Annotated in this window: 59 protein-coding genes and 1 tRNA gene (2 of these 60 running past the window's edge); 35 read left to right on the forward strand and 25 right to left on the reverse strand. The window is 68.1% G+C overall.

What is annotated here, in order from left to right:
* The 5 genes from CEX87_RS17880 to CEX87_RS17900 all read right to left on the reverse strand — a co-directional run.
* Window positions 1-341 carry the beginning of an SDR family NAD(P)-dependent oxidoreductase gene (locus tag CEX87_RS17880; RefSeq protein ID WP_094288373.1) on the reverse strand. It extends 400 nt beyond the left edge of the window, so only the first 341 of its 741 coding nucleotides appear in the window; the start codon lies at window positions 339-341; the stop codon falls past the left edge of the window.
* Window positions 342-412: 71 nt separating this feature from the next.
* A complete protein-coding gene (locus CEX87_RS17885) occupies window positions 413-2035 on the reverse strand; it encodes a dipeptide ABC transporter ATP-binding protein (RefSeq protein ID WP_094288375.1) in 1623 nt (540 codons plus the stop codon).
* Window positions 2032-2922, reverse strand: coding sequence for an ABC transporter permease (locus tag CEX87_RS17890; RefSeq protein ID WP_094288377.1), 891 nt, complete (start codon window positions 2920-2922; stop codon window positions 2032-2034). Before CEX87_RS17890 ends, CEX87_RS17885 begins: the two co-directional genes overlap by 4 nt.
* Entirely contained in the window at window positions 2919-3887 is a 969-nt protein-coding gene (locus CEX87_RS17895; RefSeq protein ID WP_094288379.1) for an ABC transporter permease, read from the reverse strand. The genes CEX87_RS17890 and CEX87_RS17895 overlap by 4 nt, the downstream gene beginning before the upstream one ends.
* A complete protein-coding gene (locus tag CEX87_RS17900; protein ID WP_094288381.1) occupies window positions 3887-5422 on the reverse strand; it encodes an ABC transporter substrate-binding protein in 1536 nt (511 codons plus the stop codon). The genes CEX87_RS17895 and CEX87_RS17900 overlap by 1 nt, the downstream gene beginning before the upstream one ends.
* A 140-nt stretch (window positions 5423-5562) precedes the next feature.
* Here CEX87_RS17900 and CEX87_RS17905 point away from each other — a divergent pair, with 140 nt between their 5' ends.
* The 5 genes from CEX87_RS17905 (at window position 5563) to CEX87_RS17925 (ending at window position 11213) form a co-directional block, all read left to right on the forward strand.
* Window positions 5563-6108, forward strand: a complete 546-nt coding sequence (locus CEX87_RS17905) for a hypothetical protein (RefSeq protein ID WP_233151432.1) — start codon at window positions 5563-5565, stop codon at window positions 6106-6108.
* A gap of 42 nt (window positions 6109-6150) precedes the next feature.
* A complete protein-coding gene (locus CEX87_RS17910) occupies window positions 6151-7245 on the forward strand; it encodes a DUF4185 domain-containing protein (RefSeq protein ID WP_094288468.1) in 1095 nt (364 codons plus the stop codon).
* 134 nt (window positions 7246-7379) lie between these two features.
* Window positions 7380-8408, forward strand: coding sequence for an NAD(P)H-dependent amine dehydrogenase family protein (locus tag CEX87_RS17915; protein WP_066809961.1), 1029 nt, complete (start codon window positions 7380-7382; stop codon window positions 8406-8408).
* Window positions 8408-10180 (forward strand): Hsp70 family protein, encoded by a 1773-nt coding sequence (locus CEX87_RS17920; RefSeq protein WP_094288383.1) that lies wholly within the window; start codon window positions 8408-8410, stop codon window positions 10178-10180. Before CEX87_RS17915 ends, CEX87_RS17920 begins: the two co-directional genes overlap by 1 nt.
* A 70-nt stretch (window positions 10181-10250) precedes the next feature.
* Entirely contained in the window at window positions 10251-11213 is a 963-nt protein-coding gene (locus CEX87_RS17925) for a GlxA family transcriptional regulator (protein ID WP_094288385.1), read from the forward strand.
* Between the two features lie 4 nt (window positions 11214-11217).
* Here CEX87_RS17925 and CEX87_RS17930 read toward each other — a convergent pair whose 3' ends face one another.
* Window positions 11218-12306, reverse strand: coding sequence for a class I SAM-dependent methyltransferase (locus CEX87_RS17930; RefSeq protein ID WP_094288387.1), 1089 nt, complete (start codon window positions 12304-12306; stop codon window positions 11218-11220).
* Window positions 12307-12442: 136 nt separating this feature from the next.
* Between CEX87_RS17930 and CEX87_RS17935 the strand changes: the two genes are divergently transcribed.
* Window positions 12443-13186, forward strand: coding sequence for an SHOCT domain-containing protein (locus tag CEX87_RS17935; RefSeq protein WP_064394103.1), 744 nt, complete (start codon window positions 12443-12445; stop codon window positions 13184-13186).
* Window positions 13187-13286: 100 nt separating this feature from the next.
* Here CEX87_RS17935 and CEX87_RS17940 read toward each other — a convergent pair whose 3' ends face one another.
* Both CEX87_RS17940 and CEX87_RS17945 read right to left on the reverse strand, forming a co-directional pair.
* Complete coding sequence (locus CEX87_RS17940) at window positions 13287-13916, reverse strand: MBL fold metallo-hydrolase (RefSeq protein ID WP_064394102.1); 630 nt, start codon at window positions 13914-13916, stop codon at window positions 13287-13289.
* 28 nt (window positions 13917-13944) lie between these two features.
* A complete protein-coding gene (locus CEX87_RS17945; protein ID WP_064394101.1) occupies window positions 13945-15033 on the reverse strand; it encodes an S-(hydroxymethyl)mycothiol dehydrogenase in 1089 nt (362 codons plus the stop codon).
* A 36-nt stretch (window positions 15034-15069) separates the two neighbouring features.
* On the opposite strand from CEX87_RS17945, the gene CEX87_RS17950 reads away from it, so the two are divergent.
* The 4 genes from CEX87_RS17950 (at window position 15070) to CEX87_RS17965 (ending at window position 18462) form a co-directional block, all read left to right on the forward strand.
* Entirely contained in the window at window positions 15070-15849 is a 780-nt protein-coding gene (locus tag CEX87_RS17950; RefSeq protein ID WP_064418367.1) for a dioxygenase family protein, read from the forward strand.
* A 71-nt stretch (window positions 15850-15920) separates the two neighbouring features.
* Window positions 15921-16997, forward strand: coding sequence for a class I SAM-dependent methyltransferase (locus tag CEX87_RS17955; protein WP_094288389.1), 1077 nt, complete (start codon window positions 15921-15923; stop codon window positions 16995-16997).
* A 10-nt stretch (window positions 16998-17007) separates the two neighbouring features.
* On the forward strand, window positions 17008-17832 hold the full coding sequence (locus CEX87_RS17960) for a serine hydrolase domain-containing protein (RefSeq protein ID WP_064425697.1): 825 nt from the start codon (window positions 17008-17010) through the stop codon (window positions 17830-17832).
* Window positions 17833-17949: 117 nt separating this feature from the next.
* Entirely contained in the window at window positions 17950-18462 is a 513-nt protein-coding gene (locus CEX87_RS17965; protein ID WP_064394097.1) for a DUF3145 domain-containing protein, read from the forward strand.
* A 115-nt stretch (window positions 18463-18577) separates the two neighbouring features.
* Here CEX87_RS17965 and CEX87_RS17970 read toward each other — a convergent pair whose 3' ends face one another.
* Both CEX87_RS17970 and CEX87_RS17975 read right to left on the reverse strand, forming a co-directional pair.
* Complete coding sequence (locus CEX87_RS17970) at window positions 18578-19495, reverse strand: diacylglycerol kinase (protein ID WP_094288391.1); 918 nt, start codon at window positions 19493-19495, stop codon at window positions 18578-18580.
* Window positions 19492-21072, reverse strand: coding sequence for an FAD-binding oxidoreductase (locus CEX87_RS17975; protein WP_094288393.1), 1581 nt, complete (start codon window positions 21070-21072; stop codon window positions 19492-19494). Before CEX87_RS17975 ends, CEX87_RS17970 begins: the two co-directional genes overlap by 4 nt.
* Window positions 21073-21131: 59 nt before the next feature.
* Between CEX87_RS17975 and CEX87_RS17980 the strand changes: the two genes are divergently transcribed.
* Together CEX87_RS17980 and CEX87_RS17985 are read left to right on the forward strand one after the other, a co-directional pair.
* Entirely contained in the window at window positions 21132-21710 is a 579-nt protein-coding gene (locus CEX87_RS17980) for a TetR/AcrR family transcriptional regulator (protein WP_064394094.1), read from the forward strand.
* A complete protein-coding gene (locus CEX87_RS17985; RefSeq protein WP_094288395.1) occupies window positions 21707-23251 on the forward strand; it encodes a glycerol-3-phosphate dehydrogenase/oxidase in 1545 nt (514 codons plus the stop codon). Before CEX87_RS17980 ends, CEX87_RS17985 begins: the two co-directional genes overlap by 4 nt.
* Window positions 23252-23353: 102 nt before the next feature.
* On the opposite strand, the gene CEX87_RS17990 is transcribed toward CEX87_RS17985, so the two are convergent.
* The 7 genes from CEX87_RS17990 to aceE form a co-directional block, all read right to left on the reverse strand.
* On the reverse strand, window positions 23354-24778 hold the full coding sequence (locus tag CEX87_RS17990; protein ID WP_064418361.1) for an acyl-CoA carboxylase subunit beta: 1425 nt from the start codon (window positions 24776-24778) through the stop codon (window positions 23354-23356).
* A gap of 36 nt (window positions 24779-24814) precedes the next feature.
* Window positions 24815-26077 carry a 3-oxoacyl-ACP synthase KasB gene (kasB, locus tag CEX87_RS17995; protein WP_094288397.1) on the reverse strand — a complete coding sequence of 421 codons (1263 nt, stop codon included), beginning with the start codon at window positions 26075-26077 and terminating at the stop codon, window positions 24815-24817.
* 23 nt (window positions 26078-26100) lie between these two features.
* Window positions 26101-27351, reverse strand: a complete 1251-nt coding sequence (gene kasA / locus CEX87_RS18000; protein WP_064394090.1) for a 3-oxoacyl-ACP synthase KasA — start codon at window positions 27349-27351, stop codon at window positions 26101-26103.
* Entirely contained in the window at window positions 27348-27650 is a 303-nt protein-coding gene (gene acpM / locus CEX87_RS18005) for a meromycolate extension acyl carrier protein AcpM (RefSeq protein ID WP_064394089.1), read from the reverse strand. Before acpM ends, kasA begins: the two co-directional genes overlap by 4 nt.
* A gap of 77 nt (window positions 27651-27727) precedes the next feature.
* The gene (locus CEX87_RS18010; protein ID WP_094288399.1) at window positions 27728-28639 is read right to left on the reverse strand and encodes an ACP S-malonyltransferase; all 912 of its coding nucleotides are present in this window, start codon (window positions 28637-28639) and stop codon (window positions 27728-27730) included.
* A 139-nt stretch (window positions 28640-28778) separates the two neighbouring features.
* Window positions 28779-30068, reverse strand: coding sequence for a PucR family transcriptional regulator (locus CEX87_RS18015; RefSeq protein WP_094288401.1), 1290 nt, complete (start codon window positions 30066-30068; stop codon window positions 28779-28781).
* Window positions 30069-30178: 110 nt separating this feature from the next.
* Entirely contained in the window at window positions 30179-32968 is a 2790-nt protein-coding gene (aceE, locus tag CEX87_RS18020; protein WP_066808463.1) for a pyruvate dehydrogenase (acetyl-transferring), homodimeric type, read from the reverse strand.
* A 251-nt stretch (window positions 32969-33219) separates the two neighbouring features.
* Between aceE and CEX87_RS18025 the strand changes: the two genes are divergently transcribed.
* The 4 genes from CEX87_RS18025 to CEX87_RS18040 all read left to right on the forward strand — a co-directional run bounded on the left by CEX87_RS18025 (window position 33220) and on the right by CEX87_RS18040 (window position 34866).
* Complete coding sequence (locus tag CEX87_RS18025) at window positions 33220-33720, forward strand: hypothetical protein (protein WP_064394204.1); 501 nt, start codon at window positions 33220-33222, stop codon at window positions 33718-33720.
* Between the two features lie 136 nt (window positions 33721-33856).
* Window positions 33857-34285: a DUF3052 domain-containing protein gene (locus CEX87_RS18030; RefSeq protein ID WP_064347257.1), complete on the forward strand. Its 429-nt coding sequence runs from the start codon at window positions 33857-33859 to the stop codon at window positions 34283-34285.
* Window positions 34282-34746, forward strand: coding sequence for a peroxiredoxin (locus CEX87_RS18035; RefSeq protein ID WP_064394085.1), 465 nt, complete (start codon window positions 34282-34284; stop codon window positions 34744-34746). The genes CEX87_RS18030 and CEX87_RS18035 overlap by 4 nt, the downstream gene beginning before the upstream one ends.
* A 45-nt stretch (window positions 34747-34791) precedes the next feature.
* Window positions 34792-34866: transfer RNA gene (locus CEX87_RS18040), tRNA-Val, on the forward strand.
* Between the two features lie 290 nt (window positions 34867-35156).
* On the opposite strand, the gene CEX87_RS18045 is transcribed toward CEX87_RS18040, so the two are convergent.
* Window positions 35157-36566 carry a site-specific integrase gene (locus tag CEX87_RS18045; RefSeq protein ID WP_094288403.1) on the reverse strand — a complete coding sequence of 470 codons (1410 nt, stop codon included), beginning with the start codon at window positions 36564-36566 and terminating at the stop codon, window positions 35157-35159.
* A gap of 60 nt (window positions 36567-36626) precedes the next feature.
* Window positions 36627-37205 carry a hypothetical protein gene (locus CEX87_RS18050; RefSeq protein ID WP_142301106.1) on the reverse strand — a complete coding sequence of 193 codons (579 nt, stop codon included), beginning with the start codon at window positions 37203-37205 and terminating at the stop codon, window positions 36627-36629.
* A 54-nt stretch (window positions 37206-37259) separates the two neighbouring features.
* On the opposite strand from CEX87_RS18050, the gene CEX87_RS18055 reads away from it, so the two are divergent.
* From CEX87_RS18055 to CEX87_RS18090, 8 genes are all read left to right on the forward strand, one after another.
* Complete coding sequence (locus CEX87_RS18055) at window positions 37260-37532, forward strand: helix-turn-helix domain-containing protein (RefSeq protein WP_094288470.1); 273 nt, start codon at window positions 37260-37262, stop codon at window positions 37530-37532.
* The gene (locus CEX87_RS18060; protein WP_094288407.1) at window positions 37529-37741 is read left to right on the forward strand and encodes a hypothetical protein; all 213 of its coding nucleotides are present in this window, start codon (window positions 37529-37531) and stop codon (window positions 37739-37741) included. Before CEX87_RS18055 ends, CEX87_RS18060 begins: the two co-directional genes overlap by 4 nt.
* A complete protein-coding gene (locus CEX87_RS18065; RefSeq protein WP_094288409.1) occupies window positions 37738-38406 on the forward strand; it encodes a hypothetical protein in 669 nt (222 codons plus the stop codon). Before CEX87_RS18060 ends, CEX87_RS18065 begins: the two co-directional genes overlap by 4 nt.
* Window positions 38403-38678: a hypothetical protein gene (locus CEX87_RS18070; protein WP_094288411.1), complete on the forward strand. Its 276-nt coding sequence runs from the start codon at window positions 38403-38405 to the stop codon at window positions 38676-38678. The genes CEX87_RS18065 and CEX87_RS18070 overlap by 4 nt, the downstream gene beginning before the upstream one ends.
* A gap of 219 nt (window positions 38679-38897) precedes the next feature.
* A complete protein-coding gene (locus CEX87_RS18075) occupies window positions 38898-39119 on the forward strand; it encodes a helix-turn-helix transcriptional regulator (RefSeq protein ID WP_094288413.1) in 222 nt (73 codons plus the stop codon).
* Between the two features lie 105 nt (window positions 39120-39224).
* Complete coding sequence (locus tag CEX87_RS18080; protein WP_094288415.1) at window positions 39225-41024, forward strand: AAA family ATPase; 1800 nt, start codon at window positions 39225-39227, stop codon at window positions 41022-41024.
* Window positions 41025-41454: 430 nt separating this feature from the next.
* Window positions 41455-41937: a hypothetical protein gene (locus CEX87_RS18085; protein ID WP_094288417.1), complete on the forward strand. Its 483-nt coding sequence runs from the start codon at window positions 41455-41457 to the stop codon at window positions 41935-41937.
* Window positions 41934-42422, forward strand: coding sequence for a flagellar hook-length control protein (locus tag CEX87_RS18090; RefSeq protein ID WP_094288419.1), 489 nt, complete (start codon window positions 41934-41936; stop codon window positions 42420-42422). The genes CEX87_RS18085 and CEX87_RS18090 overlap by 4 nt, the downstream gene beginning before the upstream one ends.
* Before the next feature lie 397 nt (window positions 42423-42819).
* On the opposite strand, the gene CEX87_RS18095 is transcribed toward CEX87_RS18090, so the two are convergent.
* Window positions 42820-43653 carry a phospholipase D-like domain-containing protein gene (locus CEX87_RS18095; RefSeq protein ID WP_158220782.1) on the reverse strand — a complete coding sequence of 278 codons (834 nt, stop codon included), beginning with the start codon at window positions 43651-43653 and terminating at the stop codon, window positions 42820-42822.
* Between the two features lie 155 nt (window positions 43654-43808).
* Here CEX87_RS18095 and CEX87_RS18100 point away from each other — a divergent pair, with 155 nt between their 5' ends.
* The 8 genes from CEX87_RS18100 (at window position 43809) to CEX87_RS18135 (ending at window position 48731) form a co-directional block, all read left to right on the forward strand.
* Window positions 43809-44075, forward strand: a complete 267-nt coding sequence (locus CEX87_RS18100; protein ID WP_094288423.1) for a hypothetical protein — start codon at window positions 43809-43811, stop codon at window positions 44073-44075.
* Window positions 44072-44782 carry a hypothetical protein gene (locus CEX87_RS18105; protein ID WP_094288424.1) on the forward strand — a complete coding sequence of 237 codons (711 nt, stop codon included), beginning with the start codon at window positions 44072-44074 and terminating at the stop codon, window positions 44780-44782. Before CEX87_RS18100 ends, CEX87_RS18105 begins: the two co-directional genes overlap by 4 nt.
* A 9-nt stretch (window positions 44783-44791) precedes the next feature.
* On the forward strand, window positions 44792-45622 hold the full coding sequence (locus tag CEX87_RS18110) for a hypothetical protein (RefSeq protein ID WP_094288426.1): 831 nt from the start codon (window positions 44792-44794) through the stop codon (window positions 45620-45622).
* Between the two features lie 2 nt (window positions 45623-45624).
* Entirely contained in the window at window positions 45625-45951 is a 327-nt protein-coding gene (locus CEX87_RS18115; protein WP_094288428.1) for a hypothetical protein, read from the forward strand.
* Window positions 45952-45983: 32 nt separating this feature from the next.
* On the forward strand, window positions 45984-46529 hold the full coding sequence (locus tag CEX87_RS18120; RefSeq protein ID WP_094288430.1) for a hypothetical protein: 546 nt from the start codon (window positions 45984-45986) through the stop codon (window positions 46527-46529).
* Between the two features lie 104 nt (window positions 46530-46633).
* Window positions 46634-46906: a hypothetical protein gene (locus tag CEX87_RS18125; RefSeq protein ID WP_094288432.1), complete on the forward strand. Its 273-nt coding sequence runs from the start codon at window positions 46634-46636 to the stop codon at window positions 46904-46906.
* Complete coding sequence (locus CEX87_RS18130) at window positions 46903-48432, forward strand: terminase large subunit domain-containing protein (RefSeq protein WP_094288434.1); 1530 nt, start codon at window positions 46903-46905, stop codon at window positions 48430-48432. The genes CEX87_RS18125 and CEX87_RS18130 overlap by 4 nt, the downstream gene beginning before the upstream one ends.
* Window positions 48429-48731: a hypothetical protein gene (locus tag CEX87_RS18135; RefSeq protein WP_094288435.1), complete on the forward strand. Its 303-nt coding sequence runs from the start codon at window positions 48429-48431 to the stop codon at window positions 48729-48731. The genes CEX87_RS18130 and CEX87_RS18135 overlap by 4 nt, the downstream gene beginning before the upstream one ends.
* Window positions 48732-48744: 13 nt before the next feature.
* Here the strand turns inward: CEX87_RS18135 and CEX87_RS18140 are convergent, their stop codons facing one another.
* Entirely contained in the window at window positions 48745-50301 is a 1557-nt protein-coding gene (locus CEX87_RS18140) for a hypothetical protein (protein WP_142301108.1), read from the reverse strand.
* Between the two features lie 309 nt (window positions 50302-50610).
* Here CEX87_RS18140 and putP point away from each other — a divergent pair, with 309 nt between their 5' ends.
* Window positions 50611-52131: a sodium/proline symporter PutP gene (gene putP, locus CEX87_RS18145; RefSeq protein ID WP_064425745.1), complete on the forward strand. Its 1521-nt coding sequence runs from the start codon at window positions 50611-50613 to the stop codon at window positions 52129-52131.
* 31 nt (window positions 52132-52162) lie between these two features.
* On the opposite strand, the gene CEX87_RS18150 is transcribed toward putP, so the two are convergent.
* The gene (locus CEX87_RS18150; protein WP_094288439.1) at window positions 52163-52990 is read right to left on the reverse strand and encodes an oxygenase MpaB family protein; all 828 of its coding nucleotides are present in this window, start codon (window positions 52988-52990) and stop codon (window positions 52163-52165) included.
* A 36-nt stretch (window positions 52991-53026) separates the two neighbouring features.
* On the opposite strand from CEX87_RS18150, the gene CEX87_RS18155 reads away from it, so the two are divergent.
* Window positions 53027-54001, forward strand: a complete 975-nt coding sequence (locus CEX87_RS18155) for a cobalamin biosynthesis protein (protein ID WP_094288441.1) — start codon at window positions 53027-53029, stop codon at window positions 53999-54001.
* Here the strand turns inward: CEX87_RS18155 and CEX87_RS18160 are convergent.
* The 3 genes from CEX87_RS18160 to CEX87_RS18170 are packed head-to-tail and all read right to left on the reverse strand — an operon-like array spanning window position 53955 to window position 55940.
* Window positions 53955-54782, reverse strand: a complete 828-nt coding sequence (locus CEX87_RS18160) for an SURF1 family cytochrome oxidase biogenesis protein (RefSeq protein WP_094288443.1) — start codon at window positions 54780-54782, stop codon at window positions 53955-53957. The genes CEX87_RS18155 and CEX87_RS18160 overlap by 47 nt on opposite strands.
* Window positions 54782-55276, reverse strand: a complete 495-nt coding sequence (locus CEX87_RS18165; protein ID WP_064394081.1) for a low molecular weight protein-tyrosine-phosphatase — start codon at window positions 55274-55276, stop codon at window positions 54782-54784. Before CEX87_RS18165 ends, CEX87_RS18160 begins: the two co-directional genes overlap by 1 nt.
* Window positions 55269-55940: an HAD-IA family hydrolase gene (locus tag CEX87_RS18170; RefSeq protein WP_094288472.1), complete on the reverse strand. Its 672-nt coding sequence runs from the start codon at window positions 55938-55940 to the stop codon at window positions 55269-55271. Before CEX87_RS18170 ends, CEX87_RS18165 begins: the two co-directional genes overlap by 8 nt.
* Window positions 55941-56004: 64 nt before the next feature.
* Between CEX87_RS18170 and cobC the strand changes: the two genes are divergently transcribed.
* A protein-coding gene (gene cobC / locus CEX87_RS18175; RefSeq protein WP_094288445.1) for an Rv2231c family pyridoxal phosphate-dependent protein CobC crosses the window boundary here: on the forward strand, window positions 56005-56046 show its start. Its footprint extends 981 nt past the window's final position; only the first 42 of its 1023 coding nucleotides appear in the window; the start codon lies at window positions 56005-56007; the stop codon falls past the right edge of the window.

A 56046-nucleotide genomic window follows, 5' to 3' on the forward strand; every position in this document is an offset into this window, starting at 1 on the left:
GGCCCGTGCAGGTTCACCGCGAGATCGCGTTCCCACTCGTCGTCGGTCACCGCGGTGGTGTGCCGCATCTGGTGAAAGCCCGCCACATTCACGAGGACGTCGAGGCGTCCGAATTCCGCCACGCACCGCGCGACAGCCTCACGACACGCCTCCGAGGACGTCACGTCCACCGACGCGAAGCGGCCGCCGGGGACCGCCTCGAACACCGCCGCCATCCGTTCCGCGTCGCGCGCGATCCCGAAGACGGTGGCGCCGCGTCGGGCGAACAGTTGCGCGACCGCCGCGCCCAATCCCGCCGAGGCGCCCGTCACCAATGCGACCTTGCCGCTGAGTTGACTCATGGTTGAAGACCCTCTCACGGGCAAGCGCGCGGTCCGACGACCGGAGTCGCCGCAACTGACGGTCCTGGTTCCTATGGTCGAGGGGTCGAGACGCGAGGGCGTTCCGGGGGTACGGCGGCCCACAGCGCGCGGGTGTAGTCGTCGCGGGGTGAGGTGAACAAATCGGCGGCCGGCCGGTACTCCACCGCCGCGCCGTCGCGCATCACCAGCACGTCGTGGCTGACCTGCTGGACGATCGCGAGGTCGTGTGCGATGAACAGGTAGGTCAGCCCTAGGTCGCGTTGCAGACCGGCCAGCAGATCGAGCACCTTCGCCTGAACCGAAACATCCAGCGCCGCAGTCGCTTCGTCGAGGATCAGCAACTCGGGTTCACCGGCCAGCGCGCGGGCGATGCTCACCCGTTGGCGTTCACCGCCCGACAGCTCGTGCGGGTAGCGCGACGTGAACGACGTCGGCAGGCCGACGAGGTCGAGCAGTTCATCCACCCTGGCGGCGCGGGCGCGCCGACCCTTCGCGAGCCGGTGCACGATCAGCGGTTCGGCGATCGTGGCGCTGACGCGGGCGCGCGGGTTCACCGACGAGAACGGGTCCTGGAACACCAGGCCGATTCGCCTGCGCAACGCCTTCTCCGCCTTCCCGCGCACCCCGAACACGTCGGCGTCACCGAGTTTCGCGGTGCCGGCGTCGGGCCGCACCAGGCCGGTGAGCGCGGACGCCACGGTCGACTTGCCCGAGCCTGACTCGCCGACGAGGCCCAGGGTCGTGCCGCGACGGATCTGAAATGACAGGTCTTTGACGGCGTGCACGGTCGACTTGCCGACCGGTGTACTGACCTCGAACCGCACGTCGAGACCCGCGACGTCCAGCAGCACCGGCGCATCCGGCACCGGGGGCGGACCCGGGCGCCCGACGAGTGGTCGCGCGGCGAGCAGTTCTTGGGTGTACTCGTGGCGTGGCCGGTCGAAAACGTCGGTGACCGAGGCCTGCTCGACCGCTTCGCCGCCGCGCAACACCGTCACGTCCTCGGCGACCTGGCCGATCACGCCGAGGTCATGGCTGATCCACACCACCGCCGTGCCGAAGTCGCGTTGCAGTTCAGCGACGAGTTCCACGATCTGTGCCTGCGTGGTCACATCGAGCGCGGTGGTCGGTTCGTCGGCGATCAGCAGAACCGGATCGCACGCCATCGCTATCGCGATCATCACGCGCTGCTTCTGCCCACCGGACAGCTGATGCGGATAGGCGCGCAGCCGCGACTGCGGATCCGGCAGGCCGACCGCCCCGAGCAGCTCGAGCGCCCGGCCGCGCGCCTGCTGCCGGGTCATCCGCCGGTGCGCCTCAAGTGATTCGGTGATCTGCCGCTCCAGCGTCAACAGCGGGTTCAGCGACGTACCCGGATCCTGGAACACGAACCCGATCTGGCCGCCGTGCACGCTGCGCAACACTCGGTTCGAGGCTCCGACGAGCTCGGTACGGCCGGATTCGGTTGTCAGCGTGCTCGTTCCGGAGACGCGCGCACCCGGCGCGTCGAGCAGGCCCGTCACGGCGAGGACGGTCATCGACTTGCCCGAACCCGACTCACCCACGATCCCGAGGGTCTGTCCGCGGTGCACGTCGAACGACACTCCCCGCACGATCTTCCGCCTGCCGATGCTGACCTGCAGGTCGCGTACGCTCAACACCGGATCGCTCACTGCTGCGTCCCTTTCCGGCGGGTTTCGGCGAGCGTGCGCTGCCGGGGATCGAGGACGTCGCGCAGACCGTCACCGAACAGGTTGAACGCGAGCACGGTGACGAAGATGGCGGCACCGGGGAACACCGCCATCCACCACGCCATCGTCACGAAGCCCTGCGAATCGAAGATCATCCGCCCCAGCGACGGCTGCGGCGGCTGAATACCCAACCCCAGGAACGACAATGCGGCCTCGGACAGGATCGCGAACGCCAACGACAGCGACGCCTGAACGACCAGCGGTCCGGCGATGTTCGGCAGGATGTGGCGGCCCAGGATGTAGAGATGCCCGGTGCCCATGCTGCGCGACACCGACACGAACGGTTCGACGCGCACGCTCATGGTGCTGGCGCGGGCCACCCTCGCGAAGATCGGCGTGTAGACGATGCCGATCGCCAGGATCGTCGTCGTCACCCCGGGCCCGAGGATCGCCACCACGGCGAGCGCGAGCAGCAGCACCGGGAACGCGAACATCACGTCCACCACGCGCATGAAAACGGTGTCGAGCCAGCCGCCGCGATAGCCGGACACCACGCCGATTGTCACACCGACCACCGCGGCGAACGCCACGCTGATCACCGCGACGCGCATCGACGCCTGCGTGGCCACCAGCACCCGCGACAACACGTCGCGGCCCAGTTCGTCGGTGCCGAACCAGTGCGCCCCGCTGGGCGGTTGCAGCGCGTTCGGGACGTCGACGTCGTTGATACCGTACGGCGCAATCCAATTGGCGGTGACGGCGACGAACGCGATCAGCACGAGCAGGGCCGCGCTGACCACCGTGACGGGGTTGCCCATGAGCAGCCGCAGCGACGACACCCTGCCGCTCGACTCGGCGGGAATTGTCATGACAACCGGATTCTCGGGTCGACGACGGCGTAGAGCACGTCCACGATCAGGTTGATCAACAGGAACAGCGCCGCGATCAACAGCACCGTGCCCTGGATGACCGCGTAGTCACGCCCGGCCACCGCGTTGTAGACGAGCCGGCCCAGCCCTGGCCAGGCGAACACCACCTCCACGACGATCACCCCGGACATGATCGTGGCCAGCTGGATACCGGTGATGGTCAGGATCGGGATCAGAGCGTTGCGCACGGTGTGGCGCAGTGTGACCACCCGCGGCGCAAGCCCTTTCGAGCGCGCGGTTCGCACGTAGCCCATCGCGGCGACCTCGAGCACCGCAGAGCGCACATAGCGCGTCAGAATCGCGCCCGCCACCAGTCCGACGGTGAGCGCGGGCAGGATCAGGTGGCGCAACCAGCCCACGGGGTCGTCGAACAACGGCCGGTAGCCCGAGGTGGGCAGCCAGTGCAGCGTCGAGGCGAACAGCGCGATGAGCAGTATGCCCATCCAGAAGTCGGGGATCGACACCCCGAACTGGCTGCCCACCCGCACGAGCGCGTCGCTGAGCCGGCCCTCGTGCAGCGCCGACCAGATTCCGGCCGGGATGGCGATGAGCAGCGCGATGACGATTCCGACCGCCGCCAGTGACACTGTGGCTGGCAGTCTTTCGAGCAGGATCACCGTCACCGGGTCGCCGTTGCGAAAACTCACCCCGAGATTGCCGGTCAACGCGTTCCCGATGTAGGACAGGAACTGCTCGACGATCGGTTTGTCGAGGCCGCTCGCCGCTCGTAGCGCCTCGTAGGCCTGCGGTGTGTAGCGGGTTCCCAGCGCGATGCGCACCGGATCGCCGGGCACCAGATGCACCAGCGCGAAGCTGACGACCAGCACGCCGAGCAGCACCACCGCCGAATACGCCAATCGGCGCGCCAGAAACCGCGTGATCGGGTGAGTGAGCAAGGCCGTCATCAGGTTTCGCTCCCGTCCAGGCTCGCGGTGCGGAAGCGCACAGCACCGTCACGGCGGGCTTCGTAACCCGACAGGTTGGTCACCCACGCCTGGATCACCGACGGGTTGTACAGGTAGATGTAGCTCACCTCGTCGGCGATGATCGTCGCGGCGCGCTGATAGAGCTCGAAGCGCGCTTGGCGGTCCGTCTCGACGCGGCCCGCGTCGAGCAGGCGGTCGACCTCGGGATTGGAGTACTTCTGGGCGTTGCTCGTTCCGTTCGTATGGTGCTGGGCGTAGTAGAAGTCGTCCGGGTCGATGTTGCCGAGCCAGCCCATCATCAGCATGTCGAAGTTGCCGTTGTTCTGCTCGTCGAGCCAGGTGGCGAAGTCGACGGTGCGGATGTTGACCGTGATGCCAAGTGGGGCAAGGTTATCGGCGACGACCTGCGCCGCGGTCACGGTTTCGGGATACTCACTGGTGACCAGCATGTCGAGATCGACGTCATCCACGCCGGCCTCGTCGAGCAGTCGTTGGGCGGTTTCCGTGTCGTAGCGGTAGCGGTCGTATGCGGTGTACCAGGGGTTGCCTTCGGGGATGGCGAGCTGGTTGGCGGTCGCGGTGCCATAGCTGGTGGCCTGCACGATCGCGGCGCGGTCTATGCCGTAGGCGACGGCTTGGCGTGCCCGCACGTCGTCCCACGGTTTGTGCGCCTCGTTGAGCGCGAGATACCAGTAGTCGTTGCTCGCAGCCACCTGCAGATGCAGCGAGTCGTCGTCACGAAGCTGCGCCACCCGCTGCGTCGGGACGGAATCGGTCCAGTCGACCTCACCAGCCTGCAGCGCCGACAGCGCGGTCGACGGTTCGGAGATGAACCGGAACGTCACACCGCCCACGTTCGGGGCACCAGCCCAGTAGGCCTTGTTCGCCGACAAGACGATGGAGTCGCCGCTCTTCTGCGACTGGAACGCGAACGGTCCGGTGCCCACCGGGTGAGTGGCGATCTGACCGCTTTCGACGTTGCGGCGCTGCACGATCGCCATTCCCTTGAACCCACCGATGTTGGTCAACAGGTTGGGCGTCGGATGTTTGACCCGGATCACCACGGTCATCGGGTCGACGGCCCGCACGTCGGTCACGGCGCTGAACTTGTCGACGTTGGCCAACTGCTCGTCGATGATGCGCCGATACGAGAACACGACGTCGTCGGCGGTGAACGGGCTGCCGTCGTGAAACGTCACGCCCGGTCGCAGATGGAACGTCCACGACAACTCGTCGGGGCTGACCTCCCACGACTCGGCGAGGGCTGGCCGCATCTCGAGGTTCGCGTCCGGTTCGACGAGCGTGTCGAAGACGTTCTCGAGCACCTCGAAGGAGAAGTACGCGCTGGTCTTGTGCGGGTCGAGCTGGTCGGGTTCACCGGCGATGGCGGCGACGAGGCTGTTCGAGGATTCCCCGAGATCCACGCCTTGGCCGGTGGAGCACCCGGCCAGCACCGTCACGGCGGCGACGGCGGTGACGACCACGGTGGCGAGTACTTCCACCAGTCGTTTCATGCCTTCACCCCGCCGGTTGTGTGCATCGTTTCTACCCCTCGCCAGGGAGCCGCGAAACCCGGAGCCGGGGAAAGCCGTGACGACGCTGCGTGCACACTGAGATACTCGACATCAACCGTAGACGGCTGGAGGGGCACGACGTGACCAAGACGATCGCACGGGCGTTGGGCGTCGCGGCGTGTGCGCTCGGGCTGATGTTCGGCGCCGCAGGGATCGCGGCCGGCCAGGGTGACGTGAAATCCCCCGACACCCCCGAAGGGGTCTACACGGTCAAGATCGCCGGACAGGCCGAGACCACCTGGGAGATCTTCCCGATCTGCGTGCCGACCGTCGGCGATCTGCGCGAGCCGCTGATCCTTCCCGTCGGGTGCCGACTGAAGGTCACGCCGGCAGGTCGCGGTGGCGCCGAGGCCGACATGGTCGGCGGCGAGTGGACGTTCAAGGCGAACACGTTCGACTCGATCCGTAACTGCCCCGACGGAAGCACCGCGCTGCAGAAGGAGATCTACTCCTTCAACGGGGCCACGCTCACCGGGCGCGCCAGGATCATCCACGGTGCGGTGTGCGGCGAGCAGCCCGGGATGGTTGAACTGCCGTTGACCCTGACGTTCAAGGAACCGCTGTCGATTCCCGTCACGCCGTATCCGCTGATCTGCGAGCCCGGCGGTCTGCGCCGCTGCTTCTAGGTGCCTGACGATCCGTCGATCGGAGGAGCGGCCGGGCGCGGGCTGGACCCCGCCGGGCGGGCCAGTCTGCCACTCCTCAACGGCAAGGCCCTAGACCTCACCGGTCCCGGCCTGACCGATCGATGGGGTGTCACGTGCACCGACCTCGGCGCGTCGGCGGTCGCGCCGAACGGAAAACTGGTGTCGGTGTTCGGCGACACCTTCTCGGGTTCGCGGGTCGGCGAGGGGGATTGGCGATCCCCGGTCGTCCTGATCGGCACCGGCGACGCCGACCACCCGATCGTCTACGAACGCGCCGGCGGCAGCGATCCCGACTACGCGCGCCAACTGTGGCACTACGAGCACGACGACGCCGGCACCGGCTGGCGTCGCGGCGGTATCAGCACGGTGATCCCGTCGGACCTGCTGACCGTCGGCGGGTCGATGTATCTGCACGCGATCGTCAACCGCGGCTTCGGCAACGTCGTCTGGACCGAGATCTGGCACTCGCACGACAGCGGGGTGAGCTGGACACATCTGGGGGACAAGGCCAAGTTTCCCGCCGACCTGCACGACGGTCATGCACAGTGCTGGGCTTGGGATTACGACCCCGGCGACGGCTGGGTGTACGTGGCCGCAACCGGCTTCCAGCGCGACAAGGGCATCGTGCTGATGCGCGTGCGTCCGGAGCATATCGGCGACAGGACCCGTTATCTGAGTTGGCATTTCGACGGGACGCGATGGTCGTGGGGGACGAGATCGGCGACGCCGATCACGCCCGTCGGCGAGCGATGGGGCGAGCTCGCGTTCCGCCGCATCGGGCCGGGAAAGTGGGTGCTCGGCGGGTTTCTCGCGTCGAAGTACGCGCTCGGCTACCGCGTGGTGGCCTCCCCTGTCGCCAACATGCACACCACGCCGGTCCAGACACCCATCCTCGGATCGGCGTGGCAGGACGAAGACCATGTCGGCAGCCGGGTCGCCCAGCTCTACGGTGGCTACCTGTTGCCGGGGTCGCGCTTCGACATCGACGGTGGTATCGGACTGATTGTCTCGCAGTGGAATACGACGACCGGCTGGCCGTATCGAGCGATGCAGTTCAAGACCGCGCTCAAAGACAGCACCAAGACGGTGCCGCCGCCCGACCCGATCAATTTGTAGCGTCCGATCCGTCGGGGTCGTGACGCCCCTATGGTGTTAGAGCGGGGCCGAAGGGAAGGCGAGCAGTGGCTGGGAGATCTGGGGATTCTGGCGCCAAACGTGTAGTGGTCTGGGGCACCGGTTTCGTGGGCAAGATGGTGATTCCCGAAATCGTCGAACACCCCCTGTTCGAGCTGGTCGGCGTCGGCGTGAACGACCCGGACAAGGTCGGCCGCGATGTCGGTGAGATCTGCGGGCTGGACACGGAGTTGGGACTGGCCGCGACCGACGACGTCGATGCGCTGATCGCGCTGAAACCCGACGCGCTGGTGCATTACGGACCGACGGCCAATCACGCCGACGACAACATCGCACTGATTACCCGATTCCTTCGGGCCGGCATCGACGTCTGTTCGACCGCGATGACGCCCTGGATCTGGCCCACGATGCATCTGAACCCGCCGAACTGGATCGAACCCATCACCGAAGCCTGCGAACTCGGCGAATCGTCGTGCCTGACCACCGGCATCGACCCCGGGTTCGCCAACGATCTGTTCCCGATGACGCTGATGGGTCTGTGTTCGGAGGTGCGCAAGGTTCGTGCCTCCGAACTGCTCGACTACACCAACTACGAAGGCGACTACGACCGCGAGATGGGCATCGGCAAGCCGCCCGAGTACCGTCCGCTTCTCGAAAATCCCGACATTCTGATTTTCGCCTGGGGCGCAACCGTTCCGATGATCGCGCATGCCGCGGGCATCATGCTCGACGAGATCACCACCACATGGGACAAGTGGGTCACGCCGACCGAACGCAAGACCGCCAAGGGCATCATCGCCCCGGGGAACGTCGCGGCCGTGCGGTTCACGATCAACGGCGTGTACCGGGGCGAGACCCGCATCCAGCTCGAACACGTCAACCGGATCGGTAACGACGCGGCGCCCGACTGGCCGTCGGGCAACGAGAACGACGTCTACCGCGTCGACATCGAGGGCACACCCAGCATCTTCCAGGAGACCGCGTTCCGTTTCACCGACGGTTCCGGGCGCGACGCCGCCGCGGCCGGCTGCCTGGCGACCGGCCTGCGCGCGCTCAACGCGGTGCCCGCGGTCAACGACCTCTCGCCGGGCTGGGTGACGGCGTTGGATTTGCCATTGATTCCGGGCGCAGGCACCATCCGCTGATGGCCGATGGGATAGGGCTGTCGGTTGGCGCGACCAACCTGGCGGCCGTCGTCGTGGGCAGATCAGCCCTGACCCGGTCGCCGGTGTTGACGCGGTTCCCGCACCGGCCGCCCGAGGTCGGCGTGCCCAGCGAAAACCCCAACCTCGACGAACGCGGCCTGATCCTGACCGATTTCGTCGACCGGGTCGGCGACCATGTCGGCATCGTTGCCGCCGACGGTTCCACTCACAAGGCCGACGTCGTGCTCGCCGACGCCCTGCGGGCGATGCTTCACGCGGTCGGAGGCGGCCGAAGTCCTGGCGGCAACATCGCAGTGACGCACCCGGCGCACTGGCGGCCCGCCTCCGTCGACGCGCTGCGCGGCGCGCTGGCCGCCGTTCCCGAGTTTGCGCGGCCGCGGACCGCGCCCGTGGTCTCAGACTCGGTGGCGGCGCTGACCTCGCTGCAGGACGAACCGGGGGTGCCCAGCCGCGGCGTCATCGCGCTCTGCGACTTCGGCGGGACCGGAACGAGCGTCAGCCTGTTCGATGCCGGTAACGGTTACGCGCAGATCGGCGAGACCGTCCGCCACCACGACCTGTCCGGTGACCTGGTCGACCAGGCGCTGCTCACCCACGTCCTCGAGGATCTGTCGGCGGCCGGGGCCGTCGATCTGTCCAGCACCTCGGCGATCGGCTCGCTGTCTCGATTACGAGCGCAGTGCCGCGGCGCCAAGGAGCGGCTGTCCACGGCGACGTTCACCTCGCTGGTGGCCGAATTGCCCGGGCACCGCAGCGATGTGCGGCTGACCCGCACCGAACTCGACGAAGTGCTGAGCGGTCCCCTCGCGGGTTTCGCGAACACCCTGCAGGAGATCTTGGAGCGCAACGGAATTCGTGGACTTGCGGCCGTCGCGTCGGTCGGCGGCGGGGCGCGGATCCCGATCGTCACCACCACGCTCTCGGAGCGGTTCCGCGCGCCGGTCATCACCTCGGCCCATCCCGAATTGGCCGCGGCCGTAGGCGGTGGATTGGCGGCCGTGCGGGGAACCGTGGAAGAGGGGATGACCGCGATGTCCGCGGCGCCCGGGGCTGCGGCTGCCGCCGCCGCGGCGACGGCGATGGCCCCCGAGGTCGGCTCCCCGGGCGACGAGGGGGCACCACAGTCGGGTTCCTTCGGGGCGTTGGCCTGGTCGGACGCCGAGGAGTTGCCTGACGTCCCCGAGGGCGTGGCCACGGACCCCTACGACTACGGACCGCCCGCGGGAGCCGGCGAGGTGCGGCCGCAGATGCAGTTCGGAGACGACGAGTCCTGGGACGACCTGCCGCCGCGACCGGTGCCGTGGTATCGCAATCCGGCGGTCCCGCTGGCCGGCGGTGTCCTCGTGGTGCTGGCGGCGCTGGTGGCCGCGGTGCTGTGGGTGATGTCCGGCGACGAGTCCGCACCCGATCCCGCGTCGACCACCACACCGCCGATGACGGTCACCCCGCGGCCCACGACACCGACCACCGCCGCGCCGCCGCCACCGCCGGCCACCCAGGCGCCGCAGACCGTCTACCGGCCGCCTCCGCCGGTGACGCGGACGGTCACCGAACCGCCCCCGTCGCCCGAACCGCCACCTCCACCTCCGCCGTCGCCGGAGCCCCCTCCGCCGACGACGGAGCCGCCGCCGACGACCGAGCCGCCGCCGACCACCCAGCCACCGCCGTGGAGCCCGACGGCGCCGTATCCGACCATTCCAGGTCTTCCGTGGGTGCCCGCTCCGCAACTACCCGGTCAGCCGGGACCGTAGGGTAGTTCGGTCGGCTGGCAAGATTTCGGCGGCGCTGCTAATTATTGCCACCTATTGGTAGGGTGCCGGCATGCATACGGTCGCGGTTGTCGCGTTGCCGAACACGATCGCGTTCGACCTGGGCACCGCTGTCGAGGTGTTCGGCCGCGTTCGACTGCCCTCAGGGGAGCCGGGATACCGGGTCATGGTGTGTGCGACGGCTCCGGTGGTGACCGCAGGTCCGCTCGCCATCGCGAGCGACCGCGGGATCGCAGATCTGCGGCGCGCCGACACCATCGTGGTGCCCGGCTGCGACGACCTGGACACCCCGCCGCCCGATGAGCTCGTCGACGCGCTGCGATCGGCCCACCGCGGGGGAGCGCGGATCGCGTCCATCTGCACGGGCGCGTTCACGCTCGCGGAGGCGGGACTGCTCGACGGTAGGCGGGCCACCACCCATTGGGTGGCCGCCGACCTGTTCCGTGCGCGGTATCCCGATGTGCACCTCGATCCCGACGTCCTCTACGTCGACGAGGGCGACATCTTGTCGTCGGCCGGCGCGTCGGCCGGGCTCGACCTGTGTCTGCACATGGTGGCGCTCGATCACGGCAGCGCGATGGCCGCCGATGCCGCCCGCATGGCGGTCGCGCCGTTGCACCGCAGCGGAGGCCAGGCCCAGTTCATCGTGCGAAACCGCCCGGCAGTCAACAGCATTGCCGAACAGACCACGCTCGACGACCTGCTGGCATGGCTCGAACACAACGCGCACCGCGACCTGACACTGCACGACTTGGCCGCGCAGGCGGCGCTCAGTGTGCGAACCCTCAACCGTCGCTTCCAGGCCGAGACGGGGCAGACGCCGATGCAGTGGCTGACGGGTGTGCGCATCCGCCATGCGCAGCAGTTGTTGGAGAGCACCGACCACGGTGTCGAACGCATTGGCCGCGAGGTCGGCTTCACGTCCGCGGCGAACTTCCGCGAGCAGTTCCGGCGACTGACCGGTGTGTCGCCGCAGAGCTACCGCAACACGTTTCGCGATCGCATCGCCGGCTGACGGCTCAGGGGTTCCTCGGCTTCTTGGTCAACACCAGGTGCGCCATCGGGATCTGAGTTTTCTCGGGGGCCGCGGCGAGCCGGGCGGCCAGGCCCGCCTCCAGGCGATCGAAGACCTGTGCCGTCCGGGGGTCGGCGGCGCCGCCCTCGAGTGCGGTCGCCAGCATCGGGAACACCGCCGCCCTGGCGAACGACGCCCATTGTGCCCCGAAAGTCGTTGCGTTGCCTTCGACTTGGTACTGCTGCCAAAAGCGGTCCCCGGCGTCGAAGATCTCGAGATGTTCGATCTCGAGTTGTTCGAAGCGGCCCTTAGGCGCGAACGGCGCCAGGAAATCCTGTTCCCGACGGCCGACGATCGGGATACCCATCCGGTGCACCTCGTCGGCCGTGAGCAAGCCGTCGGCGGCCAATTCGTCGATCGCATCGACCAGCGCGCCGAGCACCTTGCGGTACCCCACCTCACCGTTGTCGTCGACCGCCGTCGTCATCACGACGAGACGACCACCGCGGCGTAGCTCGCGACCGCGGAACGCGATGAACTCGTGCCAGTCGGTGGCGGCCTGCCTGGCGTACGCGGCGCGCACGGTCTCGTCGCGGCTGTAGGCCACGTGGACATGATCGGGGATCGGCGCGGGGACACGGCTGAGCCAATGGATGGCCCACGAACTCCAGCCGAGGATCACACTGCTCGACGGCATGATCTGCGAGTAGAACGACCGCCCGATCGCAGAGGCGAAGGCCGCCGAGTCCTTGCTCAGATAGGTGTCCGGATCCTCGGCCAGAGTGCGGAACAACGCGGTGAAGTCGTTATCCGGTACGTCGGTGTGCACGACCAAGGTGGGGTGATCGGTGCGGGTCCGCTTGCGCACGACCGCGATTGCCGCGCAGATGGGCAGCAACGAGTTGTGGCCGGTCGACGCGCCGTAGTCGGCGATGACGAATGGCTGCGGAGGCCTCGGGATCGGTACGGCCGCGGCCGCTTCCTCGAAGAGCTTGATCGCCCCCTGTAGGCCTGCGGCCTGCAGACGCGAACCGGCGGTGTACGACCCGCTCTCTATCGGCTCGGGCCGCACGACGATGCTGGACTCGGGCATCGCGACCTCCGTGACGTGCGGACAACAGGTTCGGTCCCATCCGACCGTAGTCCCCGCGGGCCGTCGCCGCCGACGGAGGTCGACGTATCCGTTGCAACACCGCGCCGCACGCTGCCTGCCGTGCCAAACTCTGCCCATGAGCGGAAGGGTCGGGCCGCGCGTCGCCGTCGTCGTCTCCGTGTTGACCCTCGTGACCGCCGTCGTCGGTTTCATCGTCACCTTGGTGCTCAACACGTTCGTCCTCGACGATTTCGACGCATACGGCGAGGTGCCGATTCCGGGATCCGGAAACATCGAATTGCCCGCGGGCGAGGTGACCGTCAGCTTCCACACCGTGACCACCGGACAACCCACGAGTGGCTTTCCGATCCCCGCGCTCAGCATCAACATCGACGCGCCCGAGGGCGCGGCGGATCCCGCGGTGACCGAAAGTATCGGCGGGACAACCACCGTGAACAGCGACACCCACGTGCGGATCTGGGTGGTCCAGGTCGCCGAGCCCGGCACCTATCGAGTCTCGACCGACGGCAGCGTGAACGGATACATCAATCCACGGCTGTCCTTCGGCCATGGCAGTTCGTATGGCTGGCTGGCCTGGCTGTGCGGCGGATTGGCCGTGCTCGGGGTGCTCGCGCTGATCGCCGCCCTGATCTGGTCGGGTCGCGCGGCCAAGGCGGCGCGACCGCTGGCGCCGCACGAGATCGTCAACGCCGAAGCACCGCCGACGCTTCGGGCGGTCTCGACGCCCGCGTCGGCGTATCAACCCGACGACCGGGGCGCACGTCTCGAACAGCTCAAGCAGCTGGGCGCTCTTCGGGATTCGGGTGCGCTGACCGAGGCCGAGTTCGAGGCGGAGAAGCGCCGCATCCTGGGGGACTAGCTGCTCGAATCTGATTGGCAGCTCAGCTGCTCGAGCCTGATTGGCAGTTCAACTGCTCGAATCTGATTGGCAGCTCAGCTGCTCGAATCTGATTGGCAGCTCAGCTGCCGCGGGCCACCCACTCGTCGTAGTTGACGAGTTCGTCGCCGATGGTCGTGGAGTCGCCGTGACCGGTGTAGACGACCGTGTGGTCGGGCAGCTTCCCCAGCCGGCCGGAGATCGACTCGAGGATGGTGGGGAAGTCGGAGAACGACCGCCCTGTCGCCCCAGGCCCGCCCTGGAAGAGGGTGTCGCCGGAGAACACCGCGTTCAACTCGGGCGCGTGCCAGCACACCGAACCCGGCGAGTGGCCTGGCGTGTGCAAGGCGCGAAGCTCCGTCCCGGCGACCCGCAGGGTATCGCCGTCGGCGACGGTGCGGAAGTCGCTGTCCGGGTGCGTCATTCGCCACAGCACGTCGTCGGCCGGGTGCATCAGCACCGGAGCGTCGAGCGCCTGACCCAGTTCGGGCGCCACCGTCACATGGTCGTTGTGCCCATGGGTGCACACCACTGCGACCACATGCCGACCGCCGACCGCGTTGACGATCGGTCCCGCGTCGTGGGCCGCGTCGAACACCACCACCTCGGAGTCGTCGCCGACGATCCAGATGTTGTTGTCGACCTCCCAACTGCCGCCGTCGAGTTCGAAGGTCCCGTGGGTGACCACCCGGCCGATCGGTCCGCCGTTCATGATTCTCCGTTCCTCGCGCGAGCATTCCTCACAAGATCACCACCGAGCGCAGCACCTCGGAGCCGCCGTGCATCTTGTGGAACGCCTCTTCCACGTCGTGGATACCGATGCGTTCGGTGACGAACTTGTCCAGCGGCAGCCGCCCCTGCAGGTACAGGCTGATCAGGGTGGGGAAGTCGCGTTCGGGCAGGCAGTCGCCGTACCACGAGGACTTCAGTGCGCCGCCCCGCGAGAAGAAGTCGATCAGCGGCATCTCCAGCGTCATGTCCGGGGTCGGAACCCCGACCAGGACAACGGTTCCCGCCAGGTCGCGGGCGTAGAACGCCTGCTTCCAGGTCTCCGGTCGCCCGACCGCGTCGATCACCACGTCGGCGCCGAAGCCGTCGGTGAGGTCGGCGATGGTCTCCACGGGATCCAGCTCGCGGGCGTTGATGGTGTGGGTGGCGCCGAAGTCGCGCGCCCACTCCAGCTTCTTGTTGTCGGTGTCGACGGCGATGATGCGCTTGGCGCCGACCAGTGCGGCCCCGGCGATGGCGGCGTCGCCGACACCTCCGCAGCCGATCACCGCCACGGTGTCGTCGCGGCTCACCGCGCCGGTGTTGACCGCGGCGCCCAGGCCGGCCATCACGCCGCAGCCGAGCAGTCCGGCCGCCGCGGGGTCGGCGGCCGGATCGACCTTGGTGCACTGCCCCTCGTGCACGAGGGTCTTGTCTGCGAATGCGCCGATGCCCAGCGCCGGGGTCAACTCGGTGCCGTCGGTCAGTGTCATCTTCTGCGCGGCGTTGTGGGTGTCGAAGCACAGGTGCGGGCGGCCGCGCTTACAGGCCCGACACTGGCCGCACACCGCGCGCCAGTTCAGGATCACGAAGTCACCGGGTTCGACGTTGGTGACGCCTTCGCCGACGGATTCGACGCTGCCCGCGGCCTCGTGGCCCAGCAGGAACGGGAACTCGTCGTTGATGCCGCCCTCCCGATACGTCAGGTCGGTGTGGCAGACCCCGCACGCGGTGACGTCGACCACCACCTCACCCGGACCCGGGTCGGGAATCACGATGTCCACGACCTCGACTGGTTCGTCCTTCTTCCGTGAGATCACTCCGCGCACCGTTTGACTCATGAGTACAACCTATCGGCTGCGGGGAACACTGGGCATATGGCTGATTCGCTTCCCGCGCTGTTCCTCTCCCACGGTGCGCCGCCGCTGGTCGACGACGAGCTGTGGGTGCGTCAGCTGGCGGCATGGGCTACGGAGCTGCCGCGTCCGGCGGCCATCCTCGTCGTGTCGGCGCACTGGGAATCCGCACCCTTGACGATCGGCTCGACGACGACCGAGACACCACTGACCTACGACTTCTGGGGCTTCCCGGAGCGCTACTACCAGACGACCTACGACGCCCCCGGCGCCGTCGACCTCGCCGCGAGGGTCGAGGCGATGCTGCCAAGCGATGAGCCAGTGCGGCACGACCCCGACCGCAGACTCGACCACGGCGCCTACGTTCCGCTGACGGTGATGTATCCCGCCGCCGACATTCCGGTTCTGCAGATCTCGATGCCGACACTCGATCCGGGAACGCTGCTGAACCTGGGCGAGCGGTTGCGGCCGTTGCGCGATGAGGGCGTGCTCATCATCGGTTCCGGGTTCACCACGCACGGCCTACCGTTCCTCGACGACCCGTCGACGGGCGCGCAGCCGCCGGACTGGTCGACGGAGTTCGACATATGGGCAGCCGAGATGTTCACCGCAGGCGACGTGGACGCGTTGATCGACTTCCGGCACCGGGCGCCGGGCATGCCGTACGCGCATCCGACGATCGAGCACTGGTCGCCGCTGTTCGTCCCGCTCGGCGCCTCTAGGGACCCCGGACAGCAGGCACGACAGGTGATCGACGGCTACTGGATGGGGCTGGCCAAGAGATCGATCGAATTGATTTAGCCGTTGAACCGCCCGGCGCGGGACTCCGTTGTGCAATGGAGATCAGTTCAGCACGCCGGAGGGAACCCGCTATGACCGATATCGACCAAAGCCCAGCCGCGGACACGACCGAGGATTTCGCCGCGCGGATGGTGTCCGCGATCGACAACGCCAGCCTCGTCCTGCTGTTGTCGATCGGCCACCAGACCGGGTTGTGGGACACCATGGCCGGTTCGGCCCCGGCCACCAGCGCCCAGCTGGCCGCGGCCGCGGGACTCAACGAACGCTATGTGCGGGAGTGGCTGGGCGGTGTCGTCACGGCCGGAGTAGTCGACTACGACGCGTCGGCGGGCACGTATTCGCTGCCGGGGCACCGCGCCGCGGTGCTCACTCGGGCCGCCGGCCCGGACAACGTCGCGCGGTTGGCGCAATTCCTCTCACTGCTCGGCGAGGTCGAGCAGAAGATCATCGGCTGCTTCCGCTCCGGCGGAGGGTTGTCCTACAGCGAGTATCCGCGGTTCCACACGGTGATGGCCGAGCAGAGCGGAGAGGTGTTCGACGCCGCGCTCGTCGACGTCATCCTGCCGTTGGCGGGGGGACTGCCGCAGCTGCTGCGCGACGGGGCCGACGTCGCCGACATCGGGTGCGGCAGCGGGCACGCGATCAACGTGATGGCCCAGGCGTTCCCGGCCAGCCGGTTCACCGGCATCGACTTCAGCGACGAGGGTCTCGGGGTGGGGCGCGCCGAGGCCGCCCGACTGGGCCTGGCCAACGCCACCTTCGTCGCAGCAGACGTCGCAGCACTCGATATGTCCGAATGTTACGATGCGATAACGGTTTTCGATGCCATCCACGACCAAGCCGCACCGGCGGCCGTGCTGGCGAACATCTATCGCGCGCTGCGGCCGGGCGGCTGCCTGCTCATGGTCGACGTCAAGGCCTCGAGCCGGCTGGAGGACAACGTCGGCGTGCCGCTCTCCACGTATCTCTACACGGTCTCGACGATGCACTGCATGACGGTGTCGCTCGGCCTCGACGGTGCGGGGTTGGGTACCTGCTGGGGCCATCAACTCGCCGCGTCGATGCTCGCCGACGCGGGTTTCAGCGACGTCCAGGTGCGCGAGATCGAGACCGATCCGATCAACAACTACTACATCGCGCGCAAGTAGGCTCGGCGCGATGAGCGCGCTGGATCTCATGGGCGACTGGCCGGTGCCCAACGCCGCGGCCGCCGTGGTCGGACCGTCCGGGGTGGTGGCCGAGCACGGCGACCAGCGGCGGCGATTCGAGTTGGCGTCGGTGACCAAGCCGCTGGCCGCACGCGCGGTGCAGGTCGGTGTCGAGGAGGGTGCCGTCGAACTCGACACCGAGGCTGGCCCGCCCGGGGCGACCGTGCGCCACCTGCTGGCACACGCGTCGGGTTACTCGATGCGCTCGTCGGAGACGATGGCCGAGCCGGGAACGCGGCGCGTCTACTCGAACTACGGGTTCGGGGTGCTCGCCGAGACGCTGGAGAAGTCGACGGGCATCGCGTTCGACCGGTATCTGACCGAGGCGGTGTTCGAACCGCTGGGCATGACCGACAGCGTGCTCGACGGTGGCGCGGCCGCAGCGGGGTACGGCGCGACGTCGACGGTCGCCGATCTGGCGGCCTTCGCCGCGGACTTGCTTCGGCCGGCGACGGTCTCCGCACAACTGCATGGCGAGGCGATCTCGGTGCAGTTTCCCGGCCTGGACGGGGTGCTGCCGGGGTTCGGTGTGCAGCGGCCCAACGACTGGGGGCTGGGCTTCGAGATCCGCGGCGGCAAGTCGCCGCACTGGACGGGCGAGGCGAACTCCGAGCGCACGTTCGGGCATTTCGGCCAGTCAGGGACGTTTTTGTGGGTTGATCCGGACGCCGATCGGGCGCTCGTCGTGCTCACCGACCGCAATTTCGGCGAGTGGGCGTACAAGCCGTGGCGGGCCTTGTCTGACGAAGTCCTGAGAGAATTCGGCGCAGACTAGCGCAACAGGCGCCTCACAAGGCACAATAGACACGCACGACACATATTTTGCTGCGAAGTTTCGGGTCCAAGAGGCCGCTTGGGGAAGACGTCCCTCGTGGAGCCGAAGGAGTGGCAAATGCGTGCGTCGAACCAGTTCGCCGAAGCGACGACGGGCGTGGTCTACATCCACGCGTCACCCGCTGCGGTGTGCCCGCATGTCGAGTGGGCGTTGTCGTCGACCCTTCAATCGAGGGCGAACCTCAAGTGGACCCCGCAACCGGCCATGCCGGGACAGTTGCGTGCCGTCACCAACTGGGTCGGTCCGGTCGGGACCGGCGCCGCGCTGGCCAGTGCGCTGCGCTCGTGGTCGGTGCTGCGCTTCGAGGTGACCGAGGATCCCAGCCCGGGCGTCGACGGCCATCGCTGGTGCCACACGCCGCAGCTCGGACTGTGGAGCGGGTCGATGAGCGCCAACGGCGACGTGATAGTCGGCGAGATGCGGCTGCGGGCGATGATGGCCGCCGGCGCCGACACGTTGGCCGCCGAACTGGACTCCGTGCTGGGCACGGCATGGGACGAGGCCCTGGAGCCGTACCGCGACGGTGGTGCGGGCGCGGAGGTGAGCTGGCTCAGCCGCGGAGTCGGGTAGCCGACGACATCAGGCAGGGACTCGGGTAGCCGACGACATCAGGCAGGGAGTGGGGTTGCCGAGGACGCCGATTGTGCATCCGGCGACGCTTTTCGCCGGTTTTCCGTCGCAGATTTCACTTTCGGCGCGGCGTCAGGATCTTGAGCGCGCCGGGCACCGCAGACACCTCGACCGGTAACGGGCACATGTACTCGCCGTCGGCGTAGGCGTTGATGCCGGGGGAGTCCACGGTGATCGTCTTGGCCCGTGCGGTGCTGACCTCGTCGAGGTCGACGTGGGTGCCCTTGAACACGGTGGGAAACAACCGGATCAGCCGAGTGCGCGACGCCGAGGCCACCATCGTGACGTCCAGCAGGCCGTCGGTCGGGTCGGCGCCGGGACAGATCCGCATGCCGGCGCCGTAGCTGCGGGTGTTACCGAATGCGGCGAGCGTCAACTCCGTCGTCACCTCCTGGCCGTCGAACGACAACCGAAACGGCAGCAGTCGAAGCTTCGACAACTCGGCGACCATCGCGAGGTTGTATCGCATGCGGCCGTGGGGCCAACGCATCCGATTGGTCCGATCGGTCACCAGCGAGTCGAAACCCGCGGCCATCACGGTGCCGAACCACTTGTCGGTGCCGTCGGCGCCGCGGATCCGCCCGAGGTCGATGGTCCGGGCGACCCCGCCGGTCACGCCGTCGACAACGACGTCGGCGGCGGCTTCGGGATCACGGGTGGGAATGTCGAATTCGCGCGCGTGGTCGTTGCCGGTGCCCGCCGGGATGATGCCCAACGGGATGTCGGTCTGCGCAAGCACTTGCAGCGCAAGGGAAATGATGCCGTCGCCACCGACGACGACGAGCGCGTCCATCCCGCGATCAAGCGCGCCCTCGACGAGTTTGCGCGCATGCTCGGCGCTGGTACCCGCGATCGCGACGACGTCCATGCCGCGCCGATGGAATTGCGCGACAGCGCGTTCGGCCGCGTGTGGTGCGCTGCCGTGCCCCGACGCGGGGTTCGTCAGCATCGTGACGCGACCGTCGATCGTCATGGGATCAACTTGCCCGGGTTGAGGATTCCCACCGGGTCGAGCGTGTCCTTGACCGCGCGCAGGATCGCGACGCCGAGATCGCCGACTTCGTCCCGCATCCACGGCCGGTGGTCGGCGCCGACGGCGTGGTGGTGGGTGATGGTGGCCCCGGTACGCATCATCGCCTCTGACGCCGCGGCTTTCGCCTTGCGCCACTGCTCGATCGGGTTGCCCCGCTGCCCGGCGACGACCGTGAAGTACAGCGACGCGCCGGTGGGATACACATGCGAAATGTGGCACAGCACCAGCGATGGCGTGCCGGTTTCGGTCAGCGCGTTCGTCAGCGCCTCGGTGACGGCGGCCTTGAGCGCAGGCACGTTCGACCAGTTCGTCGCCGTTTCCAGCGTTTCGCACAGCGCGCCTGCTGAGAGCAGCGAGTCACGCAGATACGGCGCGTTGAACCGGCCGTGCTCCCATGCGCGTGCGGGTTCTTCACCCAGCGAGGTGCCGCCCGCGGCCTCGAGCACCGCGCGCGTCTCGGAATGTCTGCTGGCGACATGGGCTTCGGTGCCCTCGAACATCGTGATCGCCAGGCAGCCTCCGGTGATCTGCTTCTCGCCGATGCTGTCGGTGGTCGCCAGATTCACTCCGGTCTCGGCCTCGTCGGACAGCCGGATCACCGTCGGGCCGGTCCCGGTCTGCACGACGGTGCGCAAAGCGTCGGCGCCCGTGGCGAAGTCGGGGAACGACCACGCCTCGTAGCGGGTGGCCGTCGGGACCGGATGCACCCGTACCCGCACGCGGGTGATGACGCCGAGCACGCCTTCCGATCCGATCAGTAGTTGTCGCAGGTCAGGTCCGGCCGCCGACTCCGGTGCGCGGCCGAGGTCCAACACGCCGACCGGTGTGACCGCGCGCAGACCGCGCACCATGTCGTTGAACCGGCCGTAGCCCGCCGAGTCCTGGCCCGACGACCGCGTCGCGGCGAACCCGCCGATCGTGGCGAACTGGAAACTCTGCGGGAAGTGGCCGAGCGAGAAGCCGCCCGCGCCCAGCAGGCGTTCGGCGTCCGGTCCGGTCACTCCTGCGCCGAGTTCGGCTTCTCCGGACACCTCGTCGAGGAAGTGCAGTTCGTCGAATCGGCGCAGGTCCAGGGAGATCGCCGCGCGGAACTCGCCGCGGATCGGATCCAGGCCGCCGACGACGCTGGTGCCGCCGCCGAACGGGACGACGGCGATGCGGCGCTCGCCGCACAGGTGCAGGATCGCGGTGATCTCCTCTTCGGTGCCCGGCAGCACCACCGCGTCCGGCGCGTCCTGCTCATCGGGATCGCGGCGGCGCAGCAGGTCCAGCGTCGACTTGCCGCCGGCCCGGAGCAGACGGCCGTGATCGTCGATGTGGCAGTAGTCCCGCCCGACGATGCCGATGAGTGCGTCGCGGTCCTCGTCGGTCAGCGCCGACGGGCGCAGTCGCACCTGTTCGGGTTCGAGTTCTTGGGTGGTCGACGTCTCTACGCCGAGCGCCTGTTCGAGCAGCGTGCGGATGCCGTCGGACAGCGGTTTCGCCTCGGCGGGGTCACCCCAGGCGTTCCACTTCATCGGGGGCAGGAGAGCGGTCGAGTGAGCATCGGGACGCGTCATGCGTTACAGTATTACACATGTCGTCAATCCGTAACGACGAGTCGACGGTCGAGGGGCGCATCATCGATGCCGCGGCGGCCTGCGTGCTCGCGGTAGGAGTCAAGCGGGTCACGCTGACCGACATCGCCCGGCGTGCGCGCATGAGCCGCCCGACCATCTACCGCAGGTGGTCCGATACGAACGGGGTGCTCGCGGCGCTGATGACCGAGCGCATCGCGGGTGTGCTGGACAAAGTGCCCGACACCGGTTCCGACCGCAGAGCGTTGGTGCAGCGGGTCGTGGAGGTGGCCCGGCATCTGCGGAAGGACGAGATCATCATGTCGGTGCTGCGCGACGCTCCGGAATTCGCGATGGTCTACATCGCCAATCGGCTCGGGACCAGCCAGATGATCCTCATCGACGCGTTGACCCACGCCATCAAGATCGCCCAGGACGACGGCAGCGTGCGCGCCGGCGATGCGCGCCAGTTGGCCGCGATGTGCCTGCTGATCACCCAGTCGGCCATCCAGTCCGCGCAGATGGTCGAGAAACTCTTGGACACCGCTGCGCTCGACGCCGAGTTGGCGCACGCCCTCGACGGGTATCTGGCACCGTGACCGGCTCGACGGCTCTGAACTCCGCGCGCCGCAGCGCCGAACTGGCGGCGCTGGCCGATGGCGAGCGCGTCGACGTCATCGTCATCGGCGGCGGCATCACCGGAACGGGCATCGCGCTGGACGCGGCGACCCGCGGTCTGAGCGTCGTGCTGGTGGAGAAGCACGACCTGGCGTTCGGCACCAGCCGGTGGAGCTCCAAGCTGGTTCACGGCGGACTGCGATATCTGGCGACGGGCAACGTCGGGATCGCCCGTCGCAGTGCCGTTGAACGCGGAATCCTGATGACGCGCAACGCACCTCATCTAGTTACGGCGATGCCGCAGTTGGTGCCGCTGCTTCCGTCGATGAACACCGCGTCGCGGGCGCTGGTGCGTTTCGGCTTCGCCGCCGGCGACGGGCTGCGAAAGCTGGCGGGCACGCCGGCGTCGGTGTTGCCCCGCTCCCGGCGGATCGACGCGAGCCGGGCCGTCGAGCTGGCGCCGACCGTGCGCCGCGACGGTCTCGACGGCGCGTTCCTGGCGTATGACGGGCAGTTGATCGACGACGCCCGCCTGGTCACCGCGGTGGCGCGGACGGCGGCCCAGCACGGTGCCCGGGTGTTGACGCGGGTGGCGGCGTCACACGCGACCGGCACCTCGGTGCGGCTGACCGATCAGCTCACCGGCGAGTCGTTCGACGTCGCCGCGCGCGCCGTGATCAACGCCTCCGGGGTGTGGGCGGGCGAGGTGGATTCCTCGATAAAGCTGCGGCCCAGCCGCGGAACGCATCTGGTTTTCGACGCTGCGGTGTTCGGCAATCCTGTTGCGGCGCTGACCATTCCGATACCCGGCGAGATCAACCGCTTCGTGTTCGCGATGCCCGAGCAGTTGGGCCGGGTGTACCTCGGGCTCACCGACGAGGACGCCCCAGGCCCGGTCCCCGACGTGCCCGAACCCGCGCCCGAGGAGGTCTCGTTCCTGCTCGACACGGTGAACACCGCCCTGGATGTGGCGTTGAGCCCGTCCGACGTGATCGGCGCCTACGCGGGTCTGCGTCCGCTGATCGACACAGGCGCGGGCCGCACCGCCGACGTCTCGCGCGAACACGCGGTCGCCGAATCACCCTCGGGCGTCATAAGTGTCATCGGCGGCAAGCTGACCGAGTACCGCTTCATGGCCGAGGACGTGCTGGACCGAGCGATCGAGTGGCGCGGGCTGACCGCGACCGACTGCCGCACCCGCAACCTGCCCCTTGTCGGGGCGCCGTCGAATCCGGTTGCCACGCTGCGTCATCCGACGGAGATGCCGGGTTCGCTGGTTGCTCGCTTCGGTGCCGAAGCGCCGAACGTCATCGCCGCCGCCGCGTGCGAGCGGCCCACCGAACCGGTCGCCGAGGGGATTGACGTCATCCGTGCGGAATTCGAGTACGCGGTGACCCATGAGGGTGCGCTGACCGTCGACGACATCGTCGACCGCCGCACCCGCATCGGCCTGGTCGAGGCCGACCGCGAGCGGGTGGTGGCGGTAGCCGACGAGTTCGTGGTGTCAGCGCCCGAACGGTAGCCTCGCGCCTCTTTCGCCGAGGCCGACGAAATGGTCGATTCCGCACGCGCATTCCCGCCAGAACGTCGGTTTCGACGCTGAAGGTTGCGGCGCCGCTCGAGGTTACAGCGGGATGTTCTTGTGCCGGCCGCGGCGTGCCGGTGCCTCGGCCAGCGCCTGGGTCAGCTTGCTGCGGGTGTGCGACGGGTCGATCTTCTCGTCGACGACGCCGATGTCGATCGCGGAATCGACTCCGCCCGCGATCTTCTCGTGCTCGACGGCCAACTGCTCATGCAGGGCTTCGCGCTCGGTGAGATCTTCCACGGCGGCCAGCTTCTTCTTGTGCAGGATGCCGACCGCGGCCTTGGCGCCCATGACGGCGACCTCGGCATCCGGCCAGGCGTAGACCTTCGTCGCACCCAACGAGCGCGAATTCATCGCGATGTAGGCGCCGCCGTAGATCTTGCGCGTCACCAGCGTGACCCGCGGGACCGAGCACTCGCCGAACGCGTGCAGCAGCTTGGCTCCGCGCCGTACGACGCCGCCCCACTCCTGATCCACGCCGGGCAGGTAACCGGGAACGTCGACGACGTTGATGATCGGAATCCCGAATGCGTCGCACAGGCGCACGAATCGTGCCGCCTTCTCGGCACTTTCGGAGTTCAGGCAGCCGCCGAGCCGCAGCGGGTTGTTGGCGATGACGCCGACGGAGCGACCGGACAACCGACCGAGACCGATGACGATCGACGGTGCCCACTTGGCCTGGAACTCCTCGAACGGAACGCCCTCGTCCAACAACGCCTCGACGAGCGGGTGCACGTCGTAGGCGCGTCGCGCCGACTCCGGCAGCAGCGCGTGCAGGTCGGTGTCGCCCGCTTCGGCCTTGGCCCGGTCGAAATGGCCCTGCTGGCAGAACAATCCAACCAGCCGGCGGCCGCGCTCGTAGGCGTCGAGCTCGTCGTCGGCGACGATGTGGCACACGCCGGACTTCTTGTGGTGGGTGTCCGGGCCGCCGAGGCTCGCCATGTCGACGTCCTCGCCGGTGACGCTGCGCACCACATCCGGTCCGGTGACGAACACCCGGCTCTCCGGCGCCATCACGATCACGTCGGTGAGGGCGGGTCCGTAGGCCGCACCGCCGGCGGCGAAGCCGACGACGACCGAGATCTGCGGGACGTAGCCGGACGCCCGGATCATCGCCTCGAACACCAGGCCGACCGCGTGCAGCGCCTTGACGCCCTCGGCGAGGCGGGCACCGCCGGAGTGCCAGATGCCCACGATCGGGCTCTGCTCCTCGATGGCCTGGTCGTAGGCGTCGACAATATGGGCACAGCCCTCGACGCCCATGGCCCCGCCCATGACGGTGCCGTCGGTGCAGAACGCGATGGTACGCAGCCCGTTGACGGTTCCGGCGGCGGCGAGAACGCCCGAACGGTCGCGCTCGTGGAGCAGTTCGACACTGCCGTCGTCGAAGAAGGTGCTCAGACGCAGCAGCGGGTCACGAGGGTCGAGCGATTCGCCGACTGTCTCGGGCGCCATGGTCGTCATTCACATACCTCCTATTGCGCTGGATCCCGGGGAGTGTCAGTACTTCCCGAAAGCGAGCGCGACGTTGTGCCCACCGAATCCGAACGAGTTGTTGATCGCGTACTGGTAATTGCCTGACCGCGGTTCACCGGCGACCACGTCCAGATCGATTTCCGGGTCGAGATTTCGCAGGTTCAGCGTCGGCGGAATGATGCCTTCGCGCAACGCCATAACGGTCAGGATGGACTCGACGGCACCGACCGCGCCGACCGAGTGGCCGAGCGCAGCCTTGGGTGCGTACACCGCAGGCTTGTGGCCGCCCATCGCGTTGTTGATCGCCTTACCCTCGGCCACGTCGCCGACGCTGGTGCCGGTGGCATGCGCGTTGACGTGGTCGATGTCAGTGGGCTGCAGCCCGGCGAGCTGGATGGCGCGTGTCATCGCGTGACCGGCCTGTTCGCCGTTCGGGTCCGGCGCCACGATGTGGTAGCCGTCCGAGGTGATGCTGGCTCCCATGATCCGAGCCAGGATGTTGGCGCCGCGGGCCTTGGCGTGCTCTTCGGTCTCGATGACCATCAGCGCACCCCCTTCGCCGAACACGAACCCGTTACGGTCCTTGTCGAACGGGCGGCATGCGCCGGCAGGGTCGTCGTTGGTGGTGGACAAGACGATTCGCATCTGGGCGAAGCCGGCGATCGGCACCGCCTCGATCTTGGTCTCCACCCCGCCGCAGATCGCGACGTCCGCATCACCAAGCACGATGTTGCGCCAGGCGTGCGCGATGCCTTCGGAACCCGATGCGCAGGCCGACACCGGAGTGACCACCCCGGCGCGGGCCTTTCGCTCCAATCCCACTGCGGCGGCAGCGGCGTTGGGCATGTACATCTGCACGGCCAGCGGGGAAACCGCCTTGAGGCCTTTGGAGCGCATGTTGTCGTAGCTGAACACCAGCTCCTCGGTGGAGCCCATGCCGGTGCCGATCGACACCATCAGCCGTTTGGGGTCGACCTCGGGGGTGCCCGCGTCCTCCCAGACCCGCCGGCTCAGCACCGTCGACATCTTCTGCAGGTACGACAGCCGGCGCAGTTCCACCCGGGTCAACTCGTGGTCGAAGTCCTCGAGGAGATGCCCGCCGATGCGAACCGGCAGGTCATACTCGTCGACGAACGGGTCCTCGAGCCTGCGGATTCCGCTCTGGCCGTCCAGCAGCTTCTTCCAGGTGTCGTCCGCGCTGGTGGCCAGGGCCGTCGTCATGGCGATACCCGTGACGACGACGTTGGGGAAACCGTCCCCCGTGGAAAGTGCGGCTAACCCTGCCATTACTGCTGAGGAGTTCCTTCCGCTCAGTAGCGTCCGAAGGCCAGGGCGACATTGTGTCCGCCGAAGCCGAACGAGTTGTTGATGGCGTACTGGTAGTCGCCATAACGAGGCTCGCCTGCAACCACATCGAGATCGATCTCAGGATCGGGCGTCTCGTAGTTCAGTGTCGGCGGGATGACGCCGTCACGCAGCGAGAGCACGGTCAGAGCCGACTCCAGCGCGCCGACCGCTCCGATGGAGTGTCCGAGCGCCGACTTCGGCGCGTAGACCGCGGCGTGCTCCACCCCGGCCGACCGGATCGCGTTGGCCTCGGCGACGTCACCGATCGACGTGGCCGTGGCGTGGGCGTTGACGTGGTGGATGTCCTTGGGATCCAGGCCGGCGGTCTCCATTGCACGCTTCATCGCCTGACCGGCGCGAAGACCGTCGGACGCGGGCGCCACCATGTGGAAGGCGTCGGACGTGATGCCCGCACCCATCAGGCGGGCCAGCGGCTTGGCGCCACGAGCCTTGGCGTGTTCCTCGGTCTCGATGACCATGAGCGCACCCGCCTCGCCGAAGACGAACCCGTCGCGGTTCTTGTCGAACGGCCGCGAGGCGCCCTCGGGATCCTCGTTGTTGGTCGACATCGCGCGCATCATCGAGAACGCCGCGATCGGCAGCGCTTCGATTCCGCCCTCGACGCCGCCGACGACGGCGATGTCGGCGTCACCCATGACGATCTGACGCCAGCCGTGGGCGATGGCCTCCGAACCCGATGAGCAGGCCGAGACCGGGGTGATGACCCCGGCCCTCGCGCCCAGCTGCAGACCGATCACCGCGGCCGCACCGTTCGGCATGATCATCTGCACCGCGAGCGGCGACACCTTGCGGGGGCCGCCCTCGTTCATCGCGTCGTAGGTTTCGACGATCTTCTCGCCGCCACCCAGGCCGGTGCCGACGACCACGGTGAAGCGATCCGGATCGACCTCGGGTGTACCCGCGGTCTCCCAGAGCTGGCCAGACAGGAACTTGGCCATGCGCTGGACATACGACATCCGTCGCATGTCCAGTCGCGTCATGTGGTCGTCGATCGCGTCGACGAGGTGACCACCGATGCGGACCGGCAGGTCCCATTTGGTGACGAACTCATCCTCGAGGACGCGGATGCCGCTTTCTCCGGCCAGCAGCCCCTTCCACGTGCTCTCGATGTCCGCCGCGACCGACGTGGTTGCCGTGACGGCCGTCACGACGACGTTGGGGAAACCGCCGTTAGCAGTGGAAGGTCTACTCATGCCCGATCGGCTTCGATCTGCGCGCGGATGGCCGCGGCCGCTTCGGGGTTCTCTTCCTCGAGCTTCTGGATGTAGGTGACGACGTCACCGACGGTGCGAAGACCGGCGAGGTCCTCGTCGGGGATCTTCACGCCGTACTTGTCCTCGGTCTGCACGGCGATCTCGACCATCGACAGGGAGTCGATGTCCAGGTCGTCGACGAAGCTCTTCTCAGGGGTGACCTCGGAAGGCTCGATGCCGGTGACCTCTTCGATGATCTCGGCGAGACCGGTGATGATTTCGTCCTGACTGGCGGGCACGGTGGCTCCTTCTATTTGGTGGTGTTACTTGTTGGGAAATGACGATCGTTATGTGGTTGTGTCTGGCGCGAGCCTGCCTATGAGAGTGCGGCGAGCCCGTCCAGGTCAGCGGGGGACTTGACGGCGTGCGTCGGCACCCCCCGAAGTTCTCTTTTCGCGATACCCGCGAGGGCCCCGGCCGGCGGGAACTCGACGATCGCGGTCACATCGAGCCGGCGCATCGTCTCGGTGCACAGATCCCAACGGACCGGGCGCGTCATCTGCGCCACCAGCTTGCTCATGGCGTCGGCAGCCGAATCCACCGGCTGGCCATCCGCGTTCGACAGTAGCGTCGTGTTCGGTTCGGCGCTCGTTACACCTTCGGCCGCGGCGGCATAACCGTCGAGGGCCGAGGCCATGTAGTGGGTGTGGAACGCACCGGCGGTCGCCAGCTTGCGCACCCGCGCCTTCTCCGGCGGGTCCTCGACCAGCTTGTCCAGTGCGGCGATCGCACCGGCAGCGACGATCTGTCCGGCCGCGTTGCGGTTGGCCGGAACAAGGTCGAGCGCTTCGAGCCGAGCCAGCACGTCGGCTTCCTCACCGCCGAGGACGGCGGCCATGCCCGTGGGCTCGACCGCGCAGGCCTTGGCCATCTCCGCACCACGGGTGGCGGCCAGCTTGACGGCGTCGTCGGCGGAAATGACCCCGGCGATCGCGTAGGCGGCGATCTCACCGACGGAATGGCCCGCCACGACGGTCTTCTTGTCGGCGATTGCACCGCGTCGGGTCAGTTCCTCATGGGCCAGCAGCGTGGCCGCGACGACGAGCGGCTGGGTCACCGCGGTGTCGGTGATCTCCTCTGCGGAGGCGGTGGTGCCCAACCGGGCCAAGTCCAGCCCGCTGATCTCGGACCATCCGGCGAGCCGCTCGGCGGTACCGGGCAGCTCCAGCCATGCGGCGAGCATGCCGGGTGTCTGGGAGCCCTGTCCGGGCGCGAGAAGTGCAAGCACAGATTTATGAGGCACGAATTAAGAAAACACTGTGAAGACGGGTTTGCGCGGTGTAAGAGATTATGAACCTGGTCTTATGTTTTTGTGGAGACCCCACAAAATCGCCTGTGATGCGACGCTACCGAAATCCGACCGCGATCTACGCCCTGTCCAGCTGAGGATTGAGCGGTGCTGGTCGCAGCGCTGAACGCGCCGGGTTGATCATGTTTGCTGTGCTCGTCTGGTATGGCTGACGGCCCAATCGGCCGACGGTGATGGCCACCCGCAGCACGTAGGCGTCGCGCGGAAGCGTGGGATCGCGCCCGGTGAAGTCGGCGATTCGTCTCAGCCGGTACCGGACGGTATTTGGATGAACGAACAATTTGCGTGCGCAGGCCTCGATGGCCCCACCGGAGTCGAGATAGGCATCGAGGGTCTCCGTCAACGCCGGACCCGCGTCGGCCAGCGGCCTCATCACCTCGGTTTCCAACGCCGCGATCGCCGACACATCGCCCAGCAGTGCGCGTTCCGGGAGAAGTTCGCGCGCCGACACCGGCCGCGGCGCGCCCGACCAGCCCACGACGGCGTTCATGCCCGCGATGGCCTCGGTCGCGCTGCGGTGCGCGCTCGCCAGTGTGGTGGCGGTGGGTCCGACCACGACAGGACCCTCGGCGAACACCGTCATCATGTCGGCCAGGAACTTGTCGGTCGGGGAGATCGCACCCGACACGATCGCGACCAGCCATGTGCCGTGCACGTCCGACAGCGCGGCGCGGCCGTTGCGTCGCACCACGTCGTGGACGTCGTCGCTGGCCAGATCGATGCGGTCGGGCTGAGGCAGCCCGACGATGACGGTGGCGGGTGCGGTGGCGTCCCAGTTCAGCGTGGCCGCTTGGGATTGCAGTTCGGGGCCGACGTCGCCGCGTACCACCGCGTCGACGACGTTGGCCTCCATTCTGGTGTCCCATGCGCCGCGCGCCTCGGCCTGATCGGCGTAGGCGCTGGCCGCGGCGAACGCCAGGTCGCGGCTGTAACGCAGGATGCCCGCGGTCAGCGCGGTCAGCTGCTCCTCGGAGCGGGCCAGCAACGGCACCACTTCTTCGAAGAACTCCATGGTGACGCGCACCATCTCCACCGACTGCCGCAGCGCGATGCGCCGCCGCAGGTCCTGTGGCACGACCTCGAAGGCCTGTGCCGTGTAGCTGACGTTGCTCTGCGGGTCGCGCATCCACTCGACGAAGTTCACCACCGCCGTCTGTACGACCAGCTGGACGCTGGCCCGCTGCGACGCCTCGAGTTCGGCGAAGAACGGCAACCGTTCCTCCAATGCGCGCACGGCGTCGGTGGCCACCCGGCCCGAATACTGCTGCAACCGGCGCAGCACCGAGTCGGGAACGGCCTCGAGGACCTCGACCGTCGACTTCGGTGGCACGAACCGGTTGTCAGGCACCTCTAAAGGCTACGCCACCGCTATGGAGGAAACCTCCAAGCGGCCATGCCACTCAAGCGACTCCCTGTCGCATGTCGTCGCCTAAGCGACTCCCTGTCGCATGTCGTCGCCTAAGCGACTCCGGGGTCCGAGGTCTGCTCTGGGGCGGCCAGCACGTCGTCGATCTCGTACTTCTTCGCCGCCTCGACCGCGACGGACTGGTCGATATTGCCGTCGCGGGCCAGTCCTTCGAGCACGGCGACCGCGATCGACTCGCCGTCGGTGTTGTAGTACCGACGCGCGGCGGGGCGGGTGTCGGAGAAGCCGAACCCGTCGGTGCCCAGCGTGATGTAGGTGCCGGGGACCCACGCCCGGATCTGCTCGGGAACCCCGCGCATCCAGTCCGACACCGCGATTACCGGGCCTTCGGCGTCGGCCAGCACCTTGGTGATGTACGGGGTGCCCGCCGGCTGGTCCGGATGGCGCAGCCGTCGTTTCTCGATCTCGACGCCGTCGCGGTTGAGCTCGCCCCAGCTGGTCACCGACCACACGTCGGCGGCGACATCCCATTCGTCGGCGAGCAGCTCGGCGGCCTTGAGAGCCGACGGCATGGCCACACCCGACACCAGGATCTGCGCCGCATTGGACCGCTTTTCGGGCGCGGGCTGGTAGCGGTAGATGCCGCGCAGCAGGCCCTCGACGTCGAGGCCCTCCGGCTCCGGCGGCTGGACGTAAGGCTCGTTGTAGATCGTCATATAGAAGTAGACGTTCTCGGGATCCTCGCCGTACATCCGGCTCAGGCCGCTCTCGACGATGTAGGCGATCTCGTAGGCGAACGCCGGATCGTAGGCGACGACCGCGGGGTTGGACGCGGCCAGCAGCAGCGAATGCCCGTCGGCGTGCTGAAGGCCCTCACCCACCAGCGTGGTGCGCCCCGCCGTGGCGCCGAGAAGGAACCCGCGCGTCATCTGGTCGGCGGCCGCCCACAGGTTGTCGCCGGTGCGCTGGAATCCGAACATCGAATAGAAGATGTAGATCGGGATCATCGGCTCGTTGTGCGTCGAGTAGCACGTGCCTGCCGCGATGAAACTGGCTGAGGACCCGGCCTCGTTGATGCCCTCGTGCAGGATCTGGCCGACCTCGGATTCCTTGTAGGCCAACATCAATTCGGCATCGACCGAGGTGTACAGCTGGCCGTTGCGGTTGTAGATCTTGAGGTTGGGGAACCACGAGTCCATCCCGAAGGTGCGGGCCTCATCGGGAATGATCGGCACGATGCGCCAACCGATCTCCTTGTCGCGCAACAGTTCTTTGAACGTCCGGACGGTGGCCATCGTCGTGGCCACCTCCTGCTTACCGGACCCCTTCTTAAGCGCCTTGTAGGTGTCCCGGCCTGGCAGCGTCAGCGACTTGGTCTTGGTGCGACGCTCGGGCAGGAACCCGCCGAGCGCGCGCCTGCGGTCGAGCATGTAGCGGATCTCGGGTGCTTCCGGACCGGGGTGGTAGTACGGCGGAAGGTACGGGTTCTCCTCGAGTTGCTCGTCGCTGATCGGGATGCGCTGGGCATCGCGGAAGTACTTGAGGTCTTCGAGCGCAAGCTTTTTCATCTGATGAGTGGCGTTGCGGCCCTGGAAGTGCGCGCCCAACGAGTAACCCTTGATGGTCTTGGCCAAGATGACCGTCGGCTGGCCTTTGTGCTCCATGGCGGCGCGGTAGGCGGCGTAGACCTTGCGGTAGTCGTGACCGCCGCGCTTGAGGTTCCAGATCTCGGAGTCCGACATCTTCTCGACGAGCGCCTTGGTGCGGGGGTCGCGGCCGAAGAAGTGGTCGCGCACGTAGGCGCCGTCGTTGGCCTTGTAGGTCTGGTAGTCGCCGTCGGGCGTGCTGTTCATCAGGTTGACCAGCGCGCCGTCGCGGTCGGCGTGCAGCAGCGCATCCCATTCGCGGCCCCACACCACCTTGATGACGTTCCAGCCGGCCCCGCGGAAGAACGACTCGAGCTCCTGAATGATCTTGCCGTTTCCGCGTACCGGCCCGTCGAGGCGCTGCAAGTTGCAGTTGACCACGAAGGTGAGGTTGTCCAGCCCTTCCAGCGCGGCGACGTGCGCCAAGCCCCGGCTCTCGGGTTCGTCCATCTCCCCGTCGCCGAGGAACGCCCACACGTGCTGATCGGAGGTGTCCCTGATCTCCCGGTCGTGCAGGTAGTGGTTGAACCTTGCCTGGTAGATGGCGTTCATCGGGCCCAGCCCCATGGAGACCGTCGGGAACTCCCAGAAGTCGGGCATCAGCCGCGGATGCGGGTACGACGGCAGCCCGCCGCCGGGATGGCTGTGCTCCTGGCGGAAGCCGTCGAGTTGGTCGGCCGACAGGCGTCCTTCCAGGTACGCGCGGGCGTAGATACCTGGTGAGGCGTGACCTTGGATGAACACGTGGTCGCCGCCCCCGGGATGCTGCTTGCCGCGGAAGAAGTGGTTGAAGCCGACCTCGTAGAGCGCGGCCGACGACGCGTAGGTCGAAATATGGCCTCCGACACCGACTCCCGGCCGTTGTGCGCGGTGCACCATGATGGCGGCGTTCCACCGGATCCAGGTGCGGTAGCGGCGTTCGACGTCCTCGTCGCCGGGAAACCACGGCTCCAGCTCGGTGGGGATGGTGTTGACGTAATCGGTCGACGTCAGCGACGGGATGGCCACGCGCTGTTCGCCGGCGCGTTCGAGCAGACGCAACATCATGTAGCGTGCCCGCGCGGGGCCAGACTGTTCGAGCAGCTGGTCAAACGATTCCAGCCATTCGCCGGTCTCTTCGGGATCGATGTCGGGCAGGTACGACGCGACGCCTTCGCGGATCACCCTGACCCGGTCGTGTTCGGCTGCGTTGGTGGAGTTTTGGGCCAGGTCCTGGCGCGCGAACTCGGTGGTCAACTTCCGCTCCTTGGTAGGCGGTTCGGGTGCCCCCGCTCCTCGCGCAGATGTTTTCTGCGCTCGAATCGTGAGCGACGGGTTCCATCCTTCTCCCATCCTGCCCCACACGCACCGGTGGGGGTTGCCGACTGCAATGAACCGGCGGTCGCCGGAGCGACCCGGTAACGTCTGCAGCCGTGGTGATCGGTGCGCTGGTGCAAAAACCGCTGCGGATCGGCGCACTCGTGGTCGGCATCTCGGCCGCGGCCGCCATGGTCGTCGTCGGCTGCAGCAGCGTCACCGAGGGCTCCGCACGGGTGGACGCAGCCGAGGCGCCGGTGTACCGGGCGTCGGTGTCGGCCTCGCTCGCGGAGTCGGCGGCCAGTTCCAGCGCAAGGGAGTCGGAACGTCAGGCCTCGATCACCAAGGAGGCGATCCACTCGTCGTGCGAGACGCTGAGCTCCACCAGCGTCGAGGCGATCACCGCGGTCAACGCCTACGTCGATGCGTTCAACCGGAGCGCGGGGGATGTGCAGGCCAAGGCCGGGCCTGCAATCGACGCCCTGAATCACAGCGCCGACATGGTGGCGCGCTCCATCGCCGATCCGCTGGATCCTGAGCTCACCGATGCGCTCAACGGCTGGGTGGGCGCCGCCAGGGACGTAGCCACGGCGATCGCAGGCAACTACGGGCCCGACGAGTTCAACGCCGCGATCACCGCGCTCAACGACACCAAGACCACCGCGCTCAACCTCTGCGACGCCGCGTATTGACCAGGCGGATATTTTGGCCAACCTTGCTGCCAGTCGCGTGCGGGTGCAGTGCTTCGTGCGACGATAGGGCGCAGGACAATCGCCCAAGAGATGCCGAGCGCAACGTGCGCCCGAGCCGGCTGAAGGAGGACCGACCGTGGTCGCGGCGGATGACGCCCCGAACTACGCCCACAGACTGGGCATCCAAAAAGATCAGGTTGTACAGGAACTGGGCTGGGACGAGGACGTCGACGACGACATCCGAGCCGACATCGAGGAAGCGTGCGGCGGCGAGCTGCTCGACGAAGATGCCGACGAGGTCATCGATGTGGTGCTGCTCTGGTGGCGCGACGACGACGGGGATCTCGTGGATGCGCTGATGGACGCCATCACCCCGTTGGCCGACGACGGCGTCATCTGGGTGGTGACCCCGAAGACGGGCAAACCCGGCCACGTCCAACCGGCTGAGGTCGCCGAGTCTGCACCCACCGCCGGCCTGATGCAGACGTCGTCAGCCAACCTAGGTGACTGGATCGCCACCCGGCTGGTGCAGCCGAAGTCGAAGGCAGCGGGGAGGAGAGGGTGATCGAGGTCGGCACCGAGGCGCCCGATTTCACGCTCAAGGACCAGAACGGTCAGCCCGTCACGCTGAGCGATTTCCGGGGTGCCAAGAACGTACTGCTGGTGTTCTTTCCGCTGGCGTTCACGGGCATCTGCCAGGGTGAGCTCGACGAGATCCGGGACAAGCTGCCCCAGTACGAGAACGACGACACCGCGACGTTGGCGATCTCGGTGGGCCCGCCGCCGACCCACAAGATCTGGGCCGCCCAGAGCGGCTTCACGTTCCCCGTGCTGTCGGATTTCTGGCCCCACGGAGAGGTCGCGATGGCCTACGGGGTGTTCAACCAGGACGCGGGTATCGCCAACCGCGGCACGTTCGTCGTCGACCGCGGCGGGATCGTCCGGTTCGCCGAGATGAAGGAGCCGGGGGAGGCCCGCGATCAGGCGCTGTGGACGGACGCGCTGGCGGCGTTGCGCTCCGGTTGAGGTGATTTCTCGTCGCAGGTCATGGCCGTGTAGCTTGCCCTGCAGGGGCGCGTAGCTCAGTGGTAGAGCTCTGGTTTTACACACCAGCGGTCGGCGGTTCGATACCGTCCGCGCCCACCAGGATTAGCGCAGGTCGAGACTATATTCCACCGCTAGGGTGAACGTCGTCGGTTGCCCGTCGGGTGGCGAGTGTCCCAAGAGTGTCCCAACCGTCCCCACCGCAACCATCCGGCCACCGACGGAGGGGCTCAGGGCATCAAGTAGTCTGGTGGTAATCGAGCAACACGGGTTCGAATCCCGTCGGCTCCACTCATGGGGCCGTAGTTCAGCGGTAGAACTCTCGACTGATCGAAAGAACGAGGGGCGGTCATTGCGACCGCCCCTCGTTCTGCATCTGCCATCCGGTGGCGTCATCGGAAAAGTGACGCGCCCACCGCACGCAACTCGTCGGCCTTCACATCGGAGTAGATGGACAACGCCACTGCCGGGTCGTGGCCGTGCCAAGCGGCGACGATGTGCGGCGGGTGGCCCTGGTCGAGCATCAGCGACACCGACGTGTTGCGCAGGCCGTGCAACTTGATCCGACGCAACCCGGCGCGCGTGCGCAACCGTTGGAACTCATCGGTGTAGGACTCGGGGCGCAGCGGTTCGCCGTCCTCGCGCACGGCCACCAGACGGTCGTCGGACCACGGCACCCCGACCGCCATCGCCTCGCGTTTCTGGGCCGTCTTGAGGCTGCGCAGCGCCTCAGTCACGTCCGACGGTAGCGGCAGGTCGCGGCGGCTCCGCTTCGACTTCGGCGCACCCTCGACCGCCTCATTGCCGACGGCGACGCGGCCCCGCCGGACCGCCAACGTGCCGGTGTCGAGATCGACAGCGCTCCAACGCAGCCCGAGCACCTCGGACCGGCGCATCCCGTAGCAGGACAGCAGCCAGCACGCGAATAAGCGGTGGTTGCGCACGGCCTCGCGGAACTGGCCGACCTCGGCCAAGGTCCACGACTTCGCGGTGGGCTCGGTGCCGTCGGCGGCCTCGGCGGCATCGTCGGGGTCGGCGTCCTTCGGACGCTCCACCAACGCGATCACGTTGCGCGGCAACACACCCTGATCCACGTAACTCTGGACCACCGCGCCGAACGTGGTGAGGGTGGACCGCACCGTCTGCGGGCTCAGACCGCGTTTGGCATCGTCGGCAGCCTCGGGGGCACCGGGCGCGTAGACACCGCGCCACAGGCGGGTGACCCGCCCCGTGGCCAGCATCGCCGACAACGCCGAATGCACGTCACCGTCGGGCAGGGCGGCGACCAGTTCGGCGGCGGCGATGCCGTCGGGATGCTCGGACACCAACGCGACCACCCGGCCCGCCAGCGAGTCGGCCCGGTAGTGCTTGGGCGACGTGCGCGCCTCGGTCAGCATCCACCGGACCAGCGCATCGCCGTCGGCCTTGGTGAGCGTCTGCAATTTCTTGCCGCCGAGGTAGCGGCGCACCGGCTTGAGGTCCATCTCATACGAGTAGGTGGTGACCCGGCGGATGCCGCGACGACCGGCCAGCCACGCATCGCACGCCTCGTCAACGGTGACCGAAGTCGGGCGGTGGTAGGTGCCCGCCGCGACCTCGGATGTGATGCGACGCAACTCCTTCCGCGCCTCGGTCAGGGTCCGGTAGGTGAACCGCCGCCGGTCGCGGGTGCCGTCGGGCTTGGCCCCGAGGTCGGCGCGGAACTCGTAAGTGACGGTGCCGTTCTTGGCCACGCGGCGGCTGATCGGCTCGGCGCGCCGGGTGCGTTTGGTGGGCTGTGGGTCGGTGTCGGTGGTGGTCATGTCGATTGGTTTCCTCGGTTCGTGGTCGTGGTCGTGGTCGTGGTCGTGGTCGTGGTCGAGCTAGGTGGCGGTGGTGTCCCGCTGACGTGGCGGTGGCCGTTTCGGTAGCGGCTCGCCGTCGAACCACCCCTCTGCCTTCGCCCGTTTGAGCAGCCGGTCCACCGTCTTGGTGCTGACGTGCAACTCGGCGGCGACGGTGGGGCGCACCGGCTGACCGAGCGCCAGCGCCCGCTCGGCGATGCGCGCCGCCTGATACACGCGCGGGTCGTGGTTCTCGGGTTGCGTTTGGACCTCGGCGGTGTCGTCCACGTAGCCGATCTGACCGCCGAGTCGTTCGATCCATTGCGCGGCGGTGACGGCCAGCCTGCGCACCGAGAACGCGCGCACCGCGTCGTAGTCCACCGCTGCGCCCTCGTCGGCGGTGAGCGTCAGTTCGGTCAGGGCGGGGCCGGACCCCCGGCTCGTCGTCACCCGCACGACGTAGGTCACGGAATGCCCGACCAGACGAATCGCCACCCGCTCGTCGGGCCGGGGCGTCCGCCCGAACGGGCCGGAATGGCTGCCGGGGTTCGGGTCGGGGTCGGCGTAGTCCACCGACTCCACGTCGCCGCGTCGGGGGTGTGGTCGCGTCGTGCACATGTTGTCCAATCTACAGACTGGACATTGGACACAGCAACGGGTCGTATGGTTCACATGACTGACCACACGAACACCACACCTACCGCCGCACCGGGGCGGACAACCTGCCCCGTCGTCCGGCGCGGCCCCGTCACCGTCGATTACCTCCGCGTGCACCCAACCGTGAGTGCTGAGCAGGCGGCATTGCTGCTGGGCATCTCCAAGGCGTACGCATACGACCTCATCCACAAAGGCGAGTTGGACGCGATCCTGTTGGGGGAGAAGCGCGTTCGCGTGAAGTCCGCCAGCCTGCTGCGGCTGCTGGGCGAGGACAGCCGCGCGAAGTGAGCCTCTACGACTACCGGGCTTCCCAGCAGATCAGCGCCACCGACCCGCCGTTCTACGCGCTGATCATGGCGGCGGTGCGCAAGGCTGACACGCAGAACGCGGCCCGCCTGCGGATGGCGTTCCCCGACGTGTGCGACGAGTTCGCGGCCCGCTACGACGCCCCCGGCGGGATGCTGCCCACCGACCCCGCCGAGGGCGGTGCCCGATGACCACGCCAACGGCACCTCGGGCCACCTACACCGACCTTGGGAATCGGTGGACGTTCCGCTATCGCGGCGGCGAGAAGGTCCATCAACACGTGCCGCTGGTGCTGACGGCGGAAGTCGATTACGCGGCGTTCGAGGACGACTACCTACCTGACGAGATCAGCGCCCGCGACCTGTTCCGTGAGTGGGTGAAATACGTGCACCGCAACCAGGAGCGCAAGCGCGAGGTGGCGGACCTGGCGGCGATGCCGTTCGGCGATGACGACGAGGACGACTGGCCGTGCGCCGACGCGTTCGATGACTCGCTGTCCATCTCCTGGTTCGTGTCCTCCCCAGTGATGCGCGGCGGGAGGGTGTTCGAGGCTGCGGATCAGTGCCCGGCTCGGGCTGGGCGTGCCGCGCTGTACCCGGCGCTGCGCACTTCGACGTTCAGCACCTACTGGACGACGCCGATTCACTCGGTCACCGGCGACGAGATCGACTGGTGGCGCGTTCCCTTCGACCCTGGGCATTGGGCACGGCTGCGGCCCGGCGAACGCTGGTACACGGCCAAGGGCGCATACATCTACGAGGCGACCGGGTGGACGCCGACGCCGTTCCAGGCAACGGTGAGCCTGCGGTATCTAGCCGAGCGTGCGGGTGTCGCGCACCTCGTTGGTGCCCGATGAGCGCGCCACGACTCTTCGCGCACCCGCGCACCTGGGCCACCTACGGCGTCGGTGAGCCCGACGACCACGGTGGCTACTCCAAGGGCCGCGTTCGCCTCCAAGTGGTCGCATGGGACGCCGCCGGGCACGCGCTGGTGATGCCCGCAGGCAGCGACACGGCGATTCGCGCCAGCGCGTTCGAGTCCAGCGCGGGCCGGACCACGCTGCTACGGGTGTCGGTAGCGACCAAAAGCACCCACGCCCTGCGCATGGCCCAGCGCGGCGACGACTAGTCAGAACTGCCCGCCGACACGCCCGTGCGAGGCGGTGAGGTTCGCGGCCCGACTAACCCGAAGGGGTCGGGAAACGAACCTCCAGCCACCGGCCCGAACGCCGAAAACTCAACGGAGACAACACCGTAAACGTAGGGATAATGAGCCGGCTCGCGGCGCGCGTCTGCACACCGCCCGTCTAACGTGCGAACTACCCGCATCGCCCGAGAGGACCAGCCCATGACCATCAGCACTCCGGTGTCCAATGCCTGCGTGGAGTCCGCCGTGGCCGCGCCCATGATCGGCGTCGAGCCGCAGACCCTCAAACTGTGGCGGCGCAAGGGCGTTGGCCCGCGCTACGTGAAGTTCGGCAACCGGGTCCGGTATCGCGTGAGCGACATCGAGGCGTGGTTGGCCGACCACACCGTCACGCCGGAACCCGCAGCGGCGCAACGGGACTAACCCGCAAACGCAGTGATGCCGCACCAGCCGCGTGCTTGGCCTCGCCCGCGATGTGCCGGTGCGGCACCACTTCCAAGGACTCCCCATCGCCACGAAGTAGGAGACATGACCGAGAATACCTCCCCAACCGGCAACCGCGCCGATACCGCCGACGAGTTGCTGGCGTCGATGCCCGCCGACTTCCTCAAGGCCAGTGCCCCCGCCGGGCGGGGCGCGACCAACGGCAGCGAACCGGACACCGACGACGACGACCTCGCGCTGGCGGTGCCCGCCCGCATCGCCGCCGAGGTGCTGTGCAAAGACAAACTGACGCAGCGTGTCCGGCGTGCGTTGGGTCAACAGACCCTCTACGTCAACGTGGACGACCTGGTGACCCTCGGGCTGATGACCGACGGTCAGCGTCCGACCATCGAGGAGGCCGATGGCGCGTGCCATCGGATTCTCCGCAGCGGCCTCGACCTCTACGGGCGGGCGATGCCGTTGGACACGTTGCGCGGCATCGTTTCTGGCTACGATCCGAGCCGCCCCATCGCCCTAGCGACGTTGGCCGGGGTCGCCGAGCGTGGCCACGAATACGCCGCGCTGGCGGTCAAGAAGCTGCGGGACCGCAACACCGTCGGGCGCGCCGAGGGGCGGCGGGCCGGGCTGGCACTGTCGCTGACCGTCGCCGAGTTGTTGGAACTCGGTGCGACCGACACCGACGCTCGCGCGCTGCCCACCGCCGACGAGGGGTCGCGGGCCGCGTCGGTGCGCATCATCGAGGGTTGGAACGAGGCCGACCGCACCGAGGCGCGTCGGCCAACACAGCCCGCCGCCGCCATCACGCTGACCAAGGCATCGAAAGTAATGCGCCGCCACGCCGACTGGCTGTGGACCACCGAGGGCATGGACCCGTACCAGTGCGGCGTGACGGCGGCGATGATCCCCCTGCACGGCCTGACCACCATCGCGGGGCGCGAGCAGGCGGCGAAGTCCACGTTCTGCTGGTGGCTGGCCGCGCAGGTGACCCACGGCCTACTGCCGGGCCACTACGAGGGCCAGCCGCGCGATGTGGTCATCATGGCCAGCGAGGACTCGGAGTCGAAGATTCGGCGGCGGTTGGAGGCGGCGGGCGCGGACCTCGACCGGGTGTACCTGCCGACCAAGACGACCGCCGACGGCATCGTGCTGCCCATCTCAATCCGCGACGACCTCGACACCATCACCAACCTGTTGACCGAGATCGAGCCGGGGCTAGTCATCTTCGACCCCATCAAGGACTTCCTCGGCGACGGCATCAACACCGACCGCGAGGACGAGGTGCGTCCGGTGCTGACACCGCTACTCAAACTGACCGAGGAGTGCGGCACGGCGGTCGTCGGGCTGCACCATCTCAACAAGTCGCTCAAAGGCGACTTCCTCACCCGCCTCACGGGGTCCGGCGCGTTCAAGAACGTGTCGCGGTCGGTCATCGGCATCGCGCACGAACTGTCCACCGACCGGCGGCTGGTGCAGTTGATGAAGTCGAATGACGGCGAGTTGGCCCGCGCGGCGTTCCAGGCACGGGTGATCGGGGTGGACATCACCATCGACGGGCGCACCGAGAAGGTCGGCAAGTGGATCATGGATGGCGTCAGCCTGTCCGACCTCGACACCGTGCTGGCGGCGAAGGAGCAGGGCGGGCGCGGCGGGTCGGCGGTCGAACGGGCCAAGGACGCGCTGGCCAAGTACCTCGGCGATGCGCAGAAGCCGTCCGATGAGGTGCGGCAGGCCGTCGCCTCGCAACTCAACGTGTCGGAGGAGACGGTCAAACGGGCGTTCCGCGAGTTGGGCGGGCAGTCCACCCGCACCAAGGAGAAGCCGTCGCGGACATTGTGGTCGCTGCCCGACGCCGCCGACGACGCCGACGGCGACCAGGGCGATTGACCCACCGCACCCCGCCTCGCGGGGGTGTGCGCGCCGTTTTGACCCAACTTGGCCACCGCGCCGCATCGGCGCAGGTCACCGCCGCATTCCTAGTTGGGTCAAGCGTTGACCCAACTAGCCCAGTTGGGTCAAGTCTTGACCTAACTAGGCGAACCCCCTCTGACCTGCACAAATAGGTTGGTATTAAACGTATTCTCCTAGTTGGGTCAAGAGGTCGCGCACACCCCCGCGTGCGCGCGCGTGACGGCGGCGGTGGCACGACCGTCGGGCGGGGCGGTGGGCCGGGCGGTGGTGGCTAGCGGGGCGGTGGACCCCGACCCACAGCACGCCCGGCCGGAGGGCGGTGGGACGAATCGACAACAGCCGCAATGAGTTTCCCGTAAAGGTCGGGGACTAGAGGCGCGGCGCGTAATGGGACCACAATGGGCACATGGCACCTCGGGAGAACCGACAGGACTCCTACGCCCGTGCCGCGCGGGCGTCGGACATGCGCGCCAGCGGGGCGACGTGGCAGATGATCGCCGACCGCGAGAACTACCCGTCGGCACGGGCGGCGATGAAGGCTGTGGAGCGTCACCGCGTGCGCAACCCGCTCGGCGGCGTGGCCACGCTGCGGCACGACGCGCACGACGCCTACCGGATCACCAAGGCCACCCTGTTCGGTTGCATGGCCGACGCCCGGCGGCGCGGTGACATCGGCGAGACCGTCGCGGCAGCGCGCGCCGTCAACGACACCATCGACAAGCAGTGCAAGCTCATGGGCGTACACGTGCCCGTGGCCCAGCAGGTCGATGTGACCGTGAGCGCCGACCCGGTGGCGCTGCTCGACCAGGTGGAGGCCGCGCTGTTGGAGCGCGACCGGCAGCGACAACTCACGTCCGGCAACGTCATCGACGCGGAGGTAATCCCATGAGCACCGCCACGACCCAGGACGCCATCAAGGCGGCAACGTCGGTCGCCCGCGACATCGCCGAGGGCGCGCTGTCGCCGTCGGCGTTGGAGAGCCAGGCTGTCGCGGAGTTGCGCGAGATGGTCGGCACCGTGGTCGGGCCGGACGACCCGGCGTGGTCGCTGCAATGCGACATCGCCCGCCAGGTGCTCGCCCTCGACGGCGTGCCCGCCGACGAACTGGCCGAGTGGCTGGCCGTCGCACGGCTGCGGGCCGGTGAGGCGGTCAGCACGCCCGACCCTGCAGACACCCCACCCGAACCCGTCTCGTTGGCCAGCGTGGCGCACGGCCCCGAGACGATGCCGCCCGACGACACCGACGACGACTCCACGCCGGACACCGACGAGCCGGCAGTGGTCGCCCTGGTGCAGCCGCCACCGACATCACCCCGGCCCGATCACTACGACGCGACGGCGGCGTGGCTGGCGGGCGGCACCCGCCGGAATTGACCCCGCCGGGGCCGCTGCGTGGCGGCAGACGCCCGGCCCTGCCCGATTACCCGCCGCACGCCGGTTGGTCCGTCAGCGGGCCGCACAGCCACTATTCCGGCGGTGCTGCTGGCGGTCGCCAGGGCCGAGAATCGTTGTGCCGCAGGCAGTTCCCCGACATCGACGGGATTCTCAACCGAGGCAAGGGGGGAGTGATGGGACCGCCGTCCTTTGGGCCATTCTCGGCCCAGCGGCGGCGGCTGTGCCGCGCTGAGGGTTCGACTACTGACCCGTCATTGCAGGTAGGCGGCATATTGCGGTGAGCCACGAACCCGGCGACCGTTGGTGAAACGGGCAAACGGGTCGCCGATGTTGCCGCATAATGCCAGGTCAGGGAGTTTACGAAACACGCAGACCGCTACCAGCGGTTGTCCGGATTGCTGTAGTCGGCATAGAACACATCGCCGGGTGCAGTGATGCGCCGCCAGACCGGCGCAAAGAGTGTGTTGTTCAGTTCCGTGACGTCGGCATAGTTGGTGACGATCTCCGACAGGTCGAGTCCACGGTCGGCGCGACGCAAGCCAGTGTTGGTCAGGTTGGCCGACCCTTTGAACGCAACGAGGCCGTCAACGATGAGCAGTTTCTGGTGTGGTGCGTCATAGATGTTCTGCTCGGTGGGGATGACTTGGGCGATCAGCCCTGGTACTTCGGTTGGGTATTCGGTCAGTTCGACGCGAGTGCTGGCGTCCACGTTCGAGGCGAATCCGTAGACGGGCACCCGCATGCTGGCCATCTTCAAAGCGCCGATCAACTGGTGGCTCATCCCCCAGCTACAGAAGTGCACGAAGTACTTGGCGCGGGAAACGACCTCGAAGAACGTGCGCATCGTCGGCCAAGGGTCGGCCTTTGGCCGCTCAGCTCGACCGCGTGACTCCCGAACGATCTTGGCGAGAGTTGTCGCGTGGCTAAGGAGGTCATCGTGATCGAGCAACAGACCGTTCTTCTTGAAGTAGTCGTGCGTGCTCACGTGCCAGTCGCCGTCCGACGGGGTGCCGATCTGGACGTCGTATTTCACTGCGCACAACCGGCACGAATGCTCTGTCGGCGCATCTTTCTTGAAGTCGGTCTTGTAGGTGCGCATGAGACCTCGGCACGCCGGGCAGACATAACGCGGCGGGTTGAAGTCCAAGATTGACGTGATGTCGAAGCCAGGCACGTCATAGATCATCCTCGACCAGTCCGACACGCCCAACGAACCCTGCCCAATCATGGCCCGATTCTGCCGTCGCTTCGGCGTATTTCGCCACGTCGTAAGGCGCCACAATCCCGTATAGGTCGGGGAACTGCCTTGTGCGACAACATATTTGGGATCAGTAGCTTGCACACGCTAGTGACATACTGGCAAACGTGACCGCAACCGAGAGTGCCAGCGCCGCCCCATCCGCCCATCCACGCGACCGCAGCATGGAGTCGTGGCGCGCCCGGCTCGGCGTCCTGGCCAGCCGGGGCGAGACCGACGGCCCCCGCGTCGCCGAGGCGCGCGCCGCGCTGTCGTGGCACCGCACCAGGGCGACCATCCTCCGCGAAATGAACATCACCGAGGAACGTGCCGACTCGCTGATGGACCTCCTCGACCAGCACGCCGACGCCGACGCCGAGGCGGTGGCCCGATGACCGGCATTCAGCCCGGCGTGATGGCGCGCAACCGCACGTTCGCCGCCCTTGCCGCGCAGCATCCGCAGCCGCCGCGCCGGTACTCGCAGTCGGAACACCGCCACCGGCGGCGCACCGGGCTGAGCGTCGCCCACTACGACGGCACGTGGAGCCTGGCGCGCGAGGTCGCCGATGTCGTCAACCCACTGGCGCAGCGGATCGCCGCCGACGACCGGCCCACCCGATTCATGCGCGCGACCGCCAACGTGCCGTCGCTGGCCGAGGCGGTCCATGAGGCTGTCGGCGTCGTCGTCGGGTGGGTGGCCGAGACCGACGCCCGCCGCCGCACCGCGCACCTGGCCAACGAGCCGGGCAAGCGCAAGTACGCCATGACCACCCTCTGCGACCTCGCGCCGCGCCCGGCGTTGCCCGACATCACCGACGACATGATGGCGTCCGGCGCGTGGGCGGCGGCGGTGATCGAGATGGCCGACGGCATCGACGCGGCGTTCTCCGACCTGTTGGCGCAGTCGCACCCGCCCAACGCCCCCGCGCTGCGTGGCCAGCCTTCACGGTCGGACCTGTTGGCGCGGTTGCTGGCCCGCACCATCGACCGCGCTGCCCTGGCGTTGGAACGGCGTCTCGATCGCGACGACCACGGCCAGGGCCACCAGACCCCCGACGACCGCGCCCGCGCCGATCTGGCCGCGCTGGGCATCGACGCTTAGGAGACACCGATGACCACCGCACTGCCCGACTTCCCCGTGACCACCCACACCGCGACGCTGCCGACGCACTTCGAGGTTCCGGCGGTCAACCCGGCACCGCACGGTCTCTACCCGGCGACGTTCTGGACCGAGGAAGCCGACGGCCCGACCCGCTGGCTGGGCAGCGGCGTTGAGGTCCGTGGCGCGAACTACGGCGGTGCCGACGCCGCCGGGGTGTGGGACGCGGACTGGTGCGCACCGCCCGCCATCGACGGGCCGCGCAAGGAGGGCCAGCGTCCGCCGATCCTGGACCCGTTCGACCCGGTGACGGTGTGGGGTTACGACGAGTGCGACGTGACCGAGCCGTCGCGGGCCGAGGTCCGCGCCCGCGCTGCGCAGATCATGCGGTTGCAGGAACAGTCGATGGTGGAGCGGGAGTTCGCCGAGCGGCTGCTGACCGACGCCGCCGACAGGCCTGCGGGCATCGTCTCGGCGGTGGACCTGACCCTGGCCCTCGGCCACCTTGAGGCGGCGTTCGCCGAGACGAACACCGTCGGGTTCGTCCACGCCGGGGCGCAGTGGGCTGCGGTCGCTGCCGAGGCGCGGTTGGTGAGTCGGACGGGCACCGGCTGGACGACCCCGATGGGCCACCGCTGGGTGTTCGGCGGCGGGTACGTCGCGGGGCTGTCCGACACGCTGGTGGCCACGTCGCAGCCGTTCGGGTGGCGCAACACCGTCGCCGTCCGCGAGGCAATTGACGAGCGTCACAACACGTTTGCCGCCATCGCCGAGCGGTCGGTGGTCGTGGGTTACGAGGCTGTCGTGGCGGCAGCGACGGTGACGCCCGAGGTGACGCCGTGACGATGACCGCCGAGCGTGAGGCCGACACGGTGACCGCCACCTACGACGGGCCGCGCTGCCAGTCGTGCGGTGGGCCGTGCTGGCACTGGAAGGGCAGCGTGTGGGAGTACACCTGCACCGACTGCATCGACCGCTACCTGGACGAGTCGGCGGCGCGGTGGGCTGTCCGCGAGGCCAAAGAGGCCGAGAAACAAGCTCGGAAGAACGCACGAAAGTTGTTGCAAAGCAACGACTCAGAGCCACCGGTCATGGCGAACGGTCGGCGTTCCGACGGCGACGGCCCGGTTGTGTACCGCGCCGCCGTCGGGGCGTCGGCCACCACGCCGTAACCGCCTCCACCACCATCAGGAAGGACACCACCATGACCCGGCGCAAGCCACCGCTCACCTTGGCCACCATCACCCCGCGCGAGCGGCACCACCTCGAAACGTGCGTCCACGAAGCAGCCCACGCCGTCGCCGGTGTCGCCCTCGGTGGCCAACTGCGCAGCGCGGTGGTGTCTAACAGCCGGGTGTGGGGCGTCGAGGGTCTCGCCTCGTTCGCCGACACGCCCCACGGGCGTGACCCCGAGATCGCGTACGCCGGTCCGTGGGCACAGGCGAAGTTCCGTGCCGGTGGCCGCGACAACCGCCCGACCCAGCGGCAGGTGTTGGCGGTTCTCAACGCGGGCGGGTACAAGGACGACCGGATGCTGATCGCTTCCGGCGGCACCCATTTGGGACACTTCGTCACCCCGCTCATCGAGCGGACATGGCCCGCTGTGATGCGTGTGGCCCGGCGGCTCTACGACACCGGGGAGGCGACCCACGCCGACGTGTGCGCCGCGCTCGGCATCACCGACGGCGGCGGGCCGACCAGTTCGCAACTGGCCGGGCTGCGGGCCGGGATGCACCGCGTGCCCGCCTGACATCACCGCGCCGCCGCGCTCCGGTTGGCCTCGGACGAGCGCGGCGGCAACGGCCCCCACAACCACACGGGACGACACCTCACCAACGAGATAGAGGAGACACCGTGACCGCCCCCACCGCCACCCCGTCCGTAGACCGACGGTTTCACGACTTCTGGCTGCCCGACTACTGCCCCCGGTGCAACCCGGCGGGCCACAACGCCGACCGTTGCGTGCGCCTGGCCACCGAGACCGAGCCCGATGCCGTCACGTGGCGCGGCGGCAAGGGGGTGGTGTGCGAGTACGTCTGCGACCGCTGCGGGCACCAATGGCGTCGGTCCGACCTGTGGACCGCGCAGTGCGCCGGGTTCGTCCCCAACCAACGGAAGGCCGCATGACCACGACGACCGACCGCGTGCGCGACCCCATCGCGTCCATGTCCGCCGCCCGCGCACTGCGGGCGGCACGTGGTCGCGGCGTACCCGACACCCCGGCGGAACTGGCCCGGCGGCTGGACCCGAAGTTCGTTGTCACTCCGACTATTCGGCTGTTGTCCGACCTCGCCGTGCGGTCGGTGACAGCCTCCGATCAGCGCGACATCGTGACCACCCCGCCGCGCACCGGCAAGTCCCGGCTGCTGGCCATCTGGACGGTGGTGTGGGCGCTGATGCGCGACCCCGACCTGCAAGTGGTGCTCGTCAGCTACTCCGACGAATTGGCGCAGGCGCACAGCCGCGAGGCGCGGCAACTCATCAACGAGCACGCCGACTATCTCGGCATCCGACTGGCCCAGGACAAGACGGCGGTGGGCCGGTGGCGCGTGGAGGGCCGCGCGGGCGGGCTGCTGGCCACCGGCATCAACTCCGGCGTCACCGGGTTCGGTGCCGACCTACTCATCGTGGACGACCCGGTGAAGGACGCCGCCGAGGCCGACAGCGCCGCCCACCGCCGCCGCGTGATAAGCGAGTACCGCTCCACCCTGGCCACCCGTGTCCACCCCGGCGGGTCGGTGCTGTTGGTGATGACGCGGTGGCACGAACGCGACCTGGCCGGTGAACTACTCGACGCCGAGCCGGACGTGTGGACCCATACCAACGTGCCCGCCGTCGCCGACACGGGCGTGCCCGACGCGCTGGGCCGTGCGCCCGGTGTGGCCATGACATCCGCACTCGGGTTCACCGCCGAGCACTTCGCCGCCGCGCGCCGGACTTCCGGTGAGCGAGCCTGGTTTTCGCTCTACGAGGGCGTGCCGTCGGCACCCGAGGGCGGGCTGGTCAAACGCGAATGGCTGGACACCTGGCGGCTGCCCACCGCCCCGCTCGGCCCCGTCGCGACTGTCGTGGGCGTGGACCCGTCCGACTCGGGTTCCGGTGACGCCTGCGGCATCGTCGCGGCGTCGATGACCGCCGAGGGCGTGGTGGCCGTCATCGCCGACGTGTCCGCGCCGATGACATCGGACCAGTGGGCAAGGGCGGCGGTCGATCTGGCCGTGGACGTGGGCGCGTCGGAGATCGCGGTGGAGGGTTTCGCCGCCCGCGAGACGTACCAGCGGGTGGTGAAGGACGCGCTGCGGCGGGCCAAGCTGCCGCGCCCGGTCAAGGTGACGACGTGGCCACCGAAGGGCAGCGGGCGCGGCGGCGGCGATGCGGTGGCCCGGTCGGCGGCGCTGCTACAGGGACTCGAAACCGGCACCACCCGCATCGCCGGGCACCTGCCCGAGTTGGAGGGCGCGGCGGTGACGTGGCAGGCCGGGCAGCACCAACCGGACAGCCTCGCCGCCGTGGTCGTCGCCCACGACGTGCTGGTGCATTCCGCCGGGCATCACGTGCACTTCGTCTCGCCGCTCGATGTCGAGCGCCGTGCCCGCGAGGGCAAGGTGCCGCCGCCCCCGGCGTGGATGACGCGCCGTGTGGGTGGCCGGTGACCGGCTGCACCGCCGCGCACACCGTCGGCCCGGCGGGCTGCGGGGCGCTGGCCAGAGCGGGCCGGTCGAGGCTGCGCGCGGACCTCACGACCCCCACCGCGCCATCGGTGCCCGGCGGATGCGACTGCGCCCGATGCTGCCCGCCGCCGTTGGACGACATCGAGGCGCAACGGGCGCTGCGGCACGTGGCCAACCGGGACGCGGTGGCCTACGCGCGGGGCGAGTTGTCGCTGGTCAGCCTGCACGGGTGCGACGACTGCGGGGGATGGGTGCCGACCTTCACGGAGACGACACCGTAGGTGGCTTGGGCACTCAGTCCCAACGAAACAACTGACGGTAGAGCGCCTCGGTGGGATGCGGCTCCGGCGGTCGATACCCGGTGTCAGTGACCTTGCCCAATAGGTCGATGGCGTTGGGTGCGTTGACCGGCTTCGTGCACATGACGAGATGCGTGAACAGGTCGATGTATTCCAGACTGGCTCTGAACAATTCGACGGCGGTGGTGGCGACCTCGGCCACAGTTGTCGGCTGACCGAAGATGGCGTTCGGCGGCGTGGCCCGCCACACCCCGAGTCGGTCTACCAGTTCCTGGGTCAACTCGACGTCGGTCTGACCGAGGTCGATGGCGATGGCCTGGCTGTTGCCGTAGGTCCGATTGGTGAACGACCCAGTGGGCAGGACGGCATCGTGGATGCGGTTGCGGAGTTGGGAGCAGGCGAATGCGAACCGCTGCAATTCGCGCAACCGGGTGAGTTGTGGCGCGCCGGGGTAGTGCGGGTCCACGTATGTATCCAGCGTCTTGGCCGAGGACAACGACTTGCGCAAGTCTCTACCCGAGTTCGGGTCGAGCCAGCGCACGAACGCACGCCCGTACCCGTCGAACACCGCTATGAGATAGAGCATTTCGCGGTCGAATGCCTCGCTGACAAACTCGATGGTGTCCGTTGTGGGGGCGGCGTCGTGGCCGTTGGTCCGGCTCAGTGCTGCGATCACCTCATCGAGTGCCCGAGCGGCGCGGCGGATTCGTGTCCGTATGGTGTCGATCTCGGCGAGGGCGCGAATGTCCCCGAGTTGTGCGGCGACGAGGCGGAACATGTCGAGCCACCCGACGAGGCTGGCCAGCCCGATGTCGTACACCTCCTTGATAGAGGGGGGTTCCATCTTCTCGGTGACATTGCCGAAGGTCGCGCTGTACCGATATTCGGCGACGGTCCGGTTTCCAGTCATCCGCAGGTAGTGGCCGAACACGGGGTGCAAGTCGTCGGGGGTGACCGAGGTGACGATGTCGTTGTCGCCCACGTCGGCCCGACCCACCGTCGGCGCGTTCGAGACCACCACGTCGGTGCCGAGCCCGTACCCGGCGGACGCGAGCACCGCCCCGCGTATGCGGTCATCGTTGCTTAGATCGGTCGCCGTCGTGTTTTGCGCATCGAGTAGGGCGTAGATGTCGAAGAAGTGGCACTTGCGCCAACCTCGCCGCTCCTCACCGCGCATGGTCGAGACGCTGAACTCCACCGAATCGAGGAAGCGACCCGCGCTCTGCGGGTCGGTGTAGTGGATGACGTAGTGCTCCTCGACTTCGCACGCCTCCATCCAGGCGGTGGCCAGCGCGGTGTCGTCATCCTCGAACACCATCAACATCGGGGTGACGACATCGCGACGGAGAACGTGCACCAAGTCCTCGTAGTCCGCTGGCTGCGGTCCCAGCGTGCGCAGGTCTAGCCCGACGACGAGTGGCCGTGTCGCGGGGGTGATCGGGAACAACGGCTGGTGCTCCTTAGCGACCGCACGGGCGTACCGGACGAACTTCGCGTGGGGGCCGTCCGACGGAATCGTGAGAGCGGTCGGGGCGGCGTTCGGTGAGGCCATGCTCACGATTCTGGCGTGAGCCTCCGACACTTCCCGGCATGTCGCTGCTCAGTACCGCAGGCGTGTCGAACACTCGTTCGCGGATGTCCCAAGAGTGTCCCAAGACGGGACGAAATGTGGTGGACACCCCGGCATCGGGTGGACACGGCGACCGGGCCTGACCTGGACATACTGGACACCGTGGAACGCATGTTCATTTCCTCCGGTCCCTTTACACACCAGCGGTCGGCGGTTCGATACCGTCCGCGCCCACCACGTTTGAAATACCATCGGATCACCAGCAGGTTCCTTCGGCGGAACGAGAGATCCATATCTGACACCGCGTTTCAGATGGTGGCGATCGGCCTGTACTTCGCCGTGATGCTCGCGATCGGCTTCTACGCATTTCGCCGAACCAGCGACCTCGACGACTACATGCTCGGCGGGCGCAGGCTCACCCCGACCGTCGCGGCGCTGTCGGCCGGCGCCTCTGACATGTCCGGATGGCTGCTCCTCGGCGTGCCCGGCGCGATCTACGCCTCCGGCCTGCTCGAGTCGTGGATTGTTATCGGGCTGGTGATCGGCGCCTGGCTCAATTGGAAGTTCGTCGCCCCGCGGCTCCGGGCGTACACCGAGATCGCCAACAACTCGATCACAGTGCCGAGCTTCTTCGAGAACCGGCTGCGTGACAAGTCGCATGTCCTGCGCATCTCGGCAGGCACGATCATCCTGGTCTTCTTCACGTTCTACGTGTCGTCCGGCATGGTCGCGGGCGGCGTGTTCTTCGAGTCGTCGTTCGGCTCGTCGTATCTGACGGGCATGTTGCTGGTCGCCGGAGTCACCCTGTGCTACACGCTATTCGGCGGCTTCCTGGGTGCCTCGCTCACTGACGTCGCGCAGGGGCTGCTGATGCTCGCGGCGCTCGTCACAATCCCCGTAGCCGCAATACTTGCCACCGGCGGGCCCGGCGAGGTGGTCGATCTGGTACGCGCCGCCGACGCCGTCCACAACGCCGATAATCCCGGTGACGAAATCCACCGCACGTCACTGTTCTTCGGCGGAAGTTTCCTCGCCATCGTGTCGGCGGCGGCCTGGGGACTCGGTTACTTCGGGCAACCCCACATCATCGTCCGGTTCATGGCGATGCGCTCGTCGGCCGATGCGAAGGCCGGTCGTCGTATCGGCATCAGCTGGATGATTCTCACGTCCGCGGGGGCGATCACCACCGGCTTCGTCGGCCTGGCGTACTTCTTCCGTGAGGGCGTGACGCTGGAAAATCCCGAGACCGTCTTCTTGCGCCTCGCGCAGGTGATGTTTCACCCGTTCGTCGCCGGTGTCGTCCTCGCCGCGGTGCTGGCGGCCATCATGTCGACGATCTCCTCTCAGCTCATCGTGTGCTCGTCGGCGCTGGTCGAAGACATCTACCGGGCATTCGGCAAAGAGGCCAGTCCGACGAGGCTGGTCACCTACGGTCGGCTCGGGGTGTTGACCGTCGCGGTGGTGGCGGTCCTGTTGGCGCTCAACCCCGATGGGACGATCCTCGACCTCGTCGGATTCGCGTGGGCAGGTTTCGGCGCCGCGTTCGGTCCCCTGATCATCCTGTCGCTGTTCTGGCGCAGGCTCACCTCGCCCGGGGCGATCGCCGGCATGATCGCCGGTGCCGTGGTGGTCGGCGTCTGGGGCCAGACCGAGGCGCTGTCGAGCGCGATGTACGAGATCGTTCCCGGCTTCGTCGCGTGTTTCACCGTCGCGGTCGCCGTATCGCTGATGACGGCCCGCGAGGACGACGAGATTCAGTCCGAATTCTCCGAGATGGCCGAGAAGGCGCACGAGACCGCGGCGCCAGCCTGAAGCGAATAGGGCATGGTGCCGCCGGCTTTGTTCACACGACTCGTCTGCCGCGACGTGCCCGGGCCCGCATATCCCATAGGTACAGCCGGTAGCCGAGAATCCACACGTCGCGCGGGATGATGCGGTCGGCGACACGCAGCGCGGTCAGCAGCGCCTCGAACCGGCGCTGCTGGCGCCCCGACCACGGCAGCCGCATGTGCTCACGAAACTCATGCGGCAGGAACCCCGTCGTGGCGAACAGGTTGAACCGGCCGGCGAGCAGCCGCAGCGGAGCGGGCAGGAACGCCATCGCGGCCACCCCGTGCAAGTGTTCGCGCACGGGTTCGTCGATGCGCAGTTCGTCCAGTGAGCGCTTCCAGTACTCGTCGAACGCGGCGCGATCCGGCGGCCACATGTCCTCGCGGACCTGCAGCGTGGTGCCGAGTTTTCTGGCGTCGAGATAGATCGCGTCGGCCGCCTCGTCGTCGAGCGGTCCGTACAGGAACTCGTGCTGGTCGATGTAGTAGCGATACAGGCAGGCGGCCACCCATAGCTGCAGCCGGGGGTCAAACGCCTTGTACGACACCGGGCTTGACGGGGTGGACCGCACCATCGCGTGCACGCGGTCGACCTCTTCGCGGATCAACCGGCGGTCGCTCTCGGTGCCCATAGTCGCCACCGCGAGGTAGGTCCCGGTCGTGCGCGCGCGTTTGAACGGGTGCTTGTAGACGTTGCCGCTGTCGACCGGGCTCTCCAGCACGCCGTAACCGACGGCGGGCGAGGCCAGCTGCATGATCACGTTGGCCGCCGGCGCCAGCGCTGCAGCCGGATTGAGCAAGTCGACGACGCGTCTCGGCCGACGCGGGGGCCCGAACCTCATGCATCCGAGTAGATCACCTTGTGAGACGCTCGCGAAGTGTTTGCGCCGACCTCAGGCCCGCGTGTGGTGGGGATCGCAGCCGGTTGTGTCGCGGATTCGTTGTTCGCCGACCCTCGGCGCGGACATCCCGTGGCGCTGTTCGGCAGCGCGGCAGCCGCATTGGAGGGTCGCAGTTACGCCGACACCCGCGCGGCGGGCGTTGTGCACACGGCCACCCTGCTCGGCGCGCTGGCACTGCTCGGGACGGCGGCGCACAGAACAGCGCTGCGCCGAGGTGCCGCAGCGGGCACGGTCACCACGGCCGCGACGGTGTTCGTCGCGCTGGGTGGAACGTCGCTGGCCCGCGCCGGAGACCAGATGGCTCGGCACCTGGACCGCGGTGACACCGACAGTGCCCGCCAACTACTGCCGTCGTTGTGCGGGCGCGACCCCTCGGTGCTCGACGAGGCCGGCCTCATCCGCGCGGCGCTGGAGTCGGTGGCGGAGAACACCTCCGACGCCCACGTGGCGCCGCTGCTGTGGACCGCCCTCGGGGGCGTGCCCGCGGTGCTGGTGTACCGCGGTGCGAACACGTTGGACGCGATGATCGGTCACCGCTCGCCGCGCTATTTGCGCTTCGGTTGGGCGGCAGCGCGTTTCGACGATCTGCTGAATCATCTCGCCGCCCGCGCGACCGCGGTGCTGGTGGCCGCATGTGCCCCCGTGGTCGGCGGCTCTCCCGTCGCGGCGCTGCGCGCGTGGAAGCGTGACGCCGGCCGCCATCCCAGTCCGAACGCAGGCGTGGTGGAGGCCGCATTCGCGGGCGCGTTGGGGGTGCGGCTCGGCGGCCCCACTCAGTACGGGCACGAACTGGAGATCCGGCCGACGCTCGGCGACGGCCCGCCGCCACAGGTGGCCGACCTGCGCAGGGCTGTGCGGCTGTCGCGGGCGGTCCAACTGGTCGCCGCCGGGGTGGCGATCGTGCTCAGCGCCGTCGGCCGTACCGGTCGGCGAGCTTCTCCTCGGTCGTGAGCGGAGCCTCGGGCTTCGCCTGCGCGGCCTCCCGAGCGGCCTTCTCCCGTCTGCGCTCGCGCAGTTCGGCATAGATGAAGTAGCCCAGCCCGATTGGCGCGATGATGCCGAACGCGATCCACTGAATGCCGTAGGACAGGAACGGTCCGGCGTCGAGATGCGGCAGCGGGATCGCGCCCAGTCCGCCCGGCTGATCGGCCTCCAGCTGCAGATAGGAACCGGCCAGCGGGACACCCGTGAGCGCCGAGATCTGCCCGGTGTTGATCGAGTACACCTGCTGGATGCCGTCCTGTCGGAACGGCTCCTTGCCTTGCACCAGCCCCTCGGAGTCGCGCAACCGCGCGGTGATCGTCACCGCGCCGTCCGGCACCGGTTCGATCTCCGGCACCCCCGAAGCCTGTACCGGCCGCACGTATCCACGGTTGACGAGCACCGTCGGCCCGCCGTCCACGGCGAACGGAACCAGCACCTCGAACGCGGGTTCGCCCTCGACGATCCGCAGCCGCGCGAGCACCTGAGCCTCGGGTAGATAGCGTCCGGTCGCGGTGACCCGCCGCCACTGGTCGTCCGGGGCTGCCGACTCCTGGTTCGGCAGAAGCGAGGTCACGGGGACCGGCTCGGCGGTCAAGGAGTTCGCGATCTGCGCGTTCTCCCGCGAGGTCTTGGTGTTCTTGCCCAGCTGCCAAGGCGCCAGCACGGTGAAACACAGGTACGCGAACGCGGCCACGACGACAAACAGCGCCAGCCATGACGGCCGCAGCAGGAAGGACCACCGGCGCATCAGCTGGCGATTCCCCGGTCGGCAAGCTGGTCGTCGACCCACTCGTGCAGACCCGGCAGCGACGCTTCGATGACCGTGTACACGTCCTCGAAGTCGGAGTGATCGCCGTAGTAGGGGTCCTCGACGTCCAGTGCGTGAGCACCCGAACGCGGGTCGAACGAGCGCAGCATCCGGATCCGTTCGGCGGGCACACCGAGATCCTTGAGCATCCGAACGTGGTTGCGGCCGAGTGCGATCACCAGGTCGGCGGACATGTGGTCCTCGTTGACCTGGGCGGCTCGGTGGGCGGTCGGATAGCCGTGCTCGCGCAGGACGTGGCTGGCCCGGCGGTCCGCGGGCTCGCCGGCGTGCCAACCGCCGGTGCCGGCGCTGGTCACGCGGACCGCGTCACCCAGGCCGCGCTCGTCGATCTGATGGGCGAACATCTTCTCCGCCATCGGCGATCGGCAGATGTTGCCCGAGCAGATGAACGTCACGTGCAGGGGTTCAGACACCAAGCACCTCACGCAGGTCTGCGACCGAGGCGACGTGCGCGGCGGCGGCAACGGCGGCGGGTCCGTCGAAATCGTCCTTGCCGTAGCCCCATCCGACGACCACGGTCTCGATACCGTGCGCGGCGGCGCCTTCGACGTCATGCGACCGGTCGCCGACCATCAGTGTGCGCTCGGGTATCTCGCCCAGCTGGGCCAATGCGTGGGCGACGACGTCGACCTTGTGTGCGCGCGAACCGTCAACGCTTGCGCCCGCGATGACCTCGAAGCAGTCGGCCAGGCCGAAGTGGGCGAGGATCCGCTGCGCGGTCGGCTCGGCCTTCGAGGTGGCCACCGCCAGGCGCACGCCGGCCGCGCGCAGATCGGCCAGCAGCGCGGGGATGCCGTCGAAGACACAGTTCATCGCCCACCCTCGGGTCCGGTAATCGGTGCGGTATGCCTCGATGGCGTCGTCGGTGCGGTCGCCGAGCCCGAGGCCCCGCAGCGTGTGGTGCATCGGCGGGCCGATGATCATGCTGGCCAGGTCTCCGTCGGGCACCACGGCGCCGACCGACCCCAGGGCATGGCGAAAACTCGAGACGATGCCCTGCGCCGAATCGGTCAGGGTGCCGTCGAGGTCGAAGATCACCAGTTGGGGGCGGGTCGCCGTAGTCGTGGAGGCCAGCATCTCGGTCACGGGTCCATTCTCCCCGATCGCAGAACCACCGCGGCCAGCGCACTAGGGTCGTGATGTGGTGAGTCCGTCGCGCGCTGCCGCGCGGTACCACGGCGAT

Source organism: Mycobacterium lehmannii, assembly GCF_002245535.1.
Taxonomy (GTDB): domain Bacteria; phylum Actinomycetota; class Actinomycetes; order Mycobacteriales; family Mycobacteriaceae; genus Mycobacterium; species Mycobacterium lehmannii.

Excerpts from the sequence above, each read along its gene's own strand:
- kasB (WP_094288397.1), bottom strand. The coding sequence starts at position 26,077 with ATGGCAGGGTTAGCCGCACTTTCCACGGGGGACGGTTTCCCCAACGTC.
- CEX87_RS17950 (WP_064418367.1), top strand. The coding sequence starts at position 15,070 with ATGGCTGATTCGCTTCCCGCGCTGTTCCTCTCCCACGGTGCGCCGCCG.
- CEX87_RS17955 (WP_094288389.1), top strand. The coding sequence starts at position 15,921 with ATGACCGATATCGACCAAAGCCCAGCCGCGGACACGACCGAGGATTTC.
- CEX87_RS18025 (WP_064394204.1), top strand. The coding sequence starts at position 33,220 with ATGGTCGTCGTCGGCTGCAGCAGCGTCACCGAGGGCTCCGCACGGGTG.
- CEX87_RS17930 (WP_094288387.1), bottom strand. The coding sequence starts at position 12,306 with ATGCCCGAGTCCAGCATCGTCGTGCGGCCCGAGCCGATAGAGAGCGGG.
- CEX87_RS17925 (WP_094288385.1), top strand. The coding sequence starts at position 10,251 with ATGCATACGGTCGCGGTTGTCGCGTTGCCGAACACGATCGCGTTCGAC.
- CEX87_RS17970 (WP_094288391.1), bottom strand. The coding sequence starts at position 19,495 with ATGACGATCGACGGTCGCGTCACGATGCTGACGAACCCCGCGTCGGGG.
- CEX87_RS18055 (WP_094288470.1), top strand. The coding sequence starts at position 37,260 with ATGACTGACCACACGAACACCACACCTACCGCCGCACCGGGGCGGACA.
- CEX87_RS18070 (WP_094288411.1), top strand. The coding sequence starts at position 38,403 with ATGAGCGCGCCACGACTCTTCGCGCACCCGCGCACCTGGGCCACCTAC.
- CEX87_RS18140 (WP_142301108.1), bottom strand. The coding sequence starts at position 50,301 with ATGGCCTCACCGAACGCCGCCCCGACCGCTCTCACGATTCCGTCGGAC.
- CEX87_RS18120 (WP_094288430.1), top strand. The coding sequence starts at position 45,984 with ATGACCCGGCGCAAGCCACCGCTCACCTTGGCCACCATCACCCCGCGC.
- CEX87_RS17960 (WP_064425697.1), top strand. The coding sequence starts at position 17,008 with ATGAGCGCGCTGGATCTCATGGGCGACTGGCCGGTGCCCAACGCCGCG.
- CEX87_RS18045 (WP_094288403.1), bottom strand. The coding sequence starts at position 36,566 with ATGACCACCACCGACACCGACCCACAGCCCACCAAACGCACCCGGCGC.
- CEX87_RS18115 (WP_094288428.1), top strand. The coding sequence starts at position 45,625 with ATGACCGCCGAGCGTGAGGCCGACACGGTGACCGCCACCTACGACGGG.
- CEX87_RS18090 (WP_094288419.1), top strand. The coding sequence starts at position 41,934 with ATGAGCACCGCCACGACCCAGGACGCCATCAAGGCGGCAACGTCGGTC.
- CEX87_RS17965 (WP_064394097.1), top strand. The coding sequence starts at position 17,950 with ATGCGTGCGTCGAACCAGTTCGCCGAAGCGACGACGGGCGTGGTCTAC.
- CEX87_RS18170 (WP_094288472.1), bottom strand. The coding sequence starts at position 55,940 with ATGCTGGCCTCCACGACTACGGCGACCCGCCCCCAACTGGTGATCTTC.
- CEX87_RS17895 (WP_094288379.1), bottom strand. The coding sequence starts at position 3,887 with ATGACGGCCTTGCTCACTCACCCGATCACGCGGTTTCTGGCGCGCCGA.
- CEX87_RS17935 (WP_064394103.1), top strand. The coding sequence starts at position 12,443 with ATGAGCGGAAGGGTCGGGCCGCGCGTCGCCGTCGTCGTCTCCGTGTTG.
- CEX87_RS17990 (WP_064418361.1), bottom strand. The coding sequence starts at position 24,778 with ATGACGACCATGGCGCCCGAGACAGTCGGCGAATCGCTCGACCCTCGT.
- CEX87_RS18080 (WP_094288415.1), top strand. The coding sequence starts at position 39,225 with ATGACCGAGAATACCTCCCCAACCGGCAACCGCGCCGATACCGCCGAC.
- CEX87_RS17940 (WP_064394102.1), bottom strand. The coding sequence starts at position 13,916 with ATGAACGGCGGACCGATCGGCCGGGTGGTCACCCACGGGACCTTCGAA.
- CEX87_RS18050 (WP_142301106.1), bottom strand. The coding sequence starts at position 37,205 with ATGTGCACGACGCGACCACACCCCCGACGCGGCGACGTGGAGTCGGTG.
- CEX87_RS17890 (WP_094288377.1), bottom strand. The coding sequence starts at position 2,922 with ATGACAATTCCCGCCGAGTCGAGCGGCAGGGTGTCGTCGCTGCGGCTG.
- CEX87_RS17915 (WP_066809961.1), top strand. The coding sequence starts at position 7,380 with ATGGTGATTCCCGAAATCGTCGAACACCCCCTGTTCGAGCTGGTCGGC.
- CEX87_RS18105 (WP_094288424.1), top strand. The coding sequence starts at position 44,072 with ATGACCGGCATTCAGCCCGGCGTGATGGCGCGCAACCGCACGTTCGCC.
- CEX87_RS18085 (WP_094288417.1), top strand. The coding sequence starts at position 41,455 with ATGGCACCTCGGGAGAACCGACAGGACTCCTACGCCCGTGCCGCGCGG.
- kasA (WP_064394090.1), bottom strand. The coding sequence starts at position 27,351 with ATGAGTAGACCTTCCACTGCTAACGGCGGTTTCCCCAACGTCGTCGTG.
- CEX87_RS18110 (WP_094288426.1), top strand. The coding sequence starts at position 44,792 with ATGACCACCGCACTGCCCGACTTCCCCGTGACCACCCACACCGCGACG.
- CEX87_RS18075 (WP_094288413.1), top strand. The coding sequence starts at position 38,898 with ATGACCATCAGCACTCCGGTGTCCAATGCCTGCGTGGAGTCCGCCGTG.
- CEX87_RS17975 (WP_094288393.1), bottom strand. The coding sequence starts at position 21,072 with ATGAAGTGGAACGCCTGGGGTGACCCCGCCGAGGCGAAACCGCTGTCC.
- CEX87_RS18150 (WP_094288439.1), bottom strand. The coding sequence starts at position 52,990 with ATGAGGTTCGGGCCCCCGCGTCGGCCGAGACGCGTCGTCGACTTGCTC.
- CEX87_RS17900 (WP_094288381.1), bottom strand. The coding sequence starts at position 5,422 with ATGAAACGACTGGTGGAAGTACTCGCCACCGTGGTCGTCACCGCCGTC.
- CEX87_RS17920 (WP_094288383.1), top strand. The coding sequence starts at position 8,408 with ATGGCCGATGGGATAGGGCTGTCGGTTGGCGCGACCAACCTGGCGGCC.
- CEX87_RS18130 (WP_094288434.1), top strand. The coding sequence starts at position 46,903 with ATGACCACGACGACCGACCGCGTGCGCGACCCCATCGCGTCCATGTCC.
- CEX87_RS18160 (WP_094288443.1), bottom strand. The coding sequence starts at position 54,782 with ATGCGCCGGTGGTCCTTCCTGCTGCGGCCGTCATGGCTGGCGCTGTTT.
- CEX87_RS17945 (WP_064394101.1), bottom strand. The coding sequence starts at position 15,033 with ATGAGTCAAACGGTGCGCGGAGTGATCTCACGGAAGAAGGACGAACCA.
- CEX87_RS18065 (WP_094288409.1), top strand. The coding sequence starts at position 37,738 with ATGACCACGCCAACGGCACCTCGGGCCACCTACACCGACCTTGGGAAT.
- CEX87_RS17980 (WP_064394094.1), top strand. The coding sequence starts at position 21,132 with ATGTCGTCAATCCGTAACGACGAGTCGACGGTCGAGGGGCGCATCATC.